Origin of the sequence: Kordia sp., assembly GCF_965283645.1 — a bacterium.
In the GTDB taxonomy this organism is placed as follows: domain Bacteria; phylum Bacteroidota; class Bacteroidia; order Flavobacteriales; family Flavobacteriaceae; genus Kordia.
In genome coordinates, this window is sequence record NZ_CBDIPG010000001.1 from 2984456 (window position 1) to 3042126 (window position 57671).

Annotated in this window: 55 protein-coding genes and 1 pseudogene (2 of these 56 running past the window's edge); 19 read left to right on the forward strand and 37 right to left on the reverse strand. The window is 33.7% G+C overall.

Going from position 1 to position 57671, the window contains the following annotated elements; translation table 11 throughout:
- From ACQ654_RS13125 to ACQ654_RS13155, 7 genes are all read right to left on the reverse strand, one after another.
- Nucleotides 1-1988: the 5' portion of a M43 family zinc metalloprotease gene (locus ACQ654_RS13125; RefSeq protein ID WP_430410791.1), read on the reverse strand. The gene continues 235 nt to the left of window position 1, outside the view; only the first 1988 of its 2223 coding nucleotides appear in the window; the start codon lies at nucleotides 1986-1988; its stop codon lies beyond the left edge, outside the window.
- Between the two features lie 308 nt (nucleotides 1989-2296).
- Complete coding sequence (locus ACQ654_RS13130) at nucleotides 2297-2953, reverse strand: CoA transferase subunit B (RefSeq protein WP_430410792.1); 657 nt, start codon at nucleotides 2951-2953, stop codon at nucleotides 2297-2299.
- A gap of 2 nt (nucleotides 2954-2955) precedes the next feature.
- Nucleotides 2956-3657 (reverse strand): CoA transferase subunit A, encoded by a 702-nt coding sequence (locus tag ACQ654_RS13135; protein ID WP_430410793.1) that lies wholly within the window; start codon nucleotides 3655-3657, stop codon nucleotides 2956-2958.
- A gap of 74 nt (nucleotides 3658-3731) precedes the next feature.
- The gene (locus tag ACQ654_RS13140; protein ID WP_430410794.1) at nucleotides 3732-6071 is read right to left on the reverse strand and encodes a penicillin-binding protein 1A; all 2340 of its coding nucleotides are present in this window, start codon (nucleotides 6069-6071) and stop codon (nucleotides 3732-3734) included.
- 18 nt (nucleotides 6072-6089) lie between these two features.
- On the reverse strand, nucleotides 6090-6578 hold the full coding sequence (locus tag ACQ654_RS13145) for a gliding motility lipoprotein GldH (RefSeq protein WP_430410795.1): 489 nt from the start codon (nucleotides 6576-6578) through the stop codon (nucleotides 6090-6092).
- Nucleotides 6562-7890, reverse strand: coding sequence for a PSP1 domain-containing protein (locus ACQ654_RS13150; protein WP_430410796.1), 1329 nt, complete (start codon nucleotides 7888-7890; stop codon nucleotides 6562-6564). The genes ACQ654_RS13145 and ACQ654_RS13150 overlap by 17 nt, the downstream gene beginning before the upstream one ends.
- A gap of 102 nt (nucleotides 7891-7992) precedes the next feature.
- Nucleotides 7993-9024 carry a rhodanese-related sulfurtransferase gene (locus ACQ654_RS13155; RefSeq protein WP_430410797.1) on the reverse strand — a complete coding sequence of 344 codons (1032 nt, stop codon included), beginning with the start codon at nucleotides 9022-9024 and terminating at the stop codon, nucleotides 7993-7995.
- Between the two features lie 649 nt (nucleotides 9025-9673).
- Here ACQ654_RS13155 and recA point away from each other — a divergent pair.
- The 4 genes from recA (at nucleotide 9674) to ACQ654_RS13175 (ending at nucleotide 13650) form a co-directional block, all read left to right on the forward strand.
- Nucleotides 9674-10675 carry a recombinase RecA gene (gene recA, locus ACQ654_RS13160; protein WP_430410798.1) on the forward strand — a complete coding sequence of 334 codons (1002 nt, stop codon included), beginning with the start codon at nucleotides 9674-9676 and terminating at the stop codon, nucleotides 10673-10675.
- A gap of 95 nt (nucleotides 10676-10770) precedes the next feature.
- Nucleotides 10771-11190 (forward strand): hypothetical protein, encoded by a 420-nt coding sequence (locus tag ACQ654_RS13165; RefSeq protein WP_430410799.1) that lies wholly within the window; start codon nucleotides 10771-10773, stop codon nucleotides 11188-11190.
- Between the two features lie 29 nt (nucleotides 11191-11219).
- Nucleotides 11220-11759, forward strand: coding sequence for an RNA polymerase sigma factor (locus ACQ654_RS13170; RefSeq protein ID WP_430410800.1), 540 nt, complete (start codon nucleotides 11220-11222; stop codon nucleotides 11757-11759).
- Complete coding sequence (locus ACQ654_RS13175) at nucleotides 11752-13650, forward strand: hypothetical protein (protein WP_430410801.1); 1899 nt, start codon at nucleotides 11752-11754, stop codon at nucleotides 13648-13650. Before ACQ654_RS13170 ends, ACQ654_RS13175 begins: the two co-directional genes overlap by 8 nt.
- A gap of 65 nt (nucleotides 13651-13715) precedes the next feature.
- Here the strand turns inward: ACQ654_RS13175 and ACQ654_RS13180 are convergent, their stop codons facing one another.
- Complete coding sequence (locus ACQ654_RS13180; protein WP_430410802.1) at nucleotides 13716-14477, reverse strand: lysophospholipid acyltransferase family protein; 762 nt, start codon at nucleotides 14475-14477, stop codon at nucleotides 13716-13718.
- A 116-nt stretch (nucleotides 14478-14593) separates the two neighbouring features.
- On the opposite strand from ACQ654_RS13180, the gene trpS reads away from it, so the two are divergent.
- On the forward strand, nucleotides 14594-15562 hold the full coding sequence (trpS, locus tag ACQ654_RS13185; protein ID WP_430410803.1) for a tryptophan--tRNA ligase: 969 nt from the start codon (nucleotides 14594-14596) through the stop codon (nucleotides 15560-15562).
- A 118-nt stretch (nucleotides 15563-15680) separates the two neighbouring features.
- Here trpS and ACQ654_RS13190 read toward each other — a convergent pair whose 3' ends face one another.
- Together ACQ654_RS13190 and dprA are read right to left on the reverse strand one after the other, a co-directional pair.
- Nucleotides 15681-16625: a C1 family peptidase gene (locus ACQ654_RS13190; RefSeq protein WP_430410804.1), complete on the reverse strand. Its 945-nt coding sequence runs from the start codon at nucleotides 16623-16625 to the stop codon at nucleotides 15681-15683.
- A gap of 68 nt (nucleotides 16626-16693) precedes the next feature.
- On the reverse strand, nucleotides 16694-17800 hold the full coding sequence (dprA, locus tag ACQ654_RS13195; RefSeq protein WP_430410805.1) for a DNA-processing protein DprA: 1107 nt from the start codon (nucleotides 17798-17800) through the stop codon (nucleotides 16694-16696).
- Nucleotides 17801-18204: 404 nt separating this feature from the next.
- Between dprA and ACQ654_RS13200 the strand changes: the two genes are divergently transcribed.
- Nucleotides 18205-19155, forward strand: a complete 951-nt coding sequence (locus tag ACQ654_RS13200; RefSeq protein ID WP_430410806.1) for an SPOR domain-containing protein — start codon at nucleotides 18205-18207, stop codon at nucleotides 19153-19155.
- Between the two features lie 172 nt (nucleotides 19156-19327).
- Nucleotides 19328-19837, forward strand: a complete 510-nt coding sequence (locus tag ACQ654_RS13205) for an acyl-CoA thioesterase (RefSeq protein ID WP_430410807.1) — start codon at nucleotides 19328-19330, stop codon at nucleotides 19835-19837.
- Between the two features lie 314 nt (nucleotides 19838-20151).
- Here ACQ654_RS13205 and ACQ654_RS13210 read toward each other — a convergent pair whose 3' ends face one another.
- From ACQ654_RS13210 to ACQ654_RS13260, 11 genes are all read right to left on the reverse strand, one after another.
- Nucleotides 20152-21384 (reverse strand): murein hydrolase activator EnvC family protein, encoded by a 1233-nt coding sequence (locus tag ACQ654_RS13210; RefSeq protein ID WP_430410808.1) that lies wholly within the window; start codon nucleotides 21382-21384, stop codon nucleotides 20152-20154.
- On the reverse strand, nucleotides 21384-22154 hold the full coding sequence (locus ACQ654_RS13215; protein WP_430410809.1) for a DUF4292 domain-containing protein: 771 nt from the start codon (nucleotides 22152-22154) through the stop codon (nucleotides 21384-21386). Before ACQ654_RS13215 ends, ACQ654_RS13210 begins: the two co-directional genes overlap by 1 nt.
- A gap of 28 nt (nucleotides 22155-22182) precedes the next feature.
- The gene (locus ACQ654_RS13220; RefSeq protein WP_430410810.1) at nucleotides 22183-23109 is read right to left on the reverse strand and encodes a tetratricopeptide repeat protein; all 927 of its coding nucleotides are present in this window, start codon (nucleotides 23107-23109) and stop codon (nucleotides 22183-22185) included.
- A gap of 22 nt (nucleotides 23110-23131) precedes the next feature.
- Nucleotides 23132-24151, reverse strand: coding sequence for a sugar phosphate nucleotidyltransferase (locus ACQ654_RS13225; protein WP_430410811.1), 1020 nt, complete (start codon nucleotides 24149-24151; stop codon nucleotides 23132-23134).
- A 135-nt stretch (nucleotides 24152-24286) separates the two neighbouring features.
- Nucleotides 24287-24721 carry a dUTP diphosphatase gene (dut, locus tag ACQ654_RS13230; protein WP_430410812.1) on the reverse strand — a complete coding sequence of 145 codons (435 nt, stop codon included), beginning with the start codon at nucleotides 24719-24721 and terminating at the stop codon, nucleotides 24287-24289.
- Between the two features lie 293 nt (nucleotides 24722-25014).
- Entirely contained in the window at nucleotides 25015-26475 is a 1461-nt protein-coding gene (locus ACQ654_RS13235; RefSeq protein WP_430410813.1) for a polysaccharide biosynthesis C-terminal domain-containing protein, read from the reverse strand.
- A 189-nt stretch (nucleotides 26476-26664) separates the two neighbouring features.
- Nucleotides 26665-26817, reverse strand: a complete 153-nt coding sequence (locus tag ACQ654_RS13240; protein ID WP_430410814.1) for a hypothetical protein — start codon at nucleotides 26815-26817, stop codon at nucleotides 26665-26667.
- A 102-nt stretch (nucleotides 26818-26919) separates the two neighbouring features.
- Nucleotides 26920-27597, reverse strand: coding sequence for a hypothetical protein (locus ACQ654_RS13245; protein ID WP_430410815.1), 678 nt, complete (start codon nucleotides 27595-27597; stop codon nucleotides 26920-26922).
- 142 nt (nucleotides 27598-27739) lie between these two features.
- Nucleotides 27740-28297, reverse strand: a complete 558-nt coding sequence (locus ACQ654_RS13250; RefSeq protein ID WP_430410816.1) for a hypothetical protein — start codon at nucleotides 28295-28297, stop codon at nucleotides 27740-27742.
- Complete coding sequence (locus ACQ654_RS13255) at nucleotides 28287-28772, reverse strand: RNA polymerase sigma factor (protein ID WP_430410817.1); 486 nt, start codon at nucleotides 28770-28772, stop codon at nucleotides 28287-28289. Before ACQ654_RS13255 ends, ACQ654_RS13250 begins: the two co-directional genes overlap by 11 nt.
- Before the next feature lie 249 nt (nucleotides 28773-29021).
- Nucleotides 29022-29861, reverse strand: coding sequence for an alpha/beta fold hydrolase (locus ACQ654_RS13260; protein WP_430410818.1), 840 nt, complete (start codon nucleotides 29859-29861; stop codon nucleotides 29022-29024).
- 449 nt (nucleotides 29862-30310) lie between these two features.
- Between ACQ654_RS13260 and ACQ654_RS13265 the strand changes: the two genes are divergently transcribed.
- Nucleotides 30311-30634, forward strand: a complete 324-nt coding sequence (locus ACQ654_RS13265; RefSeq protein ID WP_430410819.1) for a hypothetical protein — start codon at nucleotides 30311-30313, stop codon at nucleotides 30632-30634.
- Nucleotides 30635-30744: 110 nt separating this feature from the next.
- Here the strand turns inward: ACQ654_RS13265 and atpG are convergent, their stop codons facing one another.
- From atpG to ACQ654_RS13315, 10 genes are all read right to left on the reverse strand, one after another.
- The gene (gene atpG / locus ACQ654_RS13270) at nucleotides 30745-31605 is read right to left on the reverse strand and encodes an ATP synthase F1 subunit gamma (RefSeq protein WP_430410820.1); all 861 of its coding nucleotides are present in this window, start codon (nucleotides 31603-31605) and stop codon (nucleotides 30745-30747) included.
- A 115-nt stretch (nucleotides 31606-31720) separates the two neighbouring features.
- Complete coding sequence (gene atpA / locus ACQ654_RS13275; RefSeq protein WP_430410821.1) at nucleotides 31721-33298, reverse strand: F0F1 ATP synthase subunit alpha; 1578 nt, start codon at nucleotides 33296-33298, stop codon at nucleotides 31721-31723.
- Between the two features lie 12 nt (nucleotides 33299-33310).
- Nucleotides 33311-33847, reverse strand: coding sequence for an ATP synthase F1 subunit delta (gene atpH / locus ACQ654_RS13280; protein ID WP_430410822.1), 537 nt, complete (start codon nucleotides 33845-33847; stop codon nucleotides 33311-33313).
- Nucleotides 33848-33857: 10 nt separating this feature from the next.
- Nucleotides 33858-34358 carry a F0F1 ATP synthase subunit B gene (locus ACQ654_RS13285; RefSeq protein WP_430410823.1) on the reverse strand — a complete coding sequence of 167 codons (501 nt, stop codon included), beginning with the start codon at nucleotides 34356-34358 and terminating at the stop codon, nucleotides 33858-33860.
- 96 nt (nucleotides 34359-34454) lie between these two features.
- Nucleotides 34455-34655 (reverse strand): ATP synthase F0 subunit C, encoded by a 201-nt coding sequence (gene atpE / locus ACQ654_RS13290; RefSeq protein WP_092465958.1) that lies wholly within the window; start codon nucleotides 34653-34655, stop codon nucleotides 34455-34457.
- Nucleotides 34656-34693: 38 nt separating this feature from the next.
- Entirely contained in the window at nucleotides 34694-35818 is a 1125-nt protein-coding gene (gene atpB, locus ACQ654_RS13295) for a F0F1 ATP synthase subunit A (protein ID WP_430410824.1), read from the reverse strand.
- A gap of 82 nt (nucleotides 35819-35900) precedes the next feature.
- Complete coding sequence (locus ACQ654_RS13300; protein ID WP_430410825.1) at nucleotides 35901-36299, reverse strand: DUF6168 family protein; 399 nt, start codon at nucleotides 36297-36299, stop codon at nucleotides 35901-35903.
- The gene (locus ACQ654_RS13305; RefSeq protein WP_430410826.1) at nucleotides 36292-36513 is read right to left on the reverse strand and encodes an AtpZ/AtpI family protein; all 222 of its coding nucleotides are present in this window, start codon (nucleotides 36511-36513) and stop codon (nucleotides 36292-36294) included. Before ACQ654_RS13305 ends, ACQ654_RS13300 begins: the two co-directional genes overlap by 8 nt.
- Nucleotides 36482-36892, reverse strand: coding sequence for a bactofilin family protein (locus ACQ654_RS13310; RefSeq protein ID WP_430410827.1), 411 nt, complete (start codon nucleotides 36890-36892; stop codon nucleotides 36482-36484). The genes ACQ654_RS13305 and ACQ654_RS13310 overlap by 32 nt, the downstream gene beginning before the upstream one ends.
- A gap of 40 nt (nucleotides 36893-36932) precedes the next feature.
- Nucleotides 36933-39464, reverse strand: a complete 2532-nt coding sequence (locus tag ACQ654_RS13315) for a tetratricopeptide repeat protein (RefSeq protein WP_430410828.1) — start codon at nucleotides 39462-39464, stop codon at nucleotides 36933-36935.
- A 419-nt stretch (nucleotides 39465-39883) separates the two neighbouring features.
- On the opposite strand from ACQ654_RS13315, the gene ACQ654_RS13320 reads away from it, so the two are divergent.
- The 11 genes and pseudogenes from ACQ654_RS13320 (at nucleotide 39884) to ACQ654_RS13370 (ending at nucleotide 50967) form a co-directional block, all read left to right on the forward strand.
- Entirely contained in the window at nucleotides 39884-41197 is a 1314-nt protein-coding gene (locus ACQ654_RS13320; protein WP_430410829.1) for a tyrosine-type recombinase/integrase, read from the forward strand.
- A 1056-nt stretch (nucleotides 41198-42253) separates the two neighbouring features.
- A complete protein-coding gene (locus tag ACQ654_RS13325) occupies nucleotides 42254-42433 on the forward strand; it encodes a hypothetical protein (protein ID WP_430410830.1) in 180 nt (59 codons plus the stop codon).
- A 2-nt stretch (nucleotides 42434-42435) separates the two neighbouring features.
- The gene (locus ACQ654_RS13330) at nucleotides 42436-43722 is read left to right on the forward strand and encodes a hypothetical protein (protein WP_430410831.1); all 1287 of its coding nucleotides are present in this window, start codon (nucleotides 42436-42438) and stop codon (nucleotides 43720-43722) included.
- A gap of 580 nt (nucleotides 43723-44302) precedes the next feature.
- Nucleotides 44303-45198 (forward strand): annotated as a pseudogene (locus ACQ654_RS13335) (IS982 family transposase).
- A gap of 301 nt (nucleotides 45199-45499) precedes the next feature.
- Nucleotides 45500-45757 (forward strand): hypothetical protein, encoded by a 258-nt coding sequence (locus tag ACQ654_RS13340; RefSeq protein ID WP_430410832.1) that lies wholly within the window; start codon nucleotides 45500-45502, stop codon nucleotides 45755-45757.
- A gap of 5 nt (nucleotides 45758-45762) precedes the next feature.
- Entirely contained in the window at nucleotides 45763-47418 is a 1656-nt protein-coding gene (locus ACQ654_RS13345; protein ID WP_430410833.1) for a hypothetical protein, read from the forward strand.
- On the forward strand, nucleotides 47418-48152 hold the full coding sequence (locus ACQ654_RS13350) for a hypothetical protein (protein WP_430410834.1): 735 nt from the start codon (nucleotides 47418-47420) through the stop codon (nucleotides 48150-48152). The genes ACQ654_RS13345 and ACQ654_RS13350 overlap by 1 nt, the downstream gene beginning before the upstream one ends.
- Nucleotides 48153-48374: 222 nt before the next feature.
- Nucleotides 48375-48662: a competence protein CoiA family protein gene (locus ACQ654_RS13355; protein ID WP_430410835.1), complete on the forward strand. Its 288-nt coding sequence runs from the start codon at nucleotides 48375-48377 to the stop codon at nucleotides 48660-48662.
- A gap of 159 nt (nucleotides 48663-48821) precedes the next feature.
- Nucleotides 48822-49256 (forward strand): hypothetical protein, encoded by a 435-nt coding sequence (locus ACQ654_RS13360; protein WP_430410836.1) that lies wholly within the window; start codon nucleotides 48822-48824, stop codon nucleotides 49254-49256.
- Nucleotides 49257-49273: 17 nt separating this feature from the next.
- Complete coding sequence (locus ACQ654_RS13365) at nucleotides 49274-49666, forward strand: hypothetical protein (protein ID WP_430410837.1); 393 nt, start codon at nucleotides 49274-49276, stop codon at nucleotides 49664-49666.
- A gap of 35 nt (nucleotides 49667-49701) precedes the next feature.
- Nucleotides 49702-50967, forward strand: coding sequence for an IS256 family transposase (locus ACQ654_RS13370; protein ID WP_430410838.1), 1266 nt, complete (start codon nucleotides 49702-49704; stop codon nucleotides 50965-50967).
- A 256-nt stretch (nucleotides 50968-51223) separates the two neighbouring features.
- Here the strand turns inward: ACQ654_RS13370 and ACQ654_RS13375 are convergent, their stop codons facing one another.
- From ACQ654_RS13375 to ACQ654_RS13400, 6 genes are all read right to left on the reverse strand, one after another.
- Nucleotides 51224-51622, reverse strand: a complete 399-nt coding sequence (locus ACQ654_RS13375; protein ID WP_430410839.1) for a heavy-metal-associated domain-containing protein — start codon at nucleotides 51620-51622, stop codon at nucleotides 51224-51226.
- A gap of 20 nt (nucleotides 51623-51642) precedes the next feature.
- Entirely contained in the window at nucleotides 51643-53418 is a 1776-nt protein-coding gene (locus ACQ654_RS13380; protein ID WP_430410840.1) for an efflux RND transporter periplasmic adaptor subunit, read from the reverse strand.
- Entirely contained in the window at nucleotides 53408-53890 is a 483-nt protein-coding gene (locus tag ACQ654_RS13385) for a DUF305 domain-containing protein (RefSeq protein WP_430410841.1), read from the reverse strand. The genes ACQ654_RS13380 and ACQ654_RS13385 overlap by 11 nt, the downstream gene beginning before the upstream one ends.
- Nucleotides 53891-53916: 26 nt before the next feature.
- A complete protein-coding gene (locus tag ACQ654_RS13390; RefSeq protein ID WP_430410842.1) occupies nucleotides 53917-54708 on the reverse strand; it encodes a cation transporter in 792 nt (263 codons plus the stop codon).
- Between the two features lie 4 nt (nucleotides 54709-54712).
- On the reverse strand, nucleotides 54713-57439 hold the full coding sequence (locus tag ACQ654_RS13395; RefSeq protein WP_430410843.1) for a heavy metal translocating P-type ATPase: 2727 nt from the start codon (nucleotides 57437-57439) through the stop codon (nucleotides 54713-54715).
- A gap of 75 nt (nucleotides 57440-57514) precedes the next feature.
- Nucleotides 57515-57671 carry the 3' portion of a helix-turn-helix domain-containing protein gene (locus ACQ654_RS13400; RefSeq protein ID WP_430410844.1) on the reverse strand. 401 nt of this gene lie beyond the right edge of the window, so 157 of the gene's 558 nt are visible here — the last part of the coding sequence; its start codon lies beyond the right edge, outside the window; the stop codon is at nucleotides 57515-57517.

The following is a 57671-nucleotide window of genomic DNA, read 5'->3' on the forward strand; positions in this document are numbered from 1 at the left end:
GATCCTTGTGGACCTGAACGTAATTGTTGGATTCTATTTCCAGATTCCATTCGTGCACCACCATTGATACCCGTAATTGTTACTTGGTCAATGTAAACTTGATCTGCATTTGCACTTGCATCACACTGAACTCTAAAGCGTGAGTTAGTTGCAAAGTTAACTTGAGAACTATCTAAAGTTACCGTTGCAGAGTAGAAACTTCCATTTGTAAAGCTACTTCCGCTAGCATAAGTTGCTACTGTACTCCAAGATGAACCATTGTAATAGCGTACCCAGAAATCTTCTCCATTTTCCATTGAGTTTGGATAGAAATAGAATGTAAATTCTACACTTTGATATGGTGTAAGATTAAATGTTTCAGATGTCATTGCCGAAGCAGTTCCTGAGTTATCACGTAAACGAATAGAATAGCTTCCTTCGTAAGAGCGTGATCCGTTGTAACGGAAACAATCGCTTCCACCGTCAGTCCATCCGTCTAATCCTGATTCGAAATATCCTTCGTGTAATACAGTATTTCCTCCAGTTTGACATGGCGCACATGATGAACCTCCACAGTCGATTCCTGTTTCGTCTCCATTTTGGATTCCATCGTCACAAGTTGGTGGCGGTGGTGGTGTGCTTCCTAAGCAGAAGTCTGTAGCTTCAGAGTTTGTAAAGCTTCCTCCAGATACAATTAATCCATTAGGACCTACTAATGAATACGTACCACTTCCGTACGTACAGCAAATTCCGTCTCCGTATGCATCATTAATTGTAAATGTATAGCAATCGTCTGGTAAGCATAATGTTTGTGTTACTGTAGATCCATCTGCATTTGAAGTTGTGTAGCTATCAGAACCAATTGTAGTTCCACCATCAGTTACAATAGACCAAGAAGTTTCTTCTGGGTAATTATCAAATGTAATTGATAACGTAACTTCATTTTCTGAACATCCAGACTGACATGGTGCACATGACGATCCACCACAATCTACTCCTGTTTCGTCTCCGTTTTGGATGCCATCATTACATGTTGGTGGCGGTGGCGGTGTAGCACTACATTTATCTGATAATGCTAAGCTTCTTCTAACACCTCCAGCATCTAATACTGCGCGCATACGTGCTTTTTGTCCAGCAGTAAATAAGTTCATACATGCATCATCTGAGTAGTCCATATAGTTTTGAACCATATCAGTACTTCCACATGAAACATGTGTTGGGTCACATCCGTAGTTTGCTCCATCAGAAGCTGGTGTATCTGATACAAAATCGTCAGCACCACATGCTCCATCACCCCAAATGTGACGTAAGTTTAAGTAGTGACCTACTTCATGTGTTGTAGTTCGTCCTCCATCAAATGGAGCTGATACATTTCCAACTCTACCAAAATAGTTATAAGCCATAACAACACCATCCGTAGCTGCAGCTCCTCCAGGGAATTGTGCGTATCCTAAAATTGTTCGTCCTCCACTTGTCATTTGAGGAACGATCCACATATTTAAATATTCAGCAGTATTCCAAGGATTTACTCCTCCTGAAGAAGATCTTTTCATATCATCGTTTGTTCCCCAATCTGTTCTAGTGACAGATTTTCTGGTAATCCCAGTTGTTGCATTGCCATTTGGGTCTACTGTTGCAATACAGAATTGAATTTCCGTATCTGAAGCTTGCGACCATGTATTATTTGCATCCGCATTGGTTCTTCTAAAGTCTTCGTTTAACACATCTAATTGTGACTGAATTTGTGCGTCACTAATATTGTTTGTGCCATTTGTATATAATACATGAATAACAACAGGAATAGTGATAATGTTTCCACTAACACTTTCCATGCCTCCTTGTTCAATTCTTGTTCTCGTGTAGTCTTCAATTTGCTGCATGCGAGCCTCCAATTGTGGATCTAATTGTTTTCTGTACTCCAAATTTTCCATTGTAGAACATTCACGCTCTTGCGCGAACATCATTCCGAAACAGAAAAAACTTAGTAGTAATAATGTAATTTTTTTCATACGAGATTAGTTTAAGTTAATTTTTTATTAGTCTTGTTCTTAATTAAATGTTAAAAACATGCCAAATATGTTAAATTTTTACGGATTATGCGATAAAAAGTTATTTTTTTCGATGAAATGCACGAAAATTTTCGAAACTTATTACATATATTCACATTTTAAGATATTGTTTTCCAACTCATTACCCATTAAGTTTAGTAGTTTTGTAGTATGCTATATTTTAAGTTAAAAACTAAAAAAAGCATCATATGTATTTCAATATGATGCTTTTAGCTTATTTGTATGATTGTTATGTCTGTATTTTGATTCTACGTAAGTTTCATTTCAGGAATATCACCTTCAATTAGTAAATTACCTTCCGTAGCAGTAATAATTTCATCAACAGAAACACCTGGTGCTCTTTCTAATAGTTTGAAACCTTCAGGAGTTACTTCTAAAACTGCCATATTGGTAACAATTTTTTTTACGCAACCAACTCCTGTTAAGGGTAAAGAGCATTTTTTAAGTATTTTTGATGCTCCACGCTTGTTGGTATGCATCATTGCTACAATTATATTTTCTGCGGAAGCAACTAAATCCATAGCGCCGCCCATTCCTTTCACCATTTTCCCTGGAATTTTCCAATTGGCAATATCTCCATTTTCCGAAACTTCCATAGCACCCAGAATGGTAAGATCTACATGTTTTCCTCGTATCATTGAAAAACTCAAAGCTGAATCGAAGAAACTTGCGCCTGGCAATGTCGTAATTGTTTGTTTTCCTGCATTAATGATGTCTGCATCTTCTTCGCCTTCAAATGGAAAAGGTCCCATTCCTAGTACGCCATTTTCACTTTGAAATTCTACTTCTATATCGTCTCTAACAAAGTTGGCCACTAGTGTTGGTATTCCGATTCCTAAGTTTACGTAGTAACCGTCTTTTACTTCTCTTGCGATTCTTTTCGCGATTCCATTTTTATCCAACATAATTAACTTCTTTTTCTTACGGTTCTTTGTTCTATACGCTTCTCATATTTCTCGCCTTGAAAGATTCTTTGTACAAAGATTCCTGGAATGTGTATTTGATTAGGATCGAGCTCGCCCGCTGGCACTAATTCTTCAACCTCAACAACTGTTATTTTTGCGGCACCACACATACATGGATTGAAGTTTCGGGCAGTTCCTTTAAAGATTAGGTTTCCAGCTTCGTCACCTTTCCAAGCTTTTACAAAAGCAAAGTCTGCTTCGTATGCTTTTTCTAAGATGTGCATTTTACCATTAAATTCTCTAGATTCTTTTCCTTCTGCTACTTCAGTTCCGTACCCTGCTGGCGTGTAGAAAGCTGGAAACCCTGCTTGTGCTGCTCTGCATTTTTCGGCTAGTGTTCCTTGTGGTGTAAGTTCTACTTCCAATTCACCTGAAAGCATTTGACGTTCAAATTCGTCATTTTCACCAACATAGGATGAGATCATTTTTTTAATTTGACGCTGTTGTAGTAACAAGCCCAAACCAAATTCGTCTACACCTGCGTTGTTTGAAATACAGGTTAGGTTTTTTACGCCAAGTTTTACCAATTCGGCAATGGCATTTTCAGGAATTCCGCACAAACCAAAGCCGCCAAGCATCAAGGTCATTCCGTCTTTGACACCTTCAACGGCTTGTTGTACAGTATTTATTTTTTTGTTAATCATCAATCAGTATTTTGACTGAAAATTACGAAAATTTCAAAAGATGTTTCCTTTTTTCAAGAATAATTTAACATTCGTTAAAAATCGATTCCATCATTACTTTTATTATCATCAGGATCTTTTTGTCCTTCATCATCTTTTTTGTTCACTTTAGAACAGTCTACATTAATGGTTAAGTCTTCTGGTTTTGGGAAATTTCCTTTGGAAACACCTAAACTTGGATCAGCGTAACATTTTTTCATGAACAATCCCCAAATTGGTAATGCCATGGATGCTCCTTGACCATAAGTAGTACTTGAGAAACGTACTTGACGATCTTCGCCACCAACCCAAGCACCTGAAATTAAATTTGGCACCATTCCTATAAACCAACCATCACTATTGTTTTGTGTAGTTCCTGTTTTTCCTGCAATTGGATTTTTGAATTCGTATGGATATCCAGTAATTATATCTTTATAAACAGCTACTTTACTTGCCCAATTATGTCGTAATCGTTGCCCAGAACCACTTTGCGTCACTCCTTCCATTAGGTTTAAAACCGTGTAGGCAACATCTTCACTTAATACATCTTTTGTTTCTGGAACAAATTCGTACAGTACAGTTCCGTTTTTATCTTCTATTCTGCTTACAACTACAGGTTTTACATATACACCTTGATTTACAAATGTTCCGTATGCACCAAGCATTTCATATAGTGATATATCTGGTGTTCCTAAGGCAATAGATGGTGCTTCTGGTATTTCAGACTCTACGCCTAATCGTTGTGCTAAAGATCGAACATTAGCTGGCCCAACTCTATCCATTAAACGTGCTGTAACCGTGTTTACGGAGTTAGCTAACGCACCTTTTAATGTACGCATACCTTCGTATTTACCATCAGAGTTTCTAGGACACCAAGGTTCTAACAATCCGTATTTTCCTGTTTCAATACAGAAAGGTCCGTTTGGCATAGAATCACATGGAGATAAGTGTAACTGATCAATTGCGGTAGCATATACAAATGGTTTGAAGGTAGAACCTATTTGGCGTTTTCCTTGCTTTACCATGTCGTATTTGAAATATTTATGATTGATACCACCAACCCAAGCTTTTACTTGGCCAGTTTGTGGCTCTAACGACATAAAACTTGCTCGCAAGTAGTATTTTGTATAGATAAGTGAATCACGCGGCGTCATGATAGTATCTTTTTCACCTTTCCAGGTAAAGAGTGTCATTGGTATTTTTTTGTCAAACGACGCAATGATTTCTTTTTCAGATTTTCCATTGTTTTTCAAAACACGCCAACGTTCAGATTGTCGTATGGATCTTTCAATTACGTATTCAATTGATTTTTTTTCCACATCACGTGCAAATGGTGCATTTTTGTTACGCTTTTTTGTGTTTTGATGAAAGAATTCTGCTTGCAATTTTGCCATGTGTTCTTCCATTGCTTCTTCTGCATATTTTTGCATGCGCGAATCAATGGTAGTGTATATTTTTAATCCGTCAAAGTTGATATTGTAACGTGTTCCATCATCTTTTGGATTTTCTCGAACCCACTTTTTCATGAACTTTTTTAGGTGTTCTCTAAAGTATGTACCTAATCCTGCATTGTGCGATTCGGGATTGTAGTTTATTTTTAATGGTAATTTTTGAAGTGAATCTTTTATTTTTTCTGAAATGTAATCGTATTTATACATTTGTGCTAATACAACATCTCTTCTTGTTTTTACTTTTTCGGGTCTTCTTCTAGGATTGAAATAGGATGAGTTTTTAAACATTCCTACCAACATAGCAGATTCTTCTATTTTGAGTGCTTTTGGTTCTTTCCCAAAATAAATTCTCGCCGCCGAGCGAATTCCATCTGCATTATTTCCAAAATCATAGATATTGAAATACATAGCAATGATTTCTTCTTTGGTGTATTGACGTTCTAAACGGGTTGCAATTACCCATTCTTTTATTTTTTGAATGAGTCGTTCAGGAAGATTTTTTGATCCTTCACCCACAAATAACTGTCTTGAAAGCTGTTGCGATATGGTACTTGCACCACCTTTACTTCCCAAAAAAGCAAATGCTCTAATAGTTCCGCGTACATCTATTCCTGCATGATCGTAAAAACGTGCATCTTCTGTAGCAACTAATGCATTTACTAAATCTTTTGGTAATTCTTTGTATCCGACAGGCGTTCTATTGTCGCGAAGGTAATATTTTCCCAATATTTTTCCGTCAGATGATAATACTTGACTCGCTAAGTTTGTTTGCGGATTTTCTAAGATTTCAAAAGAAGGCATTTCACCCAATGCGCCCCAAGAAGCGAGTAAGAATAAAAGGAATATACTTGCAATTCCGCCTGCGAAAATGATCCAAAACCACTTGATTACTTTTCTGAAAGAAGTAGGTTTTTCTTGTTTGTTTTTGACTTGCTTTTTTGCCATTTCAATACGTTGTTTGTACTATTTTTTTTCGATTCTAAAGCCAACCTCTGAGATTCCCTTTAAGCTTTGGATTCCGTTTGGTTCATTAATTTTCCGCATAGCTTGTTGTATAGTGACTTCGTATATTCCTTTAAACGGAAAACGTTTGCCTTCTTTGTACCAAAGCTTACTTTCTTTGACACTTATACCTGTACCAAGCCATTCTCCAGTTGGTTTCGCCATTTCATACTCTAAGGTATCTGAAACGACATTTCCATTTGGAAAGTTCATGTTGACAATGAGAAATAGGTTTCGAAATTCATATTCGTTTGTGTTTCTCACATTCACAAACATGTTGTAACTGCTTGTGCTGTCTGGCTGTTGAAATTTGAAAGTGAGCGCGGTGTCTTTGTCCCAAGATTTTCCTACGGAAGCATATTCGTCAAAAACACGATTGCCGTCACAAGAAACTAGTAGAAATGTACTGATAATACAGATAAAAAATGCGATCTTATTTTGAATTTGCATTTTTGTTCGGTTTTTTGCGTCTGTTATTATTTTTGTTACTACTCTTGACATTGGTACTATTGGTACTACTTTTTGCTCTCGGATTGTTGCTTTTCTTAGCATTTTGGTCATTACTCTTTTTAGCATTTCCTCTAGCATTCACTGTAGCTTTGTTGCCATTGTTGTTTCTACGCTTTTTCTTGTTTTGAGCGCCTCTTTTTTTTCTGTTTCGAGTGGGTTTCTTATCGAATCGTGTAAGACTGTCTTGCCCTACAACGTTTTCAAAGTCTGTTTTAGTATCTTCTTCAATTAATTCTAAAGCGTATTCTTCTAAACTAATTACTTTTTCTTTTTTCTTGTTTAGTTCAATGATTTCATTGGCTTGATCGGTGGTTAGTTTGTGCCAATTCATCCATTCGCCTTCGTACGCGTACCAAATATGTCCTTTAAAGATATCTGTTTTTTGGCAAACTGCCGTTCCTTTTTCCGTATATAGTTTTACATCACTTTTTGGAAATTGCTGTAATGCTTCTAAATACGCATCTAGTTCAAAGTTAAGACAGCATTTTAGCTTTCCACATTGTCCGGCTAGTTTTTGCGGATTTAATGATAATTGCTGATATCTGGCTGCAGCCGTATTTACAGATCTAAAGTCTGTTAACCATGTAGAACAGCACAATTCGCGTCCGCATGAGCCAATTCCGCCTAAACGAGCCGCTTCTTGTCGGAAACCAATTTGACGCATTTCAATACGAATACTAAATGCTTTTGCCATGTCTTTGATTAATTGACGAAAGTCAACACGTTCTTCTGCAGTGTAATAAAATGTTGCTTTGGAAGCATCACCTTGAAATTCTACATCTGAGATTTTCATTTGTAGCCCAAGTGCAATGGCTAACTCTCTTGAACGTTTTTTTATTTCTTCTTCTCTGTCTCTTGATTTTGACCAAACATCGATATCTTTTTGAGAAGCTTTTCGGTATATTTTTCGTACATCTTCACTGTCTAGAGCAACTTTTTTCTTTTTCATTTGCACTCTTACCAATTCTCCGGTAAGTGTTACAATTCCGACATCATGTCCTGGAGAAGCTTCTGTAGCTACAATGTCTCCAATGCTTAGTGATAAGTTTTCTGTATTTCTATAAAAATGTTTTCTACTATTTTTGAAGCGTACTTCTACACAATCAAATGGTTTTTGATTGCTAGGTAACGACATGTTTGATAACCAATTGAATACTGTTAGCTTGTTACAGCTATCAGTTCCGCAAGTACCATTGTTCTTGCAGCCTCTTGGTTGACCATCTTTACCAGTTGAACAACTGTTACAACTCATATTTTTATATATAGAATCTGCATATATTCGGGCATGCAGATATGGGGTTCATAATTTTCTCTAAAGATGTAAAGATAGGATTATTTCTGTAGCATCGAAAATCTACTTTTTATACTTAAGTACTTCCGATCTTCCTTTTTTAAAGATTTTGTTGCTTACTTCTTTTCCTTTTCGTAATTCTTTTTGTTTTTCAAGTGGCAAATTGTGTACTTCTTTGCATTCAACAGAACAACATTCGTCCATTTTTTCGGCACACGATGTACACTGAATAAAGAGTAAGTGGCATGCTTCATTGGCGCAGTTTACATGTTCATCACACGGGTTTCCACATTGATGGCAATTGGCAATAATGTCTTCAGAAATACGTTCTCCTCTTCTGTGATCGAATACGAAGTTTTTACCAATGAATTTGTTTTCTAGGTTTTGTGCTTCTACTTGTCGGGCATAGTTGATAATTCCGCCTTCTAACTGATATACTTTTTTGAAACCTTTGTGTTTGAAATACGCACTCGCTTTTTCGCATCTAATTCCACCTGTACAATACATCACAAGGTTTTTATCTTCTTTATGATCTGATAAATCGTCTTCAATAATTGGCAACGATTCTCTAAACGTATCAACATCTGGAGTTATAGCGCCTTTGAAATGCCCTATTTCACTTTCGTAGTGATTGCGCATATCTACCAAAACCGTATTTTGATCGTCTAATAGTTCATTAAATTTTTCGGCACCAACATGTACACCTTTTGCAGTTACATCAAAACTATCATCTTCTAATCCGTCAGCCACAATTTTGTCTCTTACTTTCACTTTTAGCTTTAAGAAAGACATGTTATCTTGTTCTATAGCAACATTAAGGCGTACATTTTCAAGAAATGTTATAGTGTCTAAATGTGTTTTGAATGTGTTAAAATTTTCGGCAGGAACCGAAAGTTGTGCATTTATTCCTTCGTAGGAAACATAAATTCTACCCAAAACGTCTATTTTGTCCCAGTTGATGAATAAGTGATTTCGTAAAATTTCAGGATTTCCAATGTTGGCGTACTTGTAGAAAGATATTGTCATACGATCCTTACCAGCTTTTTCGATAAGTTCGGCTCTTTCTCTAGCACTTAATTTATTGTACAGTTGCATGCTATATCAATTATTTAAGGTTAAAGTGTATATTTTTCGTGGCAAAAATACATTTTTTAGTGTAATTATCGATTTTTAAGGCAAAAAAGCAACGCTTGTATAAAATTTGATACGCTTATACAATTTATGCTATAGTATTGAAATAGATAACATACTTTAGTATTGGAATTTTTTAAGAAGAAAACAATTGCAGTTGAAACTATGTTGATTTTGGAAGATTTTAAGATCGGAAAAAGAAGAAAATAAACGTCAAAAAGGTGTTTTTCGAATTGTAAAAAATACTTTTTACTGCAACTACAGAAAAATAAAAGTGCTTCCTTTTTTAAGAAAGCACTTCTAATAGCTAATTCATTGTTAATATTAAATTCCTCTATTAAAAAATAGAATTAACAATGAAGCTAGCCACCGTCAAGCTTGCAGTTGCCGTAGAAAGCGACTGCTGCTGTATGCCTTTTTTGAAATATTATTTTGCTTAAAATTCTCATTAAAACATGGACATTGTTTGTTAAGTAGATGTCAATACTTCAAAAAGGTTGCGTCCGATGTAGAAGAAAATTAACATAAAAAATTAAAATCGATTGTGGCGAATTGTTTTCAGCGAAAAGAAATAGTAATTTAGCAACGTAAGAAATACTAGAAATTTGATATAATGAGTTCAGAAAAAGAAGCAAAATTAAAAGCCTTAAAGCTTACATTAGATAAGTTAGACAAAACATATGGTAAAGGCGCTGTAATGAAACTTGGTGATTCCGTTGTGCAAGAAGTAGATACTATTTCTTCTGGTTCACTTGGTTTGGACATCGCTTTAGGAGTTGGTGGATATCCACGCGGAAGAGTTATTGAAATTTACGGACCTGAATCTTCTGGTAAAACAACTTTAACACTTCATGCAATGGCAGAAGCGCAAAAGAAAGGCGGAATTGCCGCTTTTATTGATGCAGAACACGCTTTTGACCGTTTTTATGCTGAAAATTTAGGTGTTGATATTGACAATTTAATTATTTCACAACCCGATCATGGAGAACAAGCATTGGAAATTGCAGATAATTTAATTCGCTCAGGCGCAATTGATATTGTAGTAATTGACTCGGTTGCTGCCTTAACACCAAAAAGTGAAATTGAAGGTGAAATGGGAGATTCCAAAATGGGGCTACATGCACGTTTAATGTCACAAGCACTTCGTAAATTAACGGCTTCTATTAGCAAAACACAATGTACCGTAATTTTTATTAACCAATTGCGTGAAAAAATTGGGGTAATGTTCGGAAATCCTGAAACAACTACAGGTGGTAATGCCTTAAAGTTTTATGCTTCTGTTCGTTTAGATATTAGACGTTCTACACAAATAAAAGGAGCTGATGGTGATGTAAAAGGAAACAAAACACGTGTAAAAGTTGTTAAAAACAAAGTTGCGCCACCATTTAAAATGGTAGAATTTGACATCATGTATGGTGAAGGCGTTTCCAAAGTAGGAGAAATTTTAGACATCGGTGTCAATTATGAAATTATAAAAAAGAGCGGATCTTGGTTTAGTTATGGTGATTCCAAACTTGGTCAAGGACGTGACGCAGTAAAAACATTACTGCAAGATAATCCCGAGTTGCTTGAAGAACTCGAAGTAAAAATTAAAGACGCTATTGCAAATAGTTAGACAAAAAAAATCCCTTCTCGGGATTTTTTTTATTTTTAGACGCAACCTTTTTATGAATTTCACATCTACTTGAAAAGTAGTCATATTTTTGAATTATGAAAAAGATATTATTTTTAGCCTTATTTACTTGTTTTACCATAGTTACATCATGTTCGGTAGACGACGGTGCAGTTGTCGTTCAATTTGAAGCAATTCCTATTGAATCCGTAGTAATTCCTTCAGAATTTAACTTAGGGGAAACGTATACTATTTCCGTTACCTACAAACGCCCAACAGACTGTCATTCATTCAGTAATTTTGAATATATCGCCGAGTCTAGCAATGTACGAACCGTTGCTGTAGTAAACCTTTTTAGTACTGAAGCAGACTGCGTTGCACTTGTAGACAATATACAGACACAAACTTTCAATTTTAATGTATTGGATACAAATCCATATACATTTAAATTTTGGCAAGGAAAAGATGAAAGTGGTGAAGACATGTACTTGGTATATGAAATCCCTGTGAATAATTAGAAACTTAGCTACTAAAACCAACAAACCTAGTGAGTTTAGAACAACTCATACATAATTGTAAGAATAATGACCGCGAGGCACAAGCACATTTGTACAGCTTATATTCCCAAAAGCTATTTGCTACAAGCTTAAAATACTCTCGGAACAAACTTGAAGCGGAAGATAATCTGCAAGATAGTTTCATGGTTATTTTTGAAAAAATTGGGCAATATAATTTTAAAGGCTCTTTTGAAGGTTGGCTTAGAAGGATTACCGTAAACACCGTACTTCAAAAATATAGAAGTAAAGGTGTTTTTGAAGTTATAAATGAAAACGTGCTGGAAGAAAGACCAGTAACGGTTTATGAAGAAGATGTTTCCATAGATTACCTACTAGGAATTGTACAAGAATTACCTGATCGGTATCGATTGGTATTTAACTTGTATGTACTTGATGACTATTCACATCAAGAGATTGCCGATTTGATGGGTATTTCTGTAGGAACCTCAAAATCGAACTTGGCAAGAGCTCGAATGATTTTAAAGAATAAAGTAGAAGCGTATAAAAAAAAAATCGCCATAAATGAGTGATCAAAAAAATATAGATAATGTATTTCGGAAAGCCTTCAAAGACTTTGAAGCTACGCCCGATCCTGCGTTATGGGACAAAATTTCATCTCAATTAGATGAAAAAGCGCCTGAAACACGCAAGAAAAAAGAAGGTATAGTGTTTTTACCTTGGTTTTATAAAATTGCAGGTATTGCCGCAGCTTTACTTCTTTTATTTACTATAGGAAGTCAGTTTTTTGACAATGGAAATAATGTGATAGATTCTGAAAATCAGACAACTTCTACAACTAACGAGAAAACAGATAATAATTCTTCTACGAATGATAATAACGTTACTAATAGAACTACTACAGACGCACAAGTAACTGGAAACGAAACTACTACAAAAGAAGAACATTTACAAAACGCCAACAATTCTCAAAACAATCTACTTGATCAAATTGATCAAAAAGAACGTATTGCCAACGAGCAAAATTTAAATGATATAAAAGACAATACAGGTACTAATAAAGATGTTGAAAAAAGTGTACAAAAAGGAAATGCGCTTCAAAATGCAGTAGTAACACAAGACAACGGAACAAATTCAAATACGAATACGAATACGCAACAATCTCCAAATAGTACAAATGGTGTGAATTCTTCAAATCGTATCAAAACAAATACAGCAATTTCACAAGAAAATGCGGTTGCAAATACACGTTCAAATTCATCAAACAATACAACAAGCAATAATTCTACAGCTGTAAATGGCAACAATACAAATGCCAATACAACTCAGAATAATTCACATACTAAAACGGATACATTTAGCAATACGGTTGCCGTAAATACAGAAAATGGCATTAAAAAAGGTGTAAATAGTTCGGCTACAGCCGACACAAAAAATACTCAGAAAACTGTACAGACAAATGCAGTTGCACAACAAGAAACAACGAACGCAACTAAAACTGCGAATTCAGAAAATGATGCAACAAAAACTTCTTCAAGTACTACAACATCAGCTACTGAGTTAGATACTACAAAAGAAGCCGTAGCTACAACTACTGAAACGAAGGAAGATATTAAGAAATCGCTTTTAGATGTGATTAATGATTTACACGCATTAGAAAAAGATTCTACTGTTGTTGCAGAAGCAAATCCAAGAAGATGGACAATTTCGCCAAATGCTTCTCCTGTATATTATAACAGTCTTTCAGGTGGTTCGCCAATTGCTGAAACTTTTGCAGATAATACCAAATCTGGTGAGGTAAATTTAAGTTTTGGTGTCAATGTTGGGTATGATGTTTCAAAGCGATTGACAGTACGCGCAGGAATTCATAAAGTTGATTATAGTTATAGCACACAAGATGTTGCGCTTGTTCCATCTATTAGTACTGGGCCAGGTACAATAACAGCTAATAATGGTTTTGTAACAAATAGTATTTCAGATGATATTACTACTATTGCTTACACGCAAAATGCATCAACTTTTAGTCTTAGAGACAAACAAGCAGTAATTAACGGTGAGTTTACACCAACCATTTTAGAATCTTCTATTCGTCAAGCACAAATTGAAGGAAACTTAAATCAACGCATGAGCTTTATTGAAGTTCCTATTGAATTGAAATATGCTGTGATTGATAAAAAAATAGGTATAAATGTTATTGGCGGTGTGAGTACATTGCTCTTAACGGAAAATAGTTTACTCTTAGATTCTCCAGCACTTACGACAGAGTTGGGAGAAGCAACAAATATAAACGACTTGAGTTTTAGCACAAATATTGGTATCGGAATTGACTATAAGCTTTCCGACCAATTAGAGTTCAATTTAGAGCCGATGCTAAAATATCAGCTCAACACGTTTTCAGGAAATACTGGCAACTTTAAACCCTATTCAGTAGGTGTATATACAGGCGTCAGTTTTAGATTTTAGTTTTTTAGTTGGTTAGGTATATACGGATACCTTAAAAGCAGTGATGTTTGCCAGAAAAACCGCTTTCAATTAGAAAGCGGTTTTTCATTTTCATAAGCTGTGAGTTCGGTAAAAATGATTTCTCTAGCCGTTTTACTCATTTCTTTTTTATCTTCTACTTTTAAACCTGCTGTCGGTAAAAATTTATGAATTGTTACGCGCATTCTTCCTGGTGAACCACTAAAAAATGTATAGGAAAAGCGTTTCTTGTTATCGGCAAATGACATGGGAACTATTGGTATTTGATGTTCAATTGCCAAACGAAATGCGCCATCTTTAAATTCGTCTAATAAAATATGTTCTTCGGGTACTTTTCCTTCCGGGAAAATACAAATACTCATTCCTTGATTTAATCGTTTTTGAGCACTATCATATACTCCTTTTCGGCTTCTTGCGCTTCCTCTATCAACCAAAATACAGGTGCGTTTGTAGAAAAAACCAAAAATTGGAATCTTTACGAGTTCTTTTTTACCCACAAAAACAAACGGATTTTTTGATGCCACTAACATGAGCATAATATCTGTCATACTCGTATGATTTGCAATCAACATGTAACTTTTTCCTTTTACAATTTCTTCTTCTCTTTTAAACTTTGGAAAAAAGCCCATTCCGTATAAAATAGGTCGTGCCCAAAGGTTTCTTGCCAGCCAAAAAAACTGTGGATAAAACTTTTCACTTGTTGTAAATAATAGTAAGAAAGGGAAAAATATAAGTATAGGAAATAGCACCAAAAAGTAAAACCAAATGCGCCACAATAGTATTCCTATATTCCGTATGAAAGTAATCATCTGCGCCAAAAATACATTAAAGTTTCGAAAATGTGTTTAAAAATTATTTTTATGAAATTTTCAATGGTGATTTCAAAAGAAGTACATTTGCTAAAATTCAATAATTACGATTACCAATGGCACGTATACTTACAGGAATTCAAAGCACAGGAACACCACATTTAGGAAATATTTTGGGTGCAATTGTACCTGCAATTGAAATGGCGCAAGATCCAGCAAATGAATCTTTTCTTTTTATTGCAGATATGCATTCGCTTACGCAGATAAAAGATGGAGAAACATTGCGCGAAAACACCTACAGAACGGCAGCTACTTGGTTGGCATTTGGTTTGGATATTAATAAAACCGTGTTTTACCGTCAAAGTGATGTGCCACAAGTAACAGAATTGAGTTGGTATTTAAATTGTTTTTTTCCGTACAATCGTTTAAAATTAGCACATAGTTTTAAAGACAAAGCAGCTCGTTTAGAAGATGTAAATGCTGGTTTGTTTACGTATCCAATGTTGATGGCGGCAGATATTTTATTGTATGATGCAGAAATTGTTCCTGTTGGAAAAGATCAAGAACAACATTTAGAAATCACACGTGATGTAGCTTCACGCTTTCATGAAAAGTTAGGCGAAACCTTTGTATTGCCTACAGCACGTATTCAAGAAAACACAAAGTTAATTCTTGGAACTGATGGTTCAAAAATGAGCAAGAGTAAAAATAACGTCATTGATATTTTTCAGACCGATAAAAAATTGCGCAAGCAAATCATGGGAATTCAAACGGATAGTACGCCCATGGAAGATCCGAAAGATCCAGATACTGATACTATTTTTGCGTTATATAAATTGTTTGCAAGCGAAGATCAAATTGTAACAATGCGCGCAAATTATACAGGTGGAAATTACGGATATGGACATGCAAAACAAGCCTTATATGAATTGATTGTTGAACAATTTGCTACACAACGTGAACGTTTTAATCATTACATAGAAAACAAAAATGAAATAGAGGAAGCGTTAGCAATTGGTACTAAAAAAGCACATAACGTTGCTAATGAGGTATTAGCAAGAGTTCGTAAAAAGGTAGGATATTAAAATCTTTTAATTTTATATTTTAGACTGCTTTACTTGTAAATTTATAAATAGTCGAATGTTTTTTATTTTAAGAAATATTCGGCTTTTTTTGTGATGCATCGTAAACGCAATTGCTAGCTTATTTTTTATAACTCACTTTTTTTAAAATCAACGCTTCGTATGCAAAAAGTTCGTGAAAATCGTAGCTAACGCGTTCATACCCGTAGTAACGCCAATCGGTTCCCCATGAGTTTTTAATGATAAATCCTTCCGAATCATACCCAACAATAGTTACCACGTGCGCACTGTACACTTTCACATCTGTACGCTTGTCTGTTTTTGCTAGTGTAAATTGCCGTGCGTTCACTTTGGCATTCACATCTGGATACTTTTCTTTGATAGCAGAGTAATTTGCAATGCTTCCATTTTGTAATAAAATACCATAACCGACATCAGGTATAATTGTCGTATATTTTGTAGACTGAAAACTTTTCCAAGCTGGTATATATAATTCATAAGAAACAGGAATTGCTTTGACACCATTATCCAATTGTTGTTTGATGTATTTTACATTTTTACTCTCAAGCATTGGTAAATACTGATACGAATCTAAGTGAAGTAATTTTGCCTTCGATTTGTATTTGGCAAGAAAAGTAACAGGTCCAGTGGTGGATTCTCTAAGCGCTTTTAAAATTTCAGGATCGCTCTCATTCCATGTACCTGCGACAATTTCGGGATATGGCAATTGTGCTTCGGTAAGTATCCCATATTTTTGCAAAGACATGATGTAGGTTTTTAAAAAATTACCTCTAGTAACTCCCGTTTTGGCATTTAGTTGCTCGTATTTTTGTGCCGAGTATAAAAAGTTTTCGCTAATATCTTTGGGCATATTTGGCAATGTTTCCAAAGCGGCGGCAATTCCAAATGCACTGCATGTATTTCCGTTTCCTTGACTTTTTACAGGTGTTTGTGCGCTGATATGAATGGTGCTTTTACTCCATAATTTATCAGAGTTTTCAAGTCGGATTTGACTCCAAAGACAATTAAAACTTAAAAAAAGTATACAGAAAGAAAGTGATTTCATAGGTGTTTATTGATTATTCGAATATTAAAGATAGTATTTATTGTCTAATTATCAAGTTGTTAACCATTTCAAACAGCTTCAAACACTTTTCCTGGTAATGGTTTTACAACACCTTTCATTTCCATTTGTAATAAAATAGGCGCTACTTTATGAATTGGTAATTTACACGCTAACGCAATACTATCCAACATGGTTTGTCCTTGTGCTTGCAAATGTGAATAGATAGATTGTTCTTCCGTATTTAACTCAATAAATAATTGTTTTTGTACAGGTTTTTGAACCATTTCATCCAAATCCCAACCTAATAAATACACAATATCAGCGGCAGATGTGAGAATGTGAGCGCGTTGTTGTTTTATCAAATTATTACAACCTATACTTTGCAAATCGCCTACTCTACCTGGAACGGCAAATACGTCTCTATTGTATGAATTTGCAATATGCGCCGTCACCAAACTTCCACCTTTTTCAGCAGATTCAATCACAAGAGTTGCTTGTGTCATTCCGGCAATTAAACGATTTCGTTTTAAGAAATTTTCCCGATCAGGATTAGACGTACTCCAAAAATCAGTTACAAAACCACCATTTTCTTCTACAGAAGGCATAAAACGTTCGTGTACTTTTGGATATATTTGATTTAATCCATGTGCCAAACAACCAATAGTTGGAATGTTATTTTTAACGGCCGCACGTTGCGCTACAATATCAATTCCGTAGGCAAAACCCGAAACAATTGTAGGTTGCAAAATGGCTAATTCTTCAATTAATTGTTCGCAAAATTTAGCTCCGTAAGTTGTTGCTTTGCGGGTTCCTACAATACTAATCATTTTGGAAGCATTCAAAGCTGCATTTCCTTTTTGAAATAACAAAATTGGTCCATCCGCGCAATGTTGCAACCGTTTTGGGTAACTTTCGTCTAAGAAAGAATGTGTTTGTATATTTTCTTTTTGAATGAATTGTAATTCGGCTTCAGCCAATTTTAGATTCGTTGTATTATGTAAATTTGACAATACATGCGTTCCAATTCCGTCTATTTTGAGTAAATTTTGTTTCTTTTCTTTCAGTACAGCTTCCGCACTTCCACAATATTTAATGAGTTTTTTCGCAATAATATCACCAATATTTGCTGTTTTTTGAAGTGCTAATGTGTATACTAATTCCTGCTCAGAATTCATATATTTTTGATTTTCAAAACTAAAGTTACAGTAATTTTTAATGTTATGGTCCTTTCAATATAATTTTCTAATTAACTTTTTTAACTCTCTCACAAAAAAGTAAGTTAAAAATTTAATCGTCAATTTTTGATTTTCGTTTTCTTTGCCTTCCCAAAAAATACTGAATCAAGTTCAGCACAGGCTTCACAAAAGAAAGATAATTTTCCCAGAGGTGTTTTTAGTTTTTCTATCGAAAACTAAAACCGTAATTATTCCTCTAAAATCTTTAACGGGAAACACTTGCTATACTTTGGAAAAAGTAATTCCATATGAAAATTTATAGTGTTTATTGTATTTACGAAGGTTGTTAATAAAAAGTTACGCAGATATTTCATTCGCTTTGTATTTTTTCTAACTTTGTTTTAATGAGATTAGACAACTACATAAGCGACCTTTTATATAGATATGAGTGTGTAATTATTCCTGAATTCGGAGCTTTTTTAACGCAACGAAAAGGAGCGCAAGTACACCAAACAACCAATGCATTTTATCCGCCGTCAAAAGTATTATCTTTTAATGCACAACTTTCCTCTAATGATGGATTGCTCGTTAAATATATTGCTGATGTTACTGGAAAAGAATACGAAAATGTATTGCAAAAAGTACAAAAAGAAGTTGCTTCTTGGAAACAAGATTTAGACAACACAACAATTGTTTCACTTGAAAACATTGGTGATTTGTCAATAAACACAGAAGGAAATATTCAGTTTGAACCTTCGTATCATGTAAACTATTTGACCTCATCTTTTGGACTTGCTTCGTTTGTTTCTTCTGAAATTAGTAGAGTTACTCCAACATCTGAAGAAATTCCAGAATTAGTTGCCGTTGAAGAAGAAACGCCTGTAATTCCTTTAGTTACAACTAAAGAAGAACGTAGTGGATTCCGTTTTCCTTGGAAATATGCCGCTGCAGCCGCTATCATTTTTAGTGCAAGCGTATTTGGTTTTAGAGAATATCAGTCTAACCAACAAGTTGTAGAACAAAGTAAAGCGCAAGAATCTATCAATGAATACATTCAGCAAGCTACATTTTTTGGAAACAATCCTGTAGAGTTGCCTTCTATTACGTTGCAAGTTGCGAAGGAAATTAAAAACTATCATGTTGTTGCTGGCGCTTTTCGAATTGAAGAAAATGCACATACCAAAGTTTCTCAGTTGAAAGCAACTGGTTTTGACGCAGCATTATTAGGGAAAAACAGATATGGTTTACACCAAGTATCGTATGCAAGTTTTGCAACGCGTGAAGAAGCTAGTGAAGCTTTGATTAAAATTAAACAAACCGAAGCACCTGAAGCTTGGTTGTTAGTTACAGAATAAAAATTTAGTACAATATAATATGAAAGACTGCTTTTTGGCGGTCTTTTTTATGCGCTTACGCGAGATAAAACAAATATGAATTCTTTTGTGATTCCTGCATTATTTCTGTAATTAATCCTATTTTTTAGCATCCTAGAAAACGAATCTATGTACCTTTGCAAAAAAATTATTGATGGAAGCAAAACACCCAAAATCATCGACAACAATTATGACCGACTTGGTATTGCCAAGTGAAACAAATCCGTTAAATAATTTATTCGGAGGCGAATTGTTAGCACGAATGGACAGAGCCGCAAGTATTGCCGCACGTAGACATTCCCGAAGAATTGTAGTGACAGCTTCTGTGAATCATGTTGCCTTTAATCGTTCTATTCCTGTGGGAAGTGTAGTCACTGTTGAAGCAAATATTTCACGAGCTTTTAAATCTTCTATGGAGATTTATATTGATGTTTGGATTGAAGATCGTGAGTCAGGAATGCGCGATAAAGCAAACGAAGCTATTTATACGTTTGTTGCTGTTGACGATACAGGAAGACCTGTACAAATTCCTGAATTAATTCCTGAAACGAAGTTAGAGAAAGAACGTTTTGAAGGTGCTTTGCGCAGACGACAACTAAGTTTGGTACTTGCCGGAAAGATGAAACCTTCCGAAGCTACAGAGCTGAAAGCCTTGTTTAGTTAGACTCGTTCCCACGTAAGCGAGAATCTCCTGGATCGCTTACGCTTTAAGACGTCATGCTGAACTTGATTCAGTAAGGCAGAAATCTATAAAATTTAAACAAAAGCAATTTGATTCTTTAAGATTCAAGTTGCTTTTTTTTGGGGTGAATTTACGCTTTTGTTGTTATGACGTACTTCCTGTAGAATTTATTTTTTTATAATTCACATCATTTTTCCAAAATTTGGATTCCTGCATAGGTAAAAATGACAAAAGTATCTTTTAGTTAACATAGAAAAGATCCTGAAACACAAGTTCAAGATGATGCACAAAGCGCATCACATTCTATACAACCACGTTTCTGGATTTAAACGTTTTGTATTTTTAAAAACGAAGAATTTGAGTTCGGTTTTTCCAGTACTTTCGTCAGTATCAACCGTTCCAATGTTTTGTTTAATAATTACCGCATCACCAACACTTACACTTACATTTTTAAGATTGTAATACGCCGTAATGTAACTACCATGCGAAATCATTACGCCTTTGTTTCCACCTTTTACACCAAATATGTGCGTTACTTTTCCTTTGTATACAGCGCGTGCTTTGGCATTTTTATTAGTTGCCAACACAACACCATTGTTTTCTCGAGTTACGTTCGGATTTAAGATGTCACGGTGTTTTCCGTAACCAACCGTTTTTGTTCCTTCCGAAACTGGCCAAATGTGTTTTCCTTTGTTTGCCGCAAAACTATTTCCAATAGCTTTGGCTTCTGGCGTTAAAGCAAAGGTTTTGCTAGATGATTTATTCCCTGCTTTTTTGTTCGATTTAGCAATGGCATCACGAATGAGTTTTTCTATTTTTCGATCAATTTCATCCGCTTGTTGTTGCTTCTTTTTGACTTGATTTGCATATTTGTCTTTGTCTTTTCGCAAGACAGCCAACATTTCACTTTGTGTTTTTTTCTCGCCTTCTAGTTCTTTTTGAATTTTTCTATTATCGGCAATAAGTACTTCTTTTTCCTTTTTTTGTGCCGCAAATGTTGTGTTCAATTTTTGTAATTCTTGTGTGCGTTCGGCAATGGCTTCACCTTGTTTTTTACGATAGTCCGTGTATTGTTTCATGTATTGCACACGTTTGTATGCTTGCAGAAAGCTTTCTGACGAAAGTAAAAACATGAGTCTACTTTGCTCAGATTTACTTTTGTATGATTTGCGAATCATTTCAGCATAATCGGCTTTTAGTTTCGTTAAATCGCTTCGTAATTGCCCTATTTTTTTGATGTTGTCATTAATTTGATTTGTCAACAAGTTTGTTTGTTGATTCATCACTTTGATTAAATCTATTTTGACACGAATTTTATGATTGATACTTTGCACATCATCTACAATAAATTTTGTTTTCGAGTTTGTTTTTCGAATTAATTTATTGATCAGACTTATTTCTTTCATGAGTCGTAAACGTGTTGCTTCCAACTCCTTTTTTTTGTCTTGCGCAAAACTCATACTGCTTACTAATAATAGTAAGAGTACAATGATTTTTTTTGGGTTTTGTATGCTAAATAGGGACTTCACTAAATTTTTATTTCTTTGTATCCGCTTGGGATTTTAAATGGAAAACGTACACTTTCGTTGAATGTTATTTTTTTATATTCAACTTGAATTGTCGTTTCCTTGTTGATTTCTTCTGCTTTTATTTGTACATTTTTTGGAAATGGTTGTCCTGTTATTTCTTGATATTCTGGATATTGAATTGTGAGTAAACGTTGCTCCGCAGTTTGTTCTAATCGTTGTTCTTTTACTTTGAAATGAAAGGCATCTAGTGTAAATAATCGCTTGAATAATTCAAAGTCACGTTTTGGAGTTAACGCGTATGTTTTGTCTTGTATTTTAGATTCAAAACGTTCTTTTTTCAAATCATACAACGCGTTTCCTATTAATAGATTTTGCACTTTTTGGAAGTCGAGCTCTGTTCCTAAAAAGTTACTTAATAATGTAAAATCGCCTTCAAAATACGTATTGTCTAGTTTATTATAAAAACTCACTTTTGTTGGCGTAATGTATACTTTTACTAAAGATAACGTAGCGCTTAACCAAATGGCTTCATCTTTTTTCATGCGTAAGCTTAACGTGAAGCTTTCTTCCGTTTTACCATTGTCAAATTTGACTCTCATTTTACCACGAATCGTTTTGAAGTTCAATTCGTTTCTGTAATGATTTTTGATGATATTTTTGGTAGATAAATTGGCTACTTTACCCGTAGAAGCAACTGTTTTAGTAGATTTACATCCAACTAAAAATAGTATGAGCATGCCTACAATAGCTATTTGAATTCCGTTTTTCAAGTGCATGAATTTAATGTGCGTGAATACGTTATTGTACTTTTTTTAGATAATATTTTTCTTTTTTTGAGTTGCCCATTTTTTTGTAAGCAACTATAAATGCTTGATAGAATTCTTTTTCTAATGGTGTATCATCAATGATGTAATCTAAACCAATTTCGAGCATTTCTATCGCTTTCTTATATTCTTTTAACGCATTTAATGCCTTTGCATTGTATAGATAGAGTTTTGGTTGCGATGGAAAATCGCTTAAACCAATCATTGCCAATCGTCTTGCATCAGAATAGGCTTGGGTTTCAAGCGCTTCTTCTATTTGCTCTATAATTTTACTATTTGCATCTTCTCTTGGTTTTGGAGTTTGCTTGATAACGTCTGCAACTTTATCAGAAGGTTGCTGTCTTTGCATTCTTTTTTCCAACATTTCTTTCATTCGTCTTGCTGTTGGAGTTAAACCGCCTTCTTTTTGAAGTTTTTCTAGTTGCTTTAATGCTTTTTTATAGTCTTGCCTGTTGATATGAACTTTTGCAACGTCTTCTCTAAATTTTGGATTGAGATGAATGATTTTTTTTCCTGTACTTAAAGCATTGTCAAGTTCATTTAGTTTGAGTTGCGTATTGAATAATCCTAGAAGAAACCATTGATTTTGCGGCTTTTTATTGACTGCATTTTGAAAAGATTCTTTTGCGTTCCCGTAGTCTTTTTGCGAATAGTAATTTTTTCCTAGTTCGAAAGCAATGCTTGCGTTGTCGTCAATTTTTTTACATTTTAACAATTCGTCAATAGCTCTGTCATAGTTTTCTATACCACGTTGTTTGAGTGCTTCAAAGAAGTGTTCTTGAAATTCGTCAATATTTTCTTCTAACGATATTTCGGCACTTTCTTCTTCTTGCGCATGCACATACTCAGGAATTGTGAATAGTATTCCTGAGAGTATGAATATGTACATGTATTTTTTCATCGAAATGAGATCTTTTTGTGTGTTATGCTTCTAGCGCTGAATAGTCGCCAATGCTTATTTTTGTGAAATTTCCATCAAATTTTGCGTGGTTTCCTATCATTGCTTCCTCTAAATTAGCGTTTTTTACCGTAGTATTGGTTTGTATTAAGCTATTTTTAAGAGTTACGTTTTTTAATCGCGAATTATCGCCAATAGAAACATTTGGACCAACCGTTGAGTTTTCAATGATAACGTTTTCACCAATGTAACACGGTTCAATGATTTCTGAGTCGGTAATTTTGGCAGAATCAGCTATTAGTTTTTCATTATCAGCATGTAAAAACCCTAACATTTTTCCGTTGGTTTCCAAGGTAACATTTTTGTTTCCACAGTCCATCCATTCATCAACTTTTCCAGTTACAAAACGACGTCCTTTTGCCATCATTCCTTTGATTCCGTCATTTATTTGGTATTCGCCACCATGAATGATATTGTTGTCTAGTACGTATTGTAATTCTTCTTTTAATACCGCAACATCTTTGAAGTAGTAGATTCCGATAACGGCTAAATCTGACACAAATTCGGCTGGTTTTTCTACCAATTCTACAATTTCGTTGTTGTCATTAAGTTTTACAACTCCATAGGCTTCAGGCTTGTCTACTTGTTTTACCCAAATAGCCGCATCTGCATCTTTATCAAGGTTGAAATCTGCACGAATTAACGTATCTGCATACGCAATTACCGCAGGACCAGTTAGTGAATCTTTTGCACACATAATTGCATGGCCTGTTCCTAATGGTTGATCTTGACGGTAGATACTTGCTTTTGCACCTAAGCTTTCTGCTAATTCCGTTAAACTTTCTACAACATCATTTCCAAAGAAAGCTGGATCGCCTAATACAAATGCAATTTCTTCAATAGGTTCGCCTAATACTTTGGCAATGTCAGAAACCAACCTGTGTACAATAGGTTTTCCTGCAACTGGAATTAGTGGTTTTGGAACTGTTAGTGAGTGTGGACGAAGTCTTGAACCTCTTCCTGCCATTGGTACAATTATTTTCATGATGTTGTTGTTTCTATATTTTTTTTATTTGTTATTCGGTTGTGTGTTGTGTGTTGTGTGTTGTGTGTTGAAAAGTACTTTTTTTATTTAAAATTTAGCATTCAATATTTATAATTCATCATTCTGAATTCATAATTACTTTACTCCTGTACTTCCAAATCCGCCAGCGCCTCTGTCAGTTTCTGAAAGTTCAGTTACTTGTTGCCATTCTGCTCGTTCGTGTTTTGCAATGACTAGTTGCGCAATACGTTCGCCATTTTCAATGGTAAATGCTTCTTTGGATAGATTGACAAGAATCACGCCAATTTCACCTCTGTAATCTGCATCAACTGTTCCTGGCGCATTGAGTACTGTAATTCCTTTTTTCGCGGCTAAACCGCTTCTTGGACGCACTTGCGCTTCAAATCCGATAGGCAATTCAATAAACAATCCCGTTTTTATGATGGCTCTGTCCATTGATTCCAAGGTAATTGGTTCCGATAGGTTTGCTCGTAAGTCCATTCCGGCGGAAGCCAACGTTTCATAATGCGGTAGTGCGTGCTGTGATTTGTTGATGATTTTTATGTTCATGCCTGTTCGAATTAAATGATTGAAAAATTGAATGATTGAAAAAAATCTAATTACTCAATTTTCACTACTGATATCTTTTTTTGTTGTGTGTTGAAAAGTACTTTTTTTATTTAAAATTTAGCATTCAACATTTATAATTTTGTTATTCGTTATTCGTTATTCAAAAATACTTTATGTTTATAATTTACATTTCATTTTTTAAGCACTTCTCGATATAAAATTTCTGAGAAATTTCACTCGAAGTGACGTTAGGGTATCATTTTGGATTCTCAGTACTCAATACTAACATCTCACTATTGTTTACCAAGTAGTCGTTTTAGTTCTTTTCGTTCTGATAGATAAATTATTCCCAAAAATACTAAAACTAACGCAGTTGTGATGATATAATTTCCTCGAAACGTATCATAGAAAGCTATTGCCGAAAATGTTGCCGCTATGAACACGTATATCGCTATTTTTTTTAGATCGTATGGTACTGGATAGTATTTTTTTCCTAATAGATATGAAATTACCATCATACTTCCGTACGCAATTAATGTTGCCCAAGCTGACGCCATGAATCCGATGTGTTTTATCATGATTAAGTTGAACACAATGGTGATGATGGCTCCAAATATAGAAATGTACATTCCGTAACTTGTTTTGTCGGTGAGTTTGTACCAAATGGATAGATTGTTATAGATTCCTAAACATAAGTTTGCTAGTAGAATGATGGGAACTATTGCCAGCGCATCTAGGTATTCCTTTTTACTGATGAGTATATTTGCAAATAGATCAATGTATGAAACCACAATTAACATGAATATTGCACCCAAGATTGTAAACCATTTAAGAATTGTAGCATAGTTGTTTTTGGCATTTTTTTCTTTGGCATGATTGAAGAAAAATGGCTCCGCACCTAAACGGAAAGCCGTAATGTAAAGCGTCATGAATACACCAAGTTTGTAACATCCTGCATATTTGCCCATTTCGGCATCACCGATGATATCGCCTAAGAAGAGTTTGTCAATGTTTTCGTTGGTTACATATGCCAAACTTCCAATCATGATAGGCAATCCGTAGATTAGTAGTTTTTTCAGAATAGCCGCATCAAACGACCATTTTATTTTTAGAATGTTTGGAAATAGAAGTAGTAATGTGAATACACTTGCAAATACATTCGCCAAGAATATATAAATTACTTGTGGTTCGCCTTTTACATAAAAGTTGAGTGATTCTGGTAAGATGGTATCTGACAAGATTCCGCTTGGAATTGCCCACAAGAAGATTAGATTTAATACCGTAAGGAATAGAATGTTTGCTATTTTGATTCCTGCAAAACGAATAGGTCTGTTCGTCACACGTAAATACGCAAATGGTATGACGACAATCGTATCTAAAAATACCGTCCACACTAAGATTTTGACATACATTTCTTTTTCAAAACCAAAGACTTGCGTGATTTCTGGTGCAAAGCTTAACCCGAGAATTAGAAATATGATTGTGGTAAAAAGTAAAGTGATGAAAGACGTAGAAATGATTTTTCCTTTTTCTTGTTCTTTACTAAAAAATCGGAAGAACGCCGTTTCCATTCCGTACGTTAAGAGTGCATTTAAGTACGCGGCATATACATAGTATTCCGTATTTACTGCATATTTTTCTGTTCCAAAAGCTGCTGTGTGTAGTTTTACTAATCCTATATTAATTGCGCGTGGCAATATTGCCGCAATTCCATAGATAATGGTGTCTTTAAAGAACTTTTTTAGTGCGCTCAAGGAGTGTTTTGTTTACTCGATAATCGAGATTTAAATGCTCTGAGGTTTTCCTCGTTGTTTTTATTTGAACTTTTCACGTAGACTTCGCGGACTTGTGCCGAGATTGTTTACTTTTCAAAAGTATTGATTTCTGCGGGCTTTCCCAAAAGGAATTTGTTTACTCATACTTCACAGCTTAATCTAGAATCGTTATTGTTTGTTTTCTGGTGTATTTGGATAGAAAATTGATAGTTTGTTGATGATGCCTTTTAGCTTGTAATTGTTGAGTTTTCCATTTTCTGAATAACTGATTACAGCTTCATCATTTGTGAGTACGAACGGAATTTTTTCTTGCACTGTCATGGTTGTTTTTTGTGATGTGGAACAGTTTGTAAAACCGATTATCAAAAGTATTGGTAGTATTTTTTTGAGGTGTTTGATCGTGTTTCGTTGGCTCAGACTAAATTAATTTAATGTTGGTTGATATTTTTCAATGCTCTTAATCAAATCAGAACATTCCGTAATTATTTTTTTGTAATTATTTCGTCTCGTATACGCACCGTTTAATTGAATTGTATTCAATAAATGTCGCTCCGATTTTAAAGACATAATATCATCAATACTATAATTAGACATATCGGGCAATTTTTCTGAGATCATGCTGATTACATTCGCTGTGGATGTTTGCGTAAAAAATATCTCTTCTTTTTCTAAAGCTTCATAAACATTGTAAAATTTGATGGTTTTCTCTCGAAGTATATCATTTTTAATAATTCTCAAGTGAGAATTATTCGTCATTTCTATATATGTGGATTTAATGGGAACGTAAGGCTGTATTGGTCTCCATTGATATTCAAAGTATTCTATAATAGAATCTCCTTGAATTTCTCCCTTTATCATATCTAAGAGAATATTTTTAGTTCTGGCTTGATTGTGTAGTTTAAGATAATTGGTTGTTAGACCGATAGAATCTTGTTTTAACTCGATAATTAAATTTTTAAGATATTTTTTTTCCAATTCATTTTCGATACTTAATTGTTTCCAACTGTTAATTTGAAGTGCAATTAAAATTCCAATAACGACAAGAATAATTTCTCCAATAGCATATATTAGATATTTGCTGAATTTGTTTTCAGTTATCATTTTTTGCCGAATTGTTCTAAAGAATTTAATCATCGGTTCGTTATTCGTTTAGCTACTTTTTGTTGATTTGCTATTAACAAACGTTCCAAGTTAGCCAAATAAATCTCAATACTCATATATCATAACTCATTAACTGAATTTTTTAAGATTCTTGAAGTGTTTTTAAGATTTGAAGTTCTTTTAATACTTGCTTTCGTATGAAGATAAATAATATGATAAAAGATACGATATAGGATATTACAATGTAATAGAAAAAACCTCTTGACAGATATTGATAGAAGTAATACGTCATAATTGCAAAACCTATGTTGTATATAATTAATAATGCAGGAATGATTCTGAAAGCGAGTGTTTTTCGTTTTTTATAATACGCTATTAGTTGCGCTTTGAATGCTACAAATGATAATAAAACGTTTATTTTTTTCAGCTTTTGCTGACTTCTTATTTCAATGAAAACACGCACCAAAACAACGCCAATTAGCAATGACATTCCTATTAATGGACCACTGTATTTGTATGCCGCAATGTAAAAGAAGAATGCAATGAGAATTGCTATTGTGCTTCCTAAGATTAGCTGTGTTAGTTGTTGTTTTTTGCGAAGGTAGTTTAGTTGTTGTTTTGCAGGCTCAAAGTCGGGAAGCGTTGTTGCTTCTGATGTTGTGTGTTGCTGCCAAGTATTTTCTATATCTTTAAATTCCATTGGATACGCATTTTGTTAGTTTTTCTTTTATTCTATGCACTAGTACACGAATGTTTTGATGAGAATGTCCTGTAACTTCCGCTATTTCTTTTTGCGGTAACCCTTCTAGCACTAGCAAGATGATGATTCGTTCCGTTTCTTTCAACTTGTGTATGCAAGCGTACATTTTTTTTACACGGCTTTGATCTTCATTTGCTGCTTGAATGTTGTTGTCGCTTTTAAATTCAGTAAAACTGATTTGCTTCTTTTTTTTATTTTTTCGAATAAATAGTAAACAGACATTTACTGTAATTCTGTAAATCCAGGTTCCAATGCTCGATTTTTGCTGGAATTCATCCAAATGTTCCCAAACTTTTATGAAAACATCTTGCGCTAAATCTTTCGCCAAAGCTTCATCACCATTTACATAGCCTAGACAAAGTCTGTGCACTTTGTTGTAATGTCCTTGATATATTTGTGTGAAATGTTGTGACAATGGTTTTTTGTTTTTTATGAGTTTGATAAAAATCAAAGGTATATAACAACTTTTTTAGTAACGTTCATTTTTGTCTTGACACAAAAATACTGAATCAAGTTCAGCACAGGCTGAACCAAAAAAGTCAAGACGATCTATAGGAAATTGCTGCGCAATGTTCGCTCATACGTTTCATGCTTAAAGCTGTGCTTTGCAATTTCACTTTTCGCTTACTATTTCTGAAGATCGTCATTTGAACCTTTTGAACTATTATAATTGGTTTTGAATTTCTTTTATAAACCAATCTTGTTTGTCAAACATAATAAAGTGAGCAGAATTGTCCACATAGATGATGTCTTTTTTAGCCAATTTTTGATATTGTTTTGTATATAATTCTTCCACTTGCTTTTTTGGATAGATACTTACTGCCGCCATAACCGTTACAGGTATTTTTATGTTTTTAATCGTTTCTCTGAGATCCAATTTTAATAAATCTACATACCCATATACATATATTTTTCTATCTGCTTGTATCATCCAAGAAGCTATTAGCGGTTGCTTTTCTTTGTTGAGTGTCATTCCTGCCGCCATTTGCGTTGCCATTTGCTTAAACGCTTTGTCGTCCATTTCTAATTGTTGTTTTGAGAATGGATTGTCATAACTCACGCTTTCAGGTGTAAAGTTAGGAATCATTAATGCGCCAATACTTGGCAAACCATCTACAATGATGAGTTTTTTATAAGTGTTTTCATTTGTAGAAGCTAACCATAATGCCAACGATCCGCCCATGCTATGCCCGATAATTGTTGGTTTTTGTAATTTTTTACGAGCCACATATGTTGAAACATCATTTTTGATGGTTTCTAACCAAGGAGTTTCTATTGGTGCAACTGTTCCAAATCCCGCAAAGGTGAATATATGACATTCATAGTTTTTTGAGAGTTCTTTTACGGTTTCGTCCCAAACGTCTCCTGTACAACTAAATCCAGGAAATAATAATATTGGATTTCCTTTTCCTACGATTTCTACTTGGAATGATTTTTCTTGCGCAATTCCTGCAAAGGAAATAAACATACATAGTACTATTGTGAGTTTTTGTAAGGTATTCATCTGTTTGTTTTTTGTTTTGATTTTCCCTTTAGATGCAGTTTGTATAGAAATGTTACAAAAAAAAGAAAAAAGAATTTAGAACGCTTACGCTGTTAGATGTTAGCCCTCTTTACTGTTGGAGTATTGGGTTTTGGGTAAGTTGTTTTCAAACCTTTAAGATTCAAAACAATAAACTAGTAAACTTATAACTTGTTCTTTGTTCTCTATTCTCTATTCTCTGTTCTCTATTCTCTATTCTCTATTCTCTATTCTCTATTCTCTGTTCTCTGTTCTCTGTTCTCTGTTCTCTGTTCTCTATTCTCTATTCTCTATAAGAAATACTTTTATAATTTAAAATTCAGCATTTTATCTAGGTTTACTAAGAGTTTAAAAACAACCCGCATTTGATGATTTAAGTTGTCTTTTTTACATATTTTTGCTTTCTTATTAATTCTCTAAAATTCATAGTTATGATTGGAATCGGAAAACGATTGATTGCAGATGAAACTGTAAAAAGAACTGCTTGTGATAAGTGTAATGCAGAAGATTCATTAACGGTAAAAGTGTATTCAAAATTCTTTATGCTAAAGATTTTACCTTTCGCTATGAATCGAGAAATTTATGTAGACTGTTCTTCTTGCAAACGTGTTGAATCTAATATCGCAGTATTTCCAAGACGCACACAAGATAGAATTGAAGCCATTACTGATGATGCGAAGCATCCTTGGTATTTGTATTTAGGCTATGTTATTATTGTTGGCGCACTTTTCTTAGGGCTTATAGCGAAGCAGTAAATTACTAGCGTTTCTCATAACTTTTATAAAACACAAAACCTCATGTTTCCATGAGGTTTTTTTAATTCTATAATGTGAGTACACTGAGCGGAGTCGAAATGTACGGTATTTTAGTTATTCAACGCTTCCGCTCCACCAACGATCTCAAGGATTTCGTTTGTAATAGCAGCTTGTCGTGCTTTGTTGTACGTTAATGTTAACGAGTCTCTTAATTCTCCTGCATTATCCGTTGCTTTGTGCATCGCTGTCATACGCGCACCGTGCTCACTTGCGAAAGAATCTCTGATTCCTTTGTACAATTGTGTTTTTAATGACTTTGGAATTAATTCTTCAACGATTTCCGCTTTTGATGGCTCAAAAACATAGTCTAATTGAACGTTTGAATCAGCTTCCATTGGTACAATTGGTAAAAATTGTTCCGTCATTACGATTTGTGTTGCCGCATTTTTGAATTTGTTGTAAACGATCTCGATTTTATCGTATGATCCATCTACAAATAATTCCATAAGCTTTTCAGCAATTTCAGCCACATTATCAAACGTTAATGCATCAAAAACATCACTACGATTTTCAATGATCGTGTTTGTTTTAGATAAGATGTCATTTCCTTTTTTTCCAATCGATAATACATCAACTTGCTTTCCTGCATATGTTTCAGTAATTAAATGATTTGAATGTTTGATAATGTTAGAGTTGAATGCTCCACATAATCCTCTATTAGATGTAATAGCAACAATAAGTACTTTGTTTACTTCACGCTGTGTCGAGTATTTACTTCCACTATCAGCATCAAGCGTTGCACTTAAGCTTTGTAATAATTCTGTAAGTTTGTTAGCATACGGACGCATCGCAGTGATGGCGTCTTGTGCTTTTTTCAACTTTGCCGCCGATACCATTTTCATAGCACTCGTGATCTGCATTGTTGATTTTACAGAACTAATTCTATTACGTATTTCTTTTAAGTTTGCCATTTGTTGTTAGTATTGAGTATTGAGTTATTAGTCATGAGACCAATACGGATACTAATTTTTATGTTGAAAGTACAAAGTATCTAATTGCTAAATACTTTGTACTCAATACTAATTACTAGTTATATTTCGCAGACATTTCTTTACAAACAGTTGTTAATGTGTCTGTAACTTCGTCTGTTAGTTTCCCTGCTTTTAATGTATCTAAAACACCTCTGTGTTTCGCGTTTAAGAATTCAATGAAATCTCTTTCGAATTCTTTTACTTTATTTACAGGAACGTCTTTTAATAAGTTTTTAGATCCAGCATAGATAATTGCTACTTGGTCTTCTACTGCAAATGGCTCATTTTGCCCTTGCTTTAAAATTTCCACGTTACGTTTACCTTTGTTAATTACGTTTAATGTAACTGCATCTAAGTCAGAACCAAATTTAGCGAATGCTTCTAATTCACGGAACTGTGCTTGATCTAGTTTTAACGTACCAGATACTTTTTTCATTGATTTAATCTGTGCATTTCCTCCAACACGAGATACTGAAATACCTACGTTAATTGCTGGACGAACACCAGAGTTAAATAAATCACCATCTAAGAAAATTTGCCCATCAGTAATAGAAATTACGTTTGTTGGAATATAGGCAGATACATCTCCTGCTTGTGTTTCAATGATTGGTAATGCTGTTAACGATCCACCACCTTTTACAAGCGGTTTTAATGAATCTGGAAGATCATTCATTTCCTTCGCAATAGCATCGTTATTGATCACTTTTGCAGAACGCTCTAATAAACGAGAGTGAAGGTAGAATACATCTCCAGGATACGCTTCACGTCCTGGTGGACGACGTAATAATAAAGATACTTCACGGTATGCAACAGCTTGTTTAGATAAATCATCATATACAATTAATGCTGGTCTACCAGTATCTCTAAAGTATTCTCCAATAGATGCTCCAGTAAATGGCGCATATACTTGCATTGCAGCAGGATCAGATGCGTTTGCAGCTACTATTGTTGTGTATGCTAATGCTCCTTTTTCTTCCAGCGTTTTTGCAATAAGTGCTACAGTTGAAGCTTTTTGTCCAACGGCAACATATATACAATATACAGGCTCACCTGCATCGTAAAATTCTTTTTGATTTAGAATTGCGTCAATACACACTGCAGTTTTTCCAGTTTGTCTATCTCCAATTACCAATTCACGTTGTCCTCTACCTACTGGAATCATTGCATCAATTGCTTTAATTCCTGTTTGTAATGGTTCTGTAACTGGTTCACGATAGATAACTCCAGGTGCTTTACGCTCTAAAGGCATTTCGTATGTTGTTCCTTCAATAGGACCTTTTCCATCAATTGGACTTCCTAAAGTATTTACAACACGTCCAACAATACCTTCTCCCACTTGGATAGATGCGATACGTTGTGTACGTTTTACAATTCCACCTTCTTTGATATTTTGTGAAGATCCTAATAAAACTACACCAACATTATCTTCTTCAAGGTTTAATACAATTCCTTCAAGTCCGCTGTCAAATTCAACTAATTCTCCGTATTGAGCGTTAGCTAATCCGTAAACACGAGCGATACCATCACCTACTTGTAGTACAGTTCCAACTTCGTCAAGTGAAGCTGTAGCTTCAAATCCTGAAAGTTGCTTTTTTAATATTGCTGATACCTCAGCAGCTTTAACTTCTGCCATTCTATTTAGTATTTAATTTTGAGAGAAAGATCGTTTTAGATTGTTTAATTGGTTTGCGATGCTTGCATTGTATTGCATATCACCTAAACGCAAGATAAACCCACCTATGATACTTTCGTCGATTTTGTTTTCTATGATTACTTCATTACTAGTAAGACCTTTAATCTTTGCTAGCACTTTACTTTTTAATGTATCTGTTAACGGAACTGCCGTTGTTACCACTGCAACTTGTTTCCCTTGTGATTCATCAAATAAAACAGCATATTCTGCTGCCACATTGCCTAATAAATTAACACGTTTGTTAGCTACTAAAACGTCTATTAATCCTTCAGATATTGCATGAGTTCCTGTAAAGATTTCTTGCAAAGCTGTTTTTTTAACTTCAGCTTTTACGATAGGACTGTTTAACATTAATCGTAATTCTTTGCTATTTGCAACTGTTTTTACGATTCCATCCATATCCTTCGCTACAACTTCTCCTGCTTTTTGATCTTGTGCCAATGCTAAGATAGCTTTTGCATAGCGTATTGCTGCTCTAGAACCTGCCATAGTATTGTTATTAGTTTAGTGTAACGTCTCCAAGCATTTTATCTACTAAAGATAGTTGCTTGTCTTTATCTGCTAATTCACCACGTACCACTTTTTCTGCAATTTCCACAGATATGTTTGCTACTTGGTTTTTTAATTCTGCTAATGCCGCGTGCTTTTCGCTACGGATGCTTTCTTGCGCTTGAGCAATCATTTTGCTTGCTTGCTCTTGTGCTTCTCCTTTAGCGTCTGCAATCATTTTTTCTTTGATTTCACGCGCTTCTTTTAACATTCCTTCTCTTTCTGCACGAGCTTCTTTTAAAAGTTTTTCGTTATCAGATTGAAGATTTTGCATTTCTTTCTTAGCATTTTCAGCTGCATCTAAAGCACCTTGAATTCCTTCTTCTCTTTCATTTAATGAATTTAAGATAGGTTTCCAAGCAAATCTTACCATTAAGAAAATTAATAGTAATAATAATACCGTTTGTACAAGAAACAATCCTGGCGAAAAATCAGTTAATAACTTATCCATTATGTTATGTAATTATAGTGTTATTGTTTTGTTTAATTGGTAAGTATTTCCTGCAACCAACCGTTGCAGGAGAATACTTAATTTTTTGTTCGATTCTTATTTTCCTAAGAATAAAGCACCGAATGCTAAACCTTCTAAAAGTGCAGCGATAATAATCATTGCCGTTTGGATTTTTCCTGTTGCTTCTGGCTGACGAGCAATTCCTTCCATTGCTTTTCCACCAATTTGACCAAGACCAATTCCTGCTCCGATAACGATTAAACCTGCTCCAATTAAATTGTAAGTTACTGGTTCCATAATAATTGATTTAAAATATAATTAAACAAACTCTTTATTTAGTGATGTGCTTCTTCTACTGCCATACCGATAAACAATGCCGATAACATTGTAAAAATATATGCTTGTAAGAAGGCAACTAACACTTCTATTAATGTTATAAAAAATGATAATACTAAAGACAATCCGGTTGCGCCAACAACTCCTAATGATTGTTTTAGTGTAAACATAATTGCAATTAAGCTCATTACTACAATGTGCCCTGCTGATATGTTTGCAAATAAACGAACTAGTAACGAGAACGGCTTAATTACCAATGCTCCTGCTAATTCTATAATTGCTAATACTGGACGTATTAATACTGGCACACCTGGCATCCATAAGATGTGTCCCCAATAGTGCTTGTTTCCACTTACGGTGTATATAACTAAGGTAAAGATTGCCAAACATGCTGTTACTGCTAACTGACCTGTTACGTTAAATCCGAGTGGTGTTAATCCTAGTAAGTTTAATATCCAGATGAAGAAAAATACCGTCATTAAGTATCCTGTAAATCTTCTGTAATGTTTTTCACCAATGTTTGGGCGTGCAATTTCGTCTCTAACATATAATACTAGAGGTTCTAACACTCTACCAAATCCTGTTGGCACTTGTCTCTTTTTGTATTGACGCGCCAAAGATGAGAACCACCATAATAATAGCAATCCAACTAATAAAACTCCCATGACACTTTTAGTGATTGAAAAGTCTAATACTTTGTGTGCGTTTGTTGGGTGATGATCAACAAATTCAACTTTGTCACCTGCTTCAATTTCGTAAATTTTACCATGAAATTTTACCAGTTTCACATTTCCCTTTGTTACAACATACGTTCCATCATCATTGTGATGAAACTCTGAAGACATAAATGTTTTTATTCCTTCACTTGTACTTACAATAACTGGTAACGGAAAACCAAAGTGTTTTCTTTCGCCTGCGTCATTTGTATAAGAGAAAAGATTAAAATCGTGCGAATCTTGAATGTGATGTAGAATGTATGCTTCTACTTCTTCTTTGGTATTGATCATACCGCCATCATTCTGATCGTCGTGTTTTTTGTCTGTATCACTAGCAAAACCATGAAAAGAACATAGTGCTATTGCTAATACTGTAAGAAACTTGATAGATTTTTGTACTATCTTCATAATTGATTTATTCAAAAATTACCCTTCGTAAATTCTGCGCAAAATTAAACAATTAATTAGAAATACACTCTTTTTTTCAACTTTATTTCAGAGAATGATTTCTGTTTATGATTTTGATGATAAAATAGACTTCTATTATTAGAAAAATAAACATCGGAATTAGCAATGAAATTCGCTGTATGCTTGATAGTTTTTCAACGGTAAATAAAGGATTGTAAAATATAGCACAGAAAGCTATTATTTTTAATACAAATGAAGCTAAGTATATGAATCCCAACTGTGGGTTTATTTTTTTGTTGTTAGATAATAGTGCAAATATAATGCAGAGTTGCAACGAAAAAAACGCGTGGAATGCATACATATTTCGCAATGAAAACCCAAGTGATATTTCTTGATTTTGAATGTAATAATTGTGAATGAAATCGCCTAGGAAAAACACCATCCCAAATACTAGCATGTATACTAAGATTTCTTTACCCATCATCGGTGATTTTTAATACTTGCTTAATGATGAGATACATAGAAATAAAAATTCCAAAAAGCGTAAGACTTGTTTCTAAAAATGTTTGATCATATTTAGTATCAAGCCAATTTCCTAAGTAATTACAGGCATAAATAGTTAAACCCATTTGCAATCCTGCGCCACTTAGTCGTAATGCTTTATTAAGCGGTTTTGTCGGCTTTTTTTCCTTCACCTGCGTTGAGTTCTTTAATTCCTGTTTTCATGGCACAAGTGGCGTTAAAAGTTGCACCAGGATCTATAGAAAGTTTGCTTACTGTAACTTCGCCTTCTATGACAGCAGTATTTTTTAGTGTTAGTAAGTTGGATACGATTAATTCTCCATTAAATTTTCCTTCAATATCTGCATTGGCACAAATTACTTTTCCTGTAATTATACCACTAGTTCCAATGACTATTTTACCCGAAGTTTCTACACTTCCTTCAAGTTTTCCATCTATTCTAAAATCAGCTTTTGAGACGACATCACCTTTGATGTTTGTCGATTTCCCAATTCGGTTCGATTGTCCACGCGTTTCAACTGTAGCGCGCTTTTTTTTAGATTCTGAAAACATGATTTTTAACGTTTGAGGGATTGATTGTTTTTTATGACTGTTAGTTTACTTCATTTAAGTTTTTGTGAATTTGCACAATTTGATAATTCTCAGATGATAGCACTATATAATCATTTACTATAAGATATCTAGGATTTGTACGTAACATGTCTTCAAAACTCACGGCTCTTAATTTGGTATTGAATCCATGCACGACAACAAATAGTTCGTTTCTATTATACACATCTTGCGTTACAGATAAAGATCGGTATCCGAATTCGTCTAATGCTTCTTTTATTTTTTTATCTAGCGCTTCAATCGCTTCAGCTTCTCCCGAATTGAATTTGTAGATAATTTTAAAGTGTCTTGATTTTTCGTCATTTACCAATTTGTTGTTTTGTAATTTTGGCAATGAGCTTTTTATGATTTCTTGCGCACGCTTTCCTTCTTCATCATTTGGATAGTTTAATGCCACAAAGTTGAGTGCTTTTTTGTATGCTTGATATCCGTCTAATCGTGCAATTGTGATTGCTTTTAGCATTTCAAATTTCGGTACAATTTCTTCTCCTGTAAATTGTGTAATGTACTTTTCCGAATCGGCTAATGCGCCTTTGAAATCTTGATTTGTAAATTTTTTGTAAGTAGTAGCATAGAGACTTTCCGGGCTGTTTTCGTCTGATGCAATTACATCTTGCGGATTTCTTAGTATTTGCGCATAACGACTTTCACTGTGATTGCTTAAAATATCGTTTTTATAATCATTTGCTTTGTTTGATTCTAAAAGCGTGTATATTTTGTATAAGTTATATTTTGATGGTAGAATTAATTTTTTTTCCGGATCGTTTTCTAATAATTGCTCTAAACGATTTGCCGCCAATTCATATTCTTTAAATTTTTCCTTGTAGATCAATCCTAATTGGTAGTATGCAAAGTTTCTTTCTTTACCAATACTGTCAATTATTTTTTCGTCTGACGGAATTCTATCTGTATAAAATGCTACTGAGTAAATGTCTTTTGCTTCTGTACTACTTCCTGCATTCTGACTTTCGCCACGCGTATTTGCTTTTACAATTGTTTGCTTGTTTGATAGTCTCCAATTATCTTCTAATGGACGATCTCCCCATTTTTTTCTGAATTCATTTTTACCATACGCAGCCGTAGTTTGGTTGTAAAAGTAAAATTCATCACTTCCATTTCCATTTCTAGTTCTTACATTGTTTCTACTGTTTGCAAATTCGTTTGATGCAAAGTTTTCTTTTTGCTTTTCAGCTTCAAGTTTTGCAGCTTCAGCGGCTTTTAGTTCGTCTATATGTTTTTGAAAATAGCTTGCTCGTTCCGCTTCTGATAGGTTTACTAACGTAAGAATACTATCGTTTACAAATGCAATGTCTTCATATTTGATAACATCATCTAGGTTTGCTCTCTTTTTTTCAATACGTCTAAATTTCTTTGTATTCTTTTTAAGATTTAATAGCGTACTGTCAAAATACTTTCCTGCATCTTTATATTTTGCATCATCAAAACGCAATGCGGCAATATTTTCATAATCTAACGCTTTCAAGTATTTGTCTGTTGTTGCTTTTTTGATTGATTTGTTGAAAAATTCTTCCGCAAGTGATAACGAATCGTTTCCTAAATGATAGGTTGCCAATTGACGGTAAATTCTATCTAAAAAAGGTCTGTTTTCACGATCTTCTGCTAAATCCGTCAACATTTCGAAGAATTCTTCTTTGTTTTCTTCTGTTATTTCAAAGTTTTTAGCTTTTTCAACATGCGCATTGATCATGTACACTCTTGGCGATTTTCTGTTGAGCTCAATTACTTTATCAAACGCAATGTTTGCACTGTCTTTGTAACCGAGTTCATTAAATAATTGTCCAATAATATAGTTGTAACGACCTTCTTCTTCGCGTTTTTCTGTAGACGCCGCGGCAAGTTTTAATACTTGTACAGCACTGTCTTTGTGTTTTAGATTGATGTATGCCTGACCTAATACCGCATTTGCATCCGCATATTCTTGATCTTCTAGTTTTTCAAAACGCAGTATTCTTTTCAGATTTGCAATAGCATATTCATCATTTTCTAAACGCAAGTGTGTTTTTTCGCGCCAAATGCGTGCTTCATTTATTTTATCACTATCCGGATATTTACCTAAGATATAGTTAAATGCTTCTAATGCTGGAATAAAACGTTGGTCAAAATACCGTGCTTCACCTAATAGCAAATACGCTTCATCCATTTGCGGATTTCGTTGCGTACCACCAATTTCCATGGAATGCTTTTGAATGGCTTTTACTGCTTTTTCTTCTGCTTTTTGGAAGTTTGGATTTTTTCCACCTTGTCCTGGAAGCGTTAATTCGTCTAGGATTTCCATACGTTCTACAGGAAGAATTTCCCAATAGTTATCTACATAGGCATTCATTAAGGCTTCGCGACCTTCTTCAAAAGCTACTTTTCCGTTGAATAATACATTGTATTTGGTTGTGACAGAATGGAAGTTTCTGTTGATGAATGTATCTTTTTTGGTAGAACAGCTAAATAGTAAAATCCCTAATACTGATAGTGTTACCGATATATAAAGTGTTTTCTTCAAGGTGAATCAATTTAGTATTTCTTAAACTAAATTTTTAATCATTTAGTATAGAGAAGGGTAAAAATACATTTCTTTTTGAAAAAATTGATAAAAAGGCGTGTAAAAAGTGGGTTTTGGGGTTTTGAGTGCTCGGTTTTGAGCGTTAGGTTTTGGGTTAATTTGTTCTTTTATATTTAAAATTCAACATTTACCATTTATGATTGGCTTTGTTTGTTGGTTAAAAAGTATATTTTATTTGCGTTAAGGATAGCAGCATTTGTTTAAGCTCTTTTTGGTTTGGATTCCTGCCTACGCAGGAAATACAAAGGAAAAAGCGAGTGCGGATAGCTATACCTATTGACTTTTTGAGTTAAATGTATGAAAATGGCTTCAATCCCAGTATTCGTAAGTGTTTTTCTTATTTTGAAAACACAAATTTTATGTATAATTTTAATGATATTTTACAAAACGAATACGTTATCGAATACAGTTTGAAAGGAAAGAAAGATTATTCAGAACCGAAAATTTATGATGCAGGAGGAGATTTAAACAAACGTTGGTACGTTTATTATTCCTATCGTGATCCCAAAACTAACAAGTTGAAAAGACAACCACCAATCTACAAAGGTGCTAATCGCTTTAAAACTAAAGCAGAACGTTATGAGATACTCATGGCGTATAAACAAGCTTTGAAGAAATTACTTTCTAAAGGATACAGTCCTTATGAAAACTTTAAAGTGACTGATGCTAAAATAGAGAAAGAAGAGAAACGATTATCTAAAGAAAATAATCCAGCTTTCAAGGCAACTAACTATACAACTATTGAAGCATTGGAATTTGCTGTTGAGCAAAAAGAATCCTATTGGTCTGACCGCGCTAAAATTACTATTAACGGACATTACAAGAGATTTGCAAAATGGTTAAAAGAAAATGATTTAGATACTATCGACATTAAAGACTTAAAACGTCGTGAAATTGCTGTTTTTCTAAATTCTTTAAAGAAATATAATAAGCAACGAGAATTAACGGATGAACCCGTAAGTGCTAAAACAAGGAATAGCTATCGAACTTCTTTATCACTTCTATTCAATCAATTGGTAAGTGATGACATCTTGGAGTATAATCCCGTAAAGGCTATTCAGAAACTTAAAGAACGACCTAAAACGCATAAAGCGTATACAGATCAACAAGTTACACAAATGCGAGAGTACATGGATGAAAACGATCCATATTTGAGAAAGTTTACACAATTCATTGCTTATGCTTTTTTAAGAAATGTAGAAGTATGTAGACTCAGAGTAAAAGACATTGATCTTAAAAATAGAAGATTGTATGTTCAAACCAAAACAGAAGCACAAGAAGTAGTTCCTATTATTGGTAATCTTGCTAAGGTGATTGAGCAAATGGAACTTCATAAATATGAGCCGAATGATTTTGTCTTTACCAATAAAGAACAATGTGGACAATGGAGCACAACGGAAAAAGCAAAAACATATTATTTTTATCGCAGGTATGCTGATATGAAAGAAGCTTTGAAACTCGATGAAGATCAAACCTTGTATTCTTTTAAACATACTGCGGCATCAAATTTATACAAATCTTTGGCTTCTGAGGGAAAAGCAGATGAACAAGTGCTTACCGAACTTATGAGTTTTACAAGGCATAAAACCAAATCACAGCTTCGTAAATATTTAAGAGGTATTGGCGCATCTTTGGCTAAAGACTATTCCAATAAATACACGATTGACTTTTAAATCCAAGAAATAAAAGAACGTTCAAAAGAAATCATAACTATGGTTGTCATTACTTTTAAAAGCATGGCGTTCTTTTTTTTGTTTTAATCAACTCATCACTTAGCAGTAAGTTTTCTAAAGCAACTTATCATTTAATGATGAGTTATTTTTATTTATGCTAAATTGAAGGAAAATCAATGTCTTTTTTAGCAATTACAGATTCTTCAATAACTATTCAGTTTTTAAATCTAATTTTCTCAAACTCGCGTTTTGTGCTTTTTTCACATACTAATTCACAACGAAAAACATCAGAAAAAGATTGTTATTCATTGTTTTTTTGATGCACATCAAAACTTTTTAAAAAAAAAAATTAAAATTCTTCTGTTTTTTTGAAGGGTTTTATTCTAAAAATCATCGTTTAGGAGTCAAAAAATAGTCTTTTGGATTTTTATTTTTATTTTCTTAAATATAAGGTGTTGATTTTTAATCGTTTAAATGAATTTAAAAAAAAGCGTAACTAAAAAAGGGTAAAAAGTACACCAAAAGTATCCAAAACTTTGTCCAAACTATGACCAAAGTTTTATCAAACTTTAATGAAAATTTTAACAAAACTTACATAAAATTTTTTGCAACTTTCAGTAAATAAGCGAGTTACATTTTTAAAAAGTCTTTGTTTTTCAAATGCTACGCTAGTTTTTAAAAGAAAAATTAATTAGATTTACTACACATCAAAAATGATATACGTATCATTCTATGGCGATTTGATTTAGAGATTAAATGCTCATAGTTCAGAACTCGTTTTATAAACCTTTTAAAAAGAAAAAGAAGTCGTAAAGAAACAAAATTGTAGAACCGAACAATCATATTGATTGTAAAAAAATAGTCAGCATTCCATAGAAGACATAAAGAAGTTACCAATATTCAATCAGATATATCTAGCTGATTAATCTTAGATATAAGTATCTCAGACATATTTTAAAAATGCGAAGTTGCCTTTTTGAGCGACCTAGGATTCTTTTGTCCAAAATTATAGAAATCGCTGCTCATTAATTCTACACAAATAATGTAATAATTTAATTGAAAGCAGAAACAGTATATAACGTCATTCAAGCATTAAACTCAGAAGAAAAGCTGAGATTATATGCTATGCTTGACTTACCTAAAGTTTCTGTCGTAAAACGCAAAAGAAAAAAAGAAAAACTCATCTCTGTGGCTTCGGCAATGGATGATTTGTTAGTCAATACTTTTAATAAATAATAATGAGCATCATTCATTTTTCAACTGTTTTTAAAGCGCTTGATGTTTTTGTAGAAAAACACAATGCTTTTTCTGATGATCTTTCAAGTCGTTTGCGTCAACCTGTGATTGCAACAGCTAGAGAGATTATTAGAATTTATGGTGCTTCATTATTTAAAGCTAGTAAAAAAGCTAGTTTTGATACTGCTTCTATTCCTCCCTTAGCAACAAATAACGTACAGTTGGCGAAGATTTCTCACACAAGTACCAGAACTATTAAAAGACATCTTAAAAAGCTTTTAAAAGCCAATGTTATCATCGAGAAAATTAATTATGGTCGTAAGGCAAATTATGAACTTTATTTAAACCCTAAAATACTGTTGATAAACAGTGAAAAAGCTGTCAATAAGCAACCAAATCAAAAAGAAAATGAAAAACTAAAAAAAACTGATAATCAGTTTTTTAAAAAATATTATTGGACAACTTGTCCCCAAACAGACGCTAGTAACAATAGTTACATAAATAATATATTAATAGCAGTTGATAACAAAATGAACATTGATCGTAGCTTAAGTTATAGGTCTTCCAAAGTTGAAGCTTTGGCTGGTAACAATTTTACAGGATACGTAGAGAAGGAAGGCAATAAAAAAATAAAAAAGCAACTTATACAGGGCACACCAGGTGCGCGAAATTTTAAGCGTACTAACGATGTAGAGAAGGAAGGAGAACTCCCTGAAGTTAAAACACAGGCAAAAGACATAGATTCAAGGCTTGAAGCTTCGGGGATTCCCTTTCTTAATTCGTATGTTGATACTTTGTGGGAACTCGCTAAAAAGAAATTATACAAAGAGGTTTGCTTGACTGAAAATGTGGAGAAAAAGACCAAAGAGTTATTGTATTTATGGTATCAGCCTTTAAAAAAACAACATTTAGATAAAGTTCACAATGTCTACATAAAACGTATTGAATTAGTCCAGAAGTATCTTGCCAAAGATTCCGAAAATAGATTCGTTCAATTACCACATCTATATTTTGATCCAGAAAATAAACATGGTTTTACAGGAACTAAAGTTTGGTATGAAAATTATATGCGTAGCAAGCAAAAAACACGATTAAAATTAATTACTCATGCGCAAATTCGTCGTTTCTTAACTAATGAGCAAAAAGAAACTGCAAATCAAAAGCCACGTTTACTATTATTTAGAGATTGTGAAAAACGAATTAGACAACTTGGAAAACCTGTATTGCTTCATCAATTTTACACAGCAGTTTTAAATGAAAAAAATAAGGCTGTCTTCATCTCTGAATAGTTTATAGTCGAAAGAGTTTTTATGAAATTTCAAAGCCTAAAAATGACTAATAAATGACCTAGAAGTTACTTGAGAGTTACTTGTAAGTTCCCAAAGAGTGACTCAGAAGTGACCAATGTTTGACCAAAGAATGCCCAATAAGTGACCTGAAATTGACTTAAAAACACTTTTTTAAATTCAAATTATTGATTATTAGAGTTTTACACACTTGCGATTTGATAAACAAATTTGGTGAATCACTTTTTATTCAAAAACCTTTGAACTCATCATTGATATTGTAAAAATCTTCTAAAGCTTATATCCTAAATTTGTAATTGGATATTTTTGACTCCTTTCAAATTGTTCAGGTTACAAAAGCGAACAAATGATTTTTAACAGCTTCTATTCATCTTTGCTTCATAACGGAATTTAGAGATTCTGAATAATTACAGCATTCAAAGTATAACGCTTTGATCTCCTTAAATTATTTTTTAATTAACGTGAGTTCGACGTAAGAAAGTTAGTTTTTTGTGCAATAAAAAAGTAGAAATTCATTATATTTAAGTATCTGACATTTAAATATTTAAACAAATTTCTACTTATGATTTCTAATGATAAAATTACTGAAATTTTCTGTACCGTTGATGATTTTTGCAAGGAAATAAAGCAAATATTGGATGACAACTCCCTTGAAAGTGACTCTTCCTTGAAAAAACGTAAGCGAAAATGCAAATTAAGCGATAGCGAAGTCATATCCATTATGGTTTTTTTTCATCTTAAAGGTTACCGTTGCCTAAAACATTTTTACGTTCACTACGTGCAGAAACACATGCAATCTGAGTTTCCAGAAACAGTATCATACAATAGGTTTGTTGAGTTACAGAGTAAATCCATTCTGCCCATGGTCGTATTCCTGCAGACTTGCTGTTTGGGCAAATGTTCGGGAATCTCATTTCTGGATTCTACCGTAATAAGAGCTTGCCATTATAAACGAGAAAAACAAAATAAAGTGTTCAAGGGCATAGCTGCAAAAGGACGTGGTACAATGGGCTGGTTCTTTGGATTTAAACTACATATCATCATTAATGAACGAGGTGAGATTATAGACTTTTTAATAACACAGGGTAATGTAGATGACAGACAACCTCTTAAAAACAAGACTTTTCACGATAAGGTTTTTGGCAAAATATTCGCAGACAGAGGCTATATTGGTAAGGATTTATTTGAAAAACTATTCGTGGACGGTATACATCTAGTAACCAAAATTAAAAAGAATATGAAAAATGCCCTCATCATATTTATGATAAGATACTATTGAGAAAAAGAGCTGTTGTAGAGAGCGTTAACGATATCCTTAAAAACCAGTGCCAAATAGAACATACCAGACACAGAAGTTTTGACAACTTTATAACAAATCTTATTTCTGGACTTATCGCATATGCTTTTTACCCAACTAAACCTAATATAAATATTGATAGATTACAAAGAATTCGATAATGCTTATATCGAACTCACGTTATTTAGGAGTTATCTCTAATATTTCTCTCAATTTATTCCTACAAACTTTGTGTACTACACAATTTTTTACAAATGTTTTTCCAATTTCCCTTCGTAGCTTAGTGTTTTCAACACTAAGAAGAAAAAAGTATTTTTTCTATGACTTACATATAATGAATTGAATATTTACTTATCATTTTTTAAATATAATGATACTTATTGTCCGAGTGACAAAAGTTGACAAATGATTTTTGAAATATGCTTTTTAGCTTAGTGTTTTTAAACATTAATTGATATTATTATGAATGTACAGATAACACACAATACAACTAAAAACGGAATTGAAATGTTGTTTTCAAAACCAATAGAAAATGAACTCTTTTTGCTTCTTCAAAAGCTAGGCTTTAAGCACGCTTTTAATAATAAACTGAAATGGTATGCCGATTTTCATCCGCCGTATGTAAAGTTTGCTAATAGCCTAAAAAGTAGGCTTGAAAGTAATACGATTGGAAATCAATACCCTTGCATACTACTTTTAAATCAACTTATGACAATGTAGATAATTTGAAATTTTGTATTGCAGAGATTAACGTCAAAAAAGATGATACTGTCATTATGGGTGAATATCTCATTTTTGAGAATTATAAGCGAGTTGTCACAATTATTGCCGAACGCTTTGCCAAAGAAACCTTTGGTCATTATGTTGATTCAATTGTGATTCTACCAAGAAATTATAAAACTAGAGCGCAAAAGTTATTGAGTCAAAGTAAAGTCATTGAAGTAGATGAAAAAGGAAATTTTGTTCCTTTTCAGCTTTCGGATTCTTTGTCTAAAATAGCTGAAGAAGTTTCCAAAAATAAAGTGCCTAATGGTTTTGAAAGCGTTTCTATTAATAATGAAGCTTCTAAATTTGTTGCATCTGGAATTTTAGAAAATGAAGCTGATTTTCAAAAGCTGTTACTGTTGGAAGTTATTGACAAATTAGCTTCTATTGAAATAGATTCCAAATGTAATTGTCAAGATATTATTCAAAACCTAACGACTGAATTAGGAGAAGCTTCAATGATTGACGCTAATGTTCTTCGTCTTGAAAAAATATCCCAAATCATTCGTTTATACAAAGATTGGTTTAATGATCTTGATAGTAGCTGTAAAACAAGTGTTGCAATTGCTATGCGACCTTTATTGGAGATTGTGAATGAAAAATTGAGTTTCAAATCATGTGTTGTGAGTTTACATTTTGAAACGCATAAAATTCCAAACGTTCTTGTTCCGATTTATGTGCAAGAAGCATTTCACAATGGAATTATTCCCAAAGAACAAATACCAACACTTAAACCAAAGTTCCCGTATTTATTTGAAGCTAGTAATTCGACATTCAGTAAGCTTTCAGCATTTAGGCTTTTTGAATTATCACAGTTGGAAGACCATGTAGAAAATGGCATAAATATCTCAAGAATCCGATTGAATAATTATTGGCAAGACAATAGTAGTAAGTTATTTAATATAATAGGCTATCCTATTGATAAACAATATCCTTACGTTAGTTTATTTCATAAATATATTCACATACTCACACTCGAAGAAATTTTAGTAAAAGACAACAAATTATGTAATTGGTTGTACCTACTTCAAAACTATCGTCCAATTTCTGATCTATCTTTTGGGATTGATATTATAAATGAGCAGATAAATGAATTATCGGAACAGCTTACCGAACTCAAAAGAGGAGAAAGTCTAATTAATATGCCCTATGAAGAGAACGTTTCTGAAAGAAAAGCTATTGAAAAGGACATTGCATCGCTTTTTATATCAAAAGAAGTGATTGAAAACTATATCCAACAATCGCTTTCAAAACAACTCGATGAAAAAGACTTTGTGGATTCTGATAATGAATATGCTGAATTGGACATACCAGAGTTTAATCGAGATAGTTTTGTAGCAGGTCTATCCTTGATCTACAGCAAGTACAAAAAACCAACCGAAGCACAAATAGAGGATTTTAGTAAAAAGTGTCACGTACCCAACGATGAAGTATTACAAGAATCTATAGAACTAAGTGCTATTAACTATTTTAGAGGTTGGTATCATGCTTTGAGAGAAGAACTTTTGATTGGCGCAATAAGCCATTTTGGAGAAACTTACAATACCAAAGAAGCTTTGCCAGTGATAAAGAGCAATATGAACATAGTCGTATACTGCCTTTACCAATTGCGATGATGATAGGCAAATACATTCAATCTAATAAAGTCACTTCGATTTATGATCCAACAGCAGGAAGTGGTCATTTATTGGTCGGACTAAAAACAAAAAAAGTTCACGCTAACGAAGTATCAGAACTAAAACGAACTTCGCTGGGTTTTTTACGTTTTAAGAATATTACTAGCTGCAATCCATTAGAACCGACACCTAAAGAAATACACAAATCGTTTGATGCAGTCTTATGCAATCCACCAAGCATAGAATCAAACATAACGGCAAACCAAAAAGACGACATTATTGATAAGTACATTGAAAACGGACATTTCCTAACTCATTACCTTAGACAAAAGGCATACATCATAGCACTAGCGCTATTAAATCTGAAAGACGAAGGGAAAGCTATCATCGTTTTAGATGGACATATCATTTTTGATGAAGAAGGAAGAATTAAATACTATCGAGGTTTTTTAAATTGGTTGTATAAGTACTACTGCGTTCGCGATATTATCAACCTAGACAATTTTATTCTCTCGAAAGATATCAACTCGAAACAGAAAAAAATGATTGTACTTATCGAAGGAAGAAAGCAAAATCCATCATACAACACACCCACAAAAGAAAACCAACCACATTTAGCTAACGTAGTTGGTTCTTTAGATAAACATTGGGAGCATTTTAAAGCAAATCAAATCCCTTTGATAGAAATTATAATTGAACAGCTTAAAATTGCTGTTGGACAACAAGAGGAATGAAAATTACATATTAAGACACAAAAAATCGGAAGCCCTCGATATATCACAAAATGAATATTAGAATAATAAAAATCTTTTGGTTGTCTTTGACTTTGAATGAGATTATTGTAGATTTATGTAGACTAAATCTTATAACGAATAAAAGATTTGGTTATAATAGAACTAATAGGAACTACCGCTATACGTAAGTTGCCAGTAAGCAAAAAATAAAAAGCAATAAACATGAACGTTTACGATGAGCATGAAGAAAACTCAAGCATTAAATTGACCGCTCGAAAAGTGGAAGATAATAGCCTTGTTCATGCAAATGCTGTAACTAAAACAGACGGTCCATTCTATTGCCCAGAAACATTTGAAGAGCTAATAGTTAGAAAGTGTACTGAAAAAAGAGATCACTTTGCATATAAAGTAAGGCAAAGTCTAGTTGGAAATAAAGAAAGTGGTTTGCACAAAGATTATAAGAAAGAGATTTGTACGATTTTGCAAAATAAATTCCCTAAGGGAAAATAGGAAGAAGAAAGAGAAACATTTAAAAAAGATGAAGAAAAGGGATTTAAGAAAGTAAGACCTGATATAAGCGAAAGAATTGGAGATAAAGGCGTTATCATTGAAGTTCAAGCTAGTTCTCTATCAATAAAGGAAATCATACACAGAACTGACTAATATACGATGCGTGGTGGTTATATTTTATGGATTGTTCCATTAGAAGAAAAATTAGGGGCGGAAGATTTTAGACCTAGACTTTTTGAAAGATATTTACATACAATGTACTATGGAAGAGTATATTATTGGACTAAGGGAAAAGGAACAATATTAACACCTGTACATTTTGGAACTGCTGAAAGATATATTGAAGAAAGCAATTGGTTTGAGGCTGACGGAACTGAAAGAAGCGAAGGTGGATATTTTAAACCATATTTAAGAGTAAAGAAACCGATTTACTGTCAAGAAGTAGATTTGATAAATTTCATTGCAGATGATAGAGATGAATTTGAAGTTGAAAATGAAAAATTATCTATCCAAAAATGCAAAATATTTAGGGACAAATTAAACTCTTGGTGGAAAGAAAAGAAACAGCCTGCTAACAATAATAGTAACATTTAAAAACATCACATTTATCAATGAGTTTTCAACCAGATTTTGACTTTAGTAGCAGGGTTATCTTTAGTATTGAAAAAGAAGATAAAGAGCTTATATTGGAACTAAATTTGTTCTGGAAAACTAATCGAAAAAGAACTCAGAAAGAAAAATTTACAGCAAAAAAAACAAAACTCGTAGACACAAAATTTGATGTTGGTATTAGAAAAAATAAACTTGTTCCTATCAATAATAAGAATACATTATTTGAAAAACTTATCGAATTTAGGGAAAAATTAAATCAAGAATTCAAGCAATACAAAAGGTCAGCTACAAACAGTTGGTCAATTTTTACATATCTGATTTTCAGAAGTTTAAAAAATAAGGAGTCCGAAAAAGGGTTGATTTTCAGAGAGTGTAAACTGAACTCTGTCTAAGTAGAATTAAAAAAATAATTTAACTTAGATAGAAAATGACAAAACAAGAGCAACAGAATTTAGAGAAGAAAGCCCTGGAACAATTTATGTCAGGGAAGAGTTTATTTGGTAAAGATGGTGCATTTGCACCGATGCTAAAGAACTTCATAGAAAAAGCCTTAGAGGCAGAGATGGAAGAGCATTTAAGCGATTCTGAACGTAAGAACGGTAACAAACGTAACGGCAAAGGCAAAAAGACCATAAAAAGCAGCGTAGGTAGTTTTGATATTGAAACACCTACCGATAGATCCAGTAGCTTTGAACCAGAACTGGTCAAAAAGCGTCAAACAATTTTAGCAGAAAATTTATCGGATAAAATCATCGGTTTGTATGGATTGGGTATGAGTTACCGTGATATCGCTTCTCATATCAAAGAGATGTACGATACCGATATCTCTCATACGGTATTAAGCCAAATTACCGATAAGATCATTCCTGATGTAAAGGCATGGCAATCACGTCCATTAGAAGCGCTATATTGCATTGTATGGCTAGATGCGATGCACTACAAAGTAAAAGTCAATGGTAAAATACAACATCGTGCTTTATACAACATATTAGGTATCAATAAAGAAGGTAAAAAGAGCGTGTTAGGCATGTATATCTCCGAGAGTGAAGGTGCTAACTTTTGGTTACAAGCACTAACGGATCTTCAGCATCGAGGCGTAGAAGATATTTTAATTGCTTGTACTGATAACTTAAAAGGCTTTACACAAGCCATCTTAAGTATCTTCCCAAAAACACAGGTACAGCTTTGTATAGTGCATCAAATACGCAACTCACTAAAATACGTATCTTCCAAAGATCAGAAGGCGTTCTTGGTTGATTTAAAGAAGGTTTACAGAGCTGTTAATAAATCCGTAGCAGAAGATCAGCTGCTAAATCTGGAAGAGAAATGGGGCGAAAAATACCCTATTGTCATCGAATCTTGGCAACGAAATTGGGAAGAGTTATCGCAATATTTTCAATATTCTGAGCCTATCCGTAAGCTGATATACACCACTAACACCGTTGAAGGCTTCCATCGTCAGGTTAGGAAAGTGACCAAAACCAAAGGAGCTTTTCCTAATGATATGGCATTGTTAAAACTTGTATATTTAGCCACCAGAAATATAGAAAAGAAATGGACTTCTCCAGTGTTCCATTGGAGTTTGGTCGTACAGCAATTATACATTAAATTTGAGAATAGAATACTACTGGATTTAAACACCACTGGCATTGGTGGTACCACCAATGCCAGTGAAGCAGCAGACAGAGTTTAATTTACACATCCGATTTTCATGCTTTTCGGTACTCTGAAACGGTACTCTTATAACATATTTAAAGTGTATGTTTTTCCATGAATTATAATAATTTTTTAAGGAATACTCAAATAACCTAAATAGGTTTTGTCTGAGTCTAAAACAACTTTAAATATCTATTTCTATTATAAAAAAATAAATTACTTCTTATCTATTAAATTTAATAGATAAGAAGTAAACCTATAATGAATTATTTATGCAATCATTTTATTGCAACTTATTTATTCATCTTCATTTTATGATCATACTGACAACAACCAGGTAGTTTTTTATATGCTTCTTCATTACCAGCTACTTTTTCGGTATCGTAACCTGAAGCTGCGATTGCTTTATGGATTGCCATTACATCGGTTTTTGTGTCATCAAAAGAAACATCTATTTTCTTTTTATCAACGTCCCAATTGGCGCTTGCAACACCTTCTAAACCATTTACTGCTTTCTCGATGGTGTTTTTACACATTCCGCAATTTCCTCTTACACCAAAAGACAGGTCTTTCATTGCCATATCTTTAGTCATCTCAGTAGTTGTTGTTTCCGTTTCTTTTTTGGTTTCGTTTTTACAACTTGTTAAACCTAATGCTGCTATTACAGCTACACTTAAAATTACTTTTTTCATTGTTTAAAATTTAATTGTTATTACTCTATTACTTGTTTTACTTCTCCACAGGTTAGCATTGCATCACCAAAATATGGATTGATTACTTTTTCTTCTTTGCTCAACCAAAACGCACCCTTGTTATTATCTGCCATTGGACAAAATTCTAAGTAGACTTTTTCATTTACACCAAATAGTTGAACAGCATTGATTAGATGTGATGACAAATACTTGAAATGGTCTCTTTGAGCTTTTATATCGGACGTTTCAGAAATTGAGGTCACTGAAGATTTTATTTCCTTTTCTAATGACATCCAATGGTTATGCGCTTTATTATCTGATAACAATTTCATATCTACTTTGGTTAAATTGTTTAGTAAAGTTGATGTGCTTGTTGAAATACTTTTTGAATCTTCTTTTACTAAAGCATCTTTTAAATTGATATACTCATTGTAAATACTATTTAACTGTTGTTGAAATTTCTCAGACACTTCCAAACGTTCATTCATATTGGTGTGGTCTGTTTCTTTGTTGGATGAATTGTTATCCATACCTAAATGACCTTCGTGACCAGTCATTACTTTACCATCCTTATTCATCATCGACTTTTTGCCTTGTAATTGTGCTGCTGCATCAACCGTAAAGGCTCCGTTAGTTACTATTTCATTTCCAGAAAACAAGCCTTCTAAAACTTGATATTCATTACCAATTTGATTACCTAACGTTACTTCACGCATTTCAAAAACTGGTTGGTCTGGATTTGTTTTTAAATATACCACAGAACGCTCACCTGTCCATAACACAGCAGATGCTGGAATAGATAAAGCTTCTTTATTTTTATTCTTAACACCATTAATATTTGCGGTTACAAACATTCCTGGTTTAAATACATCATCCTTGTTGTTTAGAACCACGCGCAAGGTTACTGTTCTTGTTTTTGTGTTTAAAACGGGGTCTATAAAATCAACTTTACCGTTGAATTCTTTATTAGAATAGGCATTGGTTGTAATCATTACTTCCTGTCCTTTTTTAAACAAATCTATCTGATTTTCATAGACATCAAAATTTCCCCAAACTGTGTTTAGATTGGCAATTTTTAATAAAGGTTGACCTTGTTTAATATAATCACCTTGCTCTACCAGTTTTTCTGCGACAGTTCCTGAAACTGTTGCATACACAGGAAAGTTTTCTTTCACTTTTTGGGTTTCCTCAATCTGATTGATTTGATTTTCAGACAGCTTCCATAATTTCAGTTTATTACGAACTGCTTTGTATAAAGCAGGTTGTGATTCTTTTAAAGATGCTGCTGTAATGAGTTCTTGTTGTGCTGCATACAATTCTGGTGAATAAATAGTTGCCAAAAGCTGACCTTTACGAACTTCTTCGCCAGTAAAACTCACATTTAAACGTTCAATTCTACCAGAAAAATAACTGACTTGTACTGCATTGGCTTCTTCATTTTCAGCAATTTTACCAGATAGTTTTATGGTATTGCCTTCTGCATTGCCTTTACCCACGACGGTTGTTTGGATATTGGCTAAAGCCATTGCGTTTTCTGTGAGCTTGAATTGGTCTGCTAACAGGCCATCTGCACTATTTTCAGCAGGAATTAAATCCATACCACAAATGGGGCAGTCGCCTGGCTCTGGTTGCATAATCTGTGGATGCATAGAACACGTCCACATTTGATTGGTTGCTGCAACCGCATCGTGATTATGGTCTATTTCTTCATTTGATGAGCCACCAAAAAGCAACCAACCCAATAACACACCTACTACGAGTATGCCAATATATATGACTATTTTATTATTTTTCATTCTCTAATCGTTTTATCATTGCTTTCATTTCTTCTATTTCTTTACGTTGTGCTTGTATAATGTCTTCTGCTAATTTTTTAACTTCTGGGTCTTGAATATCTGCTCTCTCACTTGTTAAAATAGCGATAGAATGATGTGGTATCATTGCTTTCATCCAAAGGACATCACCAATAATGGGTGCTTGTGTTCTTACCAACCCTAATGCACCAACAAACAGAATGAGACTACTTGCGAGTATTGCGATATTCTTCTTTTTATCATTATACATTTTTCGCATAAAAAACCACATTATTACTGCCATTGTTGAAATCCCTAAACACGTCATATAGAATCGTGTTAAACTAAACCATACGTGGTCTATGGAATAGGTGTTTAAATACATTGTGATGTACATTGCTACAAATGAGCAAGCCAACATTATAAAGAAGGTTTTGTAATTTCCTTTGTTTGAGTGTTTTTTTGAATTTTCCATAATTTTTGATTTTATAGTTAAACTTTTTACTTACTTAATTTTAATATCCTGAATGCACCTTGTATCACCAATCCAAATACAATGATTCCTATAATTAAATCTGGAATACCAGAATGCAGCCAATTGACTAAAACGCCTGCTGTAATTACGCCAAGATTTATTATAATATCGTTAGAGGTAAAAATCATACTGGCACGCATATGTGCTTCTTGACTTTTAGATTTTTGTAAGAGGTACAAGCAAATGCCATTTGCAATCAAAGCAAATACTGAAACTATAATCATTGTTGAAAATACAGGTAAAGCTTCATAGCCTAAAAATCTACGTAATACCTCAACGATTCCGATAATTGCAAGTGTTATCTGAAAATAGCCTGCATATTTTGCAATCCGTTTCTTTTTTAAAACTGTACCACCAACCGCTATTAAACTCAATCCGTAAACAAATGAATCTGCCAACATATCTAAACTATCAGCAACTAATCCCATTGATTTTGAAATAAGTCCTGTACTCATTTCGATAATAAAAAATGCAAAATTGATGATTAGAACTGTCCACAACAGTTTGGATTGACTCCTTGTAGATTCAGTAATAATTGTGTCTGTATCTTCTGAACTGATTAAACTTTCATTTAATTTTAATTCATTTAAGGCATTACCAATTTCATTTACATTTGAATTATGATATAGTGTTAAGATTCTTTCTTCTAAATTAAAATCAAGTTGTTTGATACCATCTATATCAGATAGCTTCATCTTAATTAGATTTTCTTCAGAAGGACAATCCATTTTTGATATTTTGAAAACTGTTTTCTGCATATAATTAAATGTTTTTTGTTCTTAATCGTAGTGCGTTACCTATTACCGAAACCGAACTAAAACTCATTGCTAAAGCTGCTATCATTGGCGAGAGTAGTATTCCGAAGAATGGAAACAACACACCTGCTGCAATAGGTACACCTAAAGTGTTGTAGATAAGTGCAAAAAATAGGTTTTGCTTAATGTTCTTCATTACAGCATTACTCAAATTTTTTGCTTTTACAATACCGTGTAAATCGCCTTTTACTAAAGTTATCATAGCACTTTCTATCGCTACGTCTGTTCCAGTTCCCATAGCAATACCGACATCACTTTTAGCCAATGCTGGTGCATCGTTAATACCATCACCTGCCATAGCAACTACTTTTCCGTTTTCTTGTAATTTTTCTACTTCTTTGAGTTTGTCCTCTGGTAACATACTGGCTTTAAAATCTGCAAGATTTAGTTCTGATGCTACTGCTTGTGCTGTATCGTGATTATCACCTGTAAGCATTATAACATCAATCCCTTTATCCTGAAGTGCTTTAATGGCTTTAGCACTTGTTTCTTTTATCTTATCGCCTATAACTACATATCCAACGACGGTTTCATCTATTGACAAATAAGAAACTGTTTTACCCTGCTCTTGGTAAGATTTAGCTTCGTCTTTCATTTTAGAAGTAATATCCGCTTTAGCATATTCCATCATTTTAGGATTACCTAATGCTACTTTTTTATCTTTTATGGTCGCTTCAACACCTTTTCCTGTGACTGCACTAAAATCTTCGGACTTTAAAATTTCTGCGTTGTGTTCTTTGCCATATTTAACAGTTGCTTCTGCTAAAGGATGTTCGCTATTGGTATTTAATGAAACGATGTATTGTAACACTTCTTTTTCGCTTAAAGCCTCATTAAAAGCACCAACGGTTTCAACTGTTGGTTTTCCTTCGGTAATTGTGCCTGTTTTATCAACGATAAGCGTATTCACCTTATCCATTTTTTCAAGAGCTTCAGCATTTTTAATCAATACACCATTTTGAGCACCTTTACCTACACCAACCATTACAGACATTGGTGTTGCTAAACCTAAAGCACAAGGACACGCAATGATTAGTACTGCAATTGCATTCACAAACGCATACACATAAACTGGTTCTGGTCCCCAAATAGACCATACTATAAATGTGATTATCGAAATGATTACTACAACTGGCACGAAGTAACCCGAAACTCTATCCGCTAAATTTTGAATAGGTGCACGACTTCTACTGGCATCATTAACCATATGAATGATTTGTGATAATAAAGTGTCACTACCTACCTTTTCAGCTTTCATTAAAAAGGATTGATTGCCATTTATTGTTCCGCTACTTACTTTATCTTCTTGAGATTTGTTTACAGGAATAGGTTCTCCTGTAATCATAGATTCGTCAATAGTTGTTTCGCCTTCAGTTATCACACCATCCACAGGAATTTTATCGCCTGGTTTCACTTTTAGAATATCATTTAATTCTATCTCGTCAATACTGACCTCAACTTCTTCACCATCTACTATTTTTATGGCTTTATTAGGTGCTAACTTTAGTAACTCTTTTACTGCCGAATTGGTTTTACTATGCGCACGAGCTTCTAACAATTGACCTAAAAGCACTAACGTTAGAATTACTGTTGCTGCTTCAAAATAGACGTGAACTGCGCCTAATTCAGTTTTAAATTGTTCAGGAAATAAATCTGGAAACAACATCCCAAATACACTAAATAACCAAGCCACACCTGCACCGATTCCAATGAGTGTAAACATATTGAGATTCCACGTTTTTATGCTTCTATAAGCACGCTCAAAGAACATCCACGTAGCGTAAAAGACAACTGGAATGGATAAAACAAACTGAATCCAGTTCCAATTTTTCTGTTCCATTATATCATACAATGGATTGTTATTAAGCATTTCGCTCATAGCAATTAAGAAAATAGGTAATGTGAATACAGATGCTATCCAAAATTTCTTTAATAGCTTCTTATACGTTTTTTCTTCTGCTGAACTATCTGCTTCCAAAGGAACTAAATCCATTCCGCAAATAGGACACGAACCTGCTTCATCTTTGACAATTTCTGGATGCATTGGACAGGTCCATTGTTCTGAATTTGTAGTTGATAAATTTTGTTCTTCCACTAAATCCATACCACAGACTGGACAATCAACAGGTTTGTTATACGTTTTTTCTCTCTCACAATGCATTGGGCAATAAAATGTGCCTGTGTCATTACTGTTGGGTTGTGATTTTTGCTTTTCAATTTCAGCATCTGGACGTTGTCCAGCTTTGTAAATGGTATAAGTGTTACCATCCTTTTTTAAGGCTTCTTGAAACGTCTCAAAAGAAATGATGGTTTTCATATCAATAACTGCCTCGGCTTTATCTAAATTGACTGCAACATCTATAACACCATCAACTTCAGCAATTATTTTTTCAACGTGAGACCTACAACCGTTGCACGTCATCCCATTGATAGGAAATTTCCGTGTTTTTATGTCATTGGACTTGAATGGATGCACATGATATTTACTCTTTTTTTCTTGAACCGCTTGTTCAAATTTTTCAATTTCAATATGTTGTTCCATTTCGATATTGGCTGTTTGATTTTCAAAATCAATATCCACATCGATTACGCCTGAAACATCTGACAATGCATTTTTTACTGTTCTCAAACAACCTTTGCAAGTCATTCCTTGTATTTGATATTTGTGTTTCATTTTCTTAAAATTTATAGTTAACCCATAAAATTAATTCATCAAGCAATTTTCAGTTTTCCTAATTATGGTTAATACTTATACAATTTTGTCTAAACCTTTTCTCTTGTGATTATATAAATTCTTATAATTTGACATTGACATCCCTGTTATCTGTTTAAATTGTTTTGCCAAGTGGCTACTGTTTTTATAATTAAGACTATATGCTATTTCTGAAAAATTAAGCTCTTGTAAC

Coding starts and splice junctions, on each gene's coding strand:
- ACQ654_RS13130 (WP_430410792.1), bottom strand. CDS start 2,953: ATGTTGGATAAAAATGGAATCGCGAAAAGAATCGCAAGAGAAGTAAAA.
- ACQ654_RS13135 (WP_430410793.1), bottom strand. CDS start 3,657: ATGATTAACAAAAAAATAAATACTGTACAACAAGCCGTTGAAGGTGTC.
- ACQ654_RS13140 (WP_430410794.1), bottom strand. CDS start 6,071: ATGGCAAAAAAGCAAGTCAAAAACAAACAAGAAAAACCTACTTCTTTC.
- ACQ654_RS13145 (WP_430410795.1), bottom strand. CDS start 6,578: ATGCAAATTCAAAATAAGATCGCATTTTTTATCTGTATTATCAGTACA.
- ACQ654_RS13150 (WP_430410796.1), bottom strand. CDS start 7,890: ATGAGTTGTAACAGTTGTTCAACTGGTAAAGATGGTCAACCAAGAGGC.
- ACQ654_RS13155 (WP_430410797.1), bottom strand. CDS start 9,024: ATGCAACTGTACAATAAATTAAGTGCTAGAGAAAGAGCCGAACTTATC.
- recA (WP_430410798.1), top strand. CDS start 9,674: ATGAGTTCAGAAAAAGAAGCAAAATTAAAAGCCTTAAAGCTTACATTA.
- ACQ654_RS13165 (WP_430410799.1), top strand. CDS start 10,771: ATGAAAAAGATATTATTTTTAGCCTTATTTACTTGTTTTACCATAGTT.
- ACQ654_RS13175 (WP_430410801.1), top strand. CDS start 11,752: ATGAGTGATCAAAAAAATATAGATAATGTATTTCGGAAAGCCTTCAAA.
- ACQ654_RS13180 (WP_430410802.1), bottom strand. CDS start 14,477: ATGATTACTTTCATACGGAATATAGGAATACTATTGTGGCGCATTTGG.
- trpS (WP_430410803.1), top strand. CDS start 14,594: ATGGCACGTATACTTACAGGAATTCAAAGCACAGGAACACCACATTTA.
- ACQ654_RS13190 (WP_430410804.1), bottom strand. CDS start 16,625: ATGAAATCACTTTCTTTCTGTATACTTTTTTTAAGTTTTAATTGTCTT.
- dprA (WP_430410805.1), bottom strand. CDS start 17,800: ATGAATTCTGAGCAGGAATTAGTATACACATTAGCACTTCAAAAAACA.
- ACQ654_RS13200 (WP_430410806.1), top strand. CDS start 18,205: ATGAGATTAGACAACTACATAAGCGACCTTTTATATAGATATGAGTGT.
- ACQ654_RS13205 (WP_430410807.1), top strand. CDS start 19,328: ATGGAAGCAAAACACCCAAAATCATCGACAACAATTATGACCGACTTG.
- ACQ654_RS13220 (WP_430410810.1), bottom strand. CDS start 23,109: ATGAAAAAATACATGTACATATTCATACTCTCAGGAATACTATTCACA.
- ACQ654_RS13225 (WP_430410811.1), bottom strand. CDS start 24,151: ATGAAAATAATTGTACCAATGGCAGGAAGAGGTTCAAGACTTCGTCCA.
- dut (WP_430410812.1), bottom strand. CDS start 24,721: ATGAACATAAAAATCATCAACAAATCACAGCACGCACTACCGCATTAT.
- ACQ654_RS13240 (WP_430410814.1), bottom strand. CDS start 26,817: ATGACAGTGCAAGAAAAAATTCCGTTCGTACTCACAAATGATGAAGCT.
- ACQ654_RS13245 (WP_430410815.1), bottom strand. CDS start 27,597: ATGATAACTGAAAACAAATTCAGCAAATATCTAATATATGCTATTGGA.
- ACQ654_RS13250 (WP_430410816.1), bottom strand. CDS start 28,297: ATGGAATTTAAAGATATAGAAAATACTTGGCAGCAACACACAACATCA.
- ACQ654_RS13260 (WP_430410818.1), bottom strand. CDS start 29,861: ATGAATACCTTACAAAAACTCACAATAGTACTATGTATGTTTATTTCC.
- ACQ654_RS13265 (WP_430410819.1), top strand. CDS start 30,311: ATGATTGGAATCGGAAAACGATTGATTGCAGATGAAACTGTAAAAAGA.
- atpG (WP_430410820.1), bottom strand. CDS start 31,605: ATGGCAAACTTAAAAGAAATACGTAATAGAATTAGTTCTGTAAAATCA.
- atpA (WP_430410821.1), bottom strand. CDS start 33,298: ATGGCAGAAGTTAAAGCTGCTGAGGTATCAGCAATATTAAAAAAGCAA.
- atpH (WP_430410822.1), bottom strand. CDS start 33,847: ATGGCAGGTTCTAGAGCAGCAATACGCTATGCAAAAGCTATCTTAGCA.
- ACQ654_RS13285 (WP_430410823.1), bottom strand. CDS start 34,358: ATGGATAAGTTATTAACTGATTTTTCGCCAGGATTGTTTCTTGTACAA.
- atpE (WP_092465958.1), bottom strand. CDS start 34,655: ATGGAACCAGTAACTTACAATTTAATTGGAGCAGGTTTAATCGTTATC.
- atpB (WP_430410824.1), bottom strand. CDS start 35,818: ATGAAGATAGTACAAAAATCTATCAAGTTTCTTACAGTATTAGCAATA.
- ACQ654_RS13300 (WP_430410825.1), bottom strand. CDS start 36,299: ATGGGTAAAGAAATCTTAGTATACATGCTAGTATTTGGGATGGTGTTT.
- ACQ654_RS13310 (WP_430410827.1), bottom strand. CDS start 36,892: ATGTTTTCAGAATCTAAAAAAAAGCGCGCTACAGTTGAAACGCGTGGA.
- ACQ654_RS13320 (WP_430410829.1), top strand. CDS start 39,884: ATGTATAATTTTAATGATATTTTACAAAACGAATACGTTATCGAATAC.
- ACQ654_RS13330 (WP_430410831.1), top strand. CDS start 42,436: ATGAGCATCATTCATTTTTCAACTGTTTTTAAAGCGCTTGATGTTTTT.
- ACQ654_RS13340 (WP_430410832.1), top strand. CDS start 45,500: ATGAATGTACAGATAACACACAATACAACTAAAAACGGAATTGAAATG.
- ACQ654_RS13350 (WP_430410834.1), top strand. CDS start 47,418: ATGATAGGCAAATACATTCAATCTAATAAAGTCACTTCGATTTATGAT.
- ACQ654_RS13355 (WP_430410835.1), top strand. CDS start 48,375: ATGAACGTTTACGATGAGCATGAAGAAAACTCAAGCATTAAATTGACC.
- ACQ654_RS13360 (WP_430410836.1), top strand. CDS start 48,822: ATGCGTGGTGGTTATATTTTATGGATTGTTCCATTAGAAGAAAAATTA.
- ACQ654_RS13365 (WP_430410837.1), top strand. CDS start 49,274: ATGAGTTTTCAACCAGATTTTGACTTTAGTAGCAGGGTTATCTTTAGT.
- ACQ654_RS13370 (WP_430410838.1), top strand. CDS start 49,702: ATGACAAAACAAGAGCAACAGAATTTAGAGAAGAAAGCCCTGGAACAA.
- ACQ654_RS13375 (WP_430410839.1), bottom strand. CDS start 51,622: ATGAAAAAAGTAATTTTAAGTGTAGCTGTAATAGCAGCATTAGGTTTA.
- ACQ654_RS13380 (WP_430410840.1), bottom strand. CDS start 53,418: ATGAAAAATAATAAAATAGTCATATATATTGGCATACTCGTAGTAGGT.
- ACQ654_RS13385 (WP_430410841.1), bottom strand. CDS start 53,890: ATGGAAAATTCAAAAAAACACTCAAACAAAGGAAATTACAAAACCTTC.
- ACQ654_RS13390 (WP_430410842.1), bottom strand. CDS start 54,708: ATGCAGAAAACAGTTTTCAAAATATCAAAAATGGATTGTCCTTCTGAA.
- ACQ654_RS13395 (WP_430410843.1), bottom strand. CDS start 57,439: ATGAAACACAAATATCAAATACAAGGAATGACTTGCAAAGGTTGTTTG.